Origin of the sequence: Kitasatospora sp. NPDC059599 (assembly GCF_042735125.1) — a bacterium.
GTDB lineage: Bacteria > Actinomycetota > Actinomycetes > Streptomycetales > Streptomycetaceae > Kitasatospora.
This window is the reverse complement of record NZ_JBHWCL010000013.1, coordinates 57,672-112,814: the sequence shown is the minus strand read 5'-3', so window position 1 is coordinate 112,814 and position 55,143 is coordinate 57,672. Positions and strand designations below refer to the sequence as shown.

Here is a 55,143-nt window from a genome sequence, read left to right as displayed (position 1 = left end):
GTCCGGCCCGGTCGAGGTCGTCCCGGGGGTCGCCGTCGGGGCGGTGCGGGTAGCCGGGCAGGGCGAACAGGAACACGAACGCGCTGTCCACGCCTTCGGTCTCGAAGATCTCCAGCAGTTCGTCGAGGTATGCGGCCTGACCGGCCTCGTCGCGCTCGTACACGCCGTTCAGCCGCACCGGGGCCCCGGTCTCCGGGTCGTACTCGACCACCTCCAGCACCCGGCCGCCGCGGTCTCCCGCGCCGCGGTAGGCCGCGGTGCCGAAGCCGGTGACGGCGAGCGGCTTGGGGCCCCGGGCGAGGGTGCGTACCGCGTCCCGGAACCGGTCGGCGACCTCGGCGGAGCGGATCAGCTCGAACGCCACGATGTCGAAGGGGGTCCAGTCGACCTGCTCGAACTGGATGGACGCGTAGGTGAGGCGGCCCTGGAAGCGTTCGCGGACCGTGGCCGCGGCGTCGCGGAGGAACGCGTTGATGCGCACGCCGAGTTCGCGCATCGCTTCGCCCCGCCGCTCGGGCCGGCCCATCAGCTGGTCGACGCGCTCCTCGGGGCTCCCTCCGGGCAGGAACCCGCGGTTCATCACGCTCAGCTCGACCCCCGCGACGAACACGACGGCGGCTCCCCGCTGCCGGAGCCGTTCGGCCCGCCCGGCGCAGTCGTGGAAGAGCGTGAGGATCTGCTCCGGGTCCAGCTCCAGCGGATAGGGCGAGAACCAGACCTCCAGGCCGAGTTCGGCGGCGGCGCCGGCGGCCAGCTCCAGCCGGTCCGGGTCGCCGCCGATGATCTGGACCGCGTTGCAGTGCAGGTCGTCGCGGATGACGGCGAGTTCACGCCGGACCACCGCGGGGTCGAAGTGTTCGCGGGACGTTCGGCCGTGCAGGACGAATCCGGTGTCGTAGGTCATTCCTCGTGCTCGCACGGTGGTGCCCCTTCGGTCGGTCCGGTCGGTGGGGTCGAGGCTGACAGGAAAAATGCGCACGCGCAAGTTTGCGTTGAGGAAAGTTTGCGTGGGGGAAAGTTTGCGTGTGCGCAGCCCTGTGTGGAACGCTGACGCCGTGACGACACCACCACCAGGGCTGCGGGAGCGGAAGAAGCAGGCCACGCGCGAGGCGCTGCGGGAGGCGGCCCTGCGCCTGGCCGTGCAGCACGGCCCGGACGACGTGCGGGTCGAGGACATCGCCGAGGCGGCAGGGGTCTCGCCGCGCACCTACAACAACTACTTCGCCAGCCGTGAGCAGGCGATCGTCTCCGCCGTCACCGCGGACCGGGAGGGGCGGGTCGCGGCGGCGGTCGCGGCCCGCCCCGCAGGAGTGCGCCTGGCCGACGCCGTCACCGAAGCGGTGGTCGAGCAGTACACGAACACCGGTGAGCGCGAACACGAGGCGCTGTTGCTGATCACCGCCCGGACCGCGCTGCGCGACGCGTTCCTCGACGCCGCCGCCGGAATCGAGCCCCCGCTCACGGCGGTGATCGCCGAACGCATCGGTGAACGCATCGGTGACGCCGCAGCGCCCACGGCCCGTGTGCTCGCGGCGAGCGTGGCCGCGGCGGTGCGCATCGCCCTGGACGGCTGGCTCCGGCCGCCCGAGACCGCGGGGGGCGCCGGGAGCCCTGGCGCCGGCGGGCTGGTCGTGCCCTCGGGCTCACTGCCCGACCGGCTCCGCGCGGCGCTGGCCCCGCTCGCGCCCGCCTTCGACGCAGCCGAGCGAGGCGCCCGGAAGTGACGTCGACCCACCCGGGGTGTCCGGCGGGTCGGTGGTAGGTCCGGAACGCGCCGGCGCGCCCGGCCGTCACCATCCTCGTCGGCCGATGCGACGAAGGGCGCCGTGTCGGGTCGCAGTCCGGTGGATTCGCGCCGCCGGTGGCCCGTCGGCCCGGGGCCGGCCACCCGAGGGCTGGGCGGAGGGAGTGGCCCGCTCGCCGGAGGAGCTGCGATGACGCGGATCGACAACGGTCCGGAGCGGGACCGGCGCCAGGAGGACAGCCGGAGCGGAGGGCAGCGGTTACCGAACGACGAACGGCGGCTCCACAGCTCGTCGTTCGGCGCGGCGGCGGGCGCCTACGCCGAGCACCGCCCGGACTACGCGCAGGCCGCGGTCCGCTGGGCCCTCGAACCCGCGCCCGGCCCGCGGGTGCTCGACCTCGGCGCCGGGACCGGCAAACTCACCGGCACGCTGCTCGCGATGGGCGTCGACGTCGTCGCGGTCGAGCCCGACCCGGCGATGCTCGCCGAACTGCGCCGGGGAAACCCTGCGGTGCGCGCCCTGGCGGGCAGTGCGGAAACGATTCCGCTGCCGGACGGGTCCGTCGACGCGGTGGTGTCCGGCAACGCCATGCACTGGTTCGACATGGACCTCGCGGGCCCCGAGATCGCCAGGGTCCTCGCACCCAGCGGAGTACTGGCGGGCCTGTGGAACGTGTTCGACGACGGGGCCGACTGGGTGGCCGGGTTCGCAGCCGTCACCGGGAGCGCGGCCATCGGCCCGCGTGACGTGCCGGCGAGTTGGCGGGTCGAGGCGGCCGGCATGCACCTCCCCCGGAAGGGCGGGGACGCCCGGTTCGACTCGCCGGAGCAGGCCGAGTTCCCGCACGGACAGGGCCGGACCGCCGACTCCCTCGTCGCGACCCTCGGGACGAAGGCGGGCGTCCTCGTGATGCCGGAACGGCAACGGGACGCCCCGCTGAGCCGGACCCGCGCCTACCTGGAGAGCCGGCCGGAGACCGCCGACGGCGCGTTCACCCTCCCCATGCTGACCAGCGTGCTGCGCGTCCGGCGGTCCTGAGGCCGGGCCGCCGCCCAGGGGGAATGCGAGAGGAGTGGGAAGTCGGATCGGCCGACTTCCCACTCCGATGTCGTTCTACGGATGGGTGGTTGGGGTTGCCGTGGGGACGGGACGGTGCCGGTCGCCCCGCCGGGCGACGAGGGGGTGGGCCCAGGCGAGCAGCGCGAGGAGGAGCACGAAGGGCAGAAGGGTGCAGAGGGTCGCGTGGCCCCCGGTATGGCGGGGTTCAGGAGGCATCGGGGGCGAGGTCGAGTTCGGCCCAGACGGTCTTGGAGTCGGGGTGGTGCGGGATGGTGCCCCAGCGGTCGCAGAGCGCGTCGATGAGGGTGAGGCCCCGGCCGGACTGGGCGTTGGGCAGGTGGACGGTGGGGAGCAGGGGGAGCCGGTCGCCCCTGGGGTCACTGATGGCGATGCGCAAGGTGGTGCCCCGGCGCGCGGTGGTGGTGAGCGCGAGGTGCAGCTCGAAGCCGCGCCCCGGAACGCGGCCGTGCGTGATCGCGTTCGCCGCCAGCTCCGCGACGATCAGCAACGCCGAGTAGAACGGCTCGGTGTGCGCCGAGTGCAGCCCCCAGAGGGTGAGTTGACGTCTGGCGAGGCGCCGGCAGATCGCCGCACCCCGGGGAGTGGCGGCGAGGTGGGTGGTGTGGGTGCGGGGGCTGTCGAGCGGGATTTCGGTCGTCATGGGAGAAAAGCGTGACGGCCCGGACGTACCCTGACCATGCATCCGGCGAGTACGGAGAGTGCTTGTACCGGTGCGGACAGCTTTTTGTCTCGTGGCTCAATCACAGGCGGGGTGGTCGCGATGGGTACGGCGCGCAACAGCGACTCGGGCGAGGTCCGGACGGAACTGCCGGAGGACCTGACGGAGGTCTCGGACTTCTTCCGGGCGATCGGCAAGCAGATCAGACTCCTGCGGGAGCAGGCCGGACTGACGCGCAAGGAACTCGGGGAGTACGTCGGCTACGGGGAGCACCTGATCAGCGCGGTGGAGCGCGGAGTGCGCACCCCGCAGCCGGAGTTGCTGGTCGCGGTGGACAAGGTGGTCAAGGCCGGTGGGCTGCTGGCGATTGCGAAGGATGACGTGGTGAGCGCGCGGGCCAAGGCGCGCGTGCGGCACCCGGCCTGGTTCCAGGGCTATGCGGGCTTGGAGCCGTTGGCTGTGGAGATCCACGAGTACAGCATGTTCGCCGTTCCGGGTCTCCTGCAGACCGAGGCGCACGCGCGAGCCGTATACGGGATGAGGCAACCGCTCCTGACCGAGGAAGTCATCGAGGAACGGGTGGCCTCTAGGATCGCTCGTCAGGACATTCTGACGCGATGGCCACGCGCGATCTTCAGTTGGGTCATCGACGAGAGTGTTCTCCTGAGGCCTTTGGGCGGCTTGGAGATTCATAGGGAGCAGCTGCGGCACTTGTTGATGGTTGGCCACATGAGGGGCATGGTCATCCAGGTCATGCCGCTCTGTCGGACGGACCACCCCGGGCTGGGTGGGCCGTTCACGCTGATTACTCCCAAGGGGCGACCGCAGAACGGCTACATCGAGGCGCAGCAAAGCAGTCGGCTGATCACGGATCAGGAAGAAGTCCGTATCATGAATGCACGCTACGGTGCTCTCAGAGCGCAGGCTCATACGCCGCAGGATTCCCTGACCTTGATCGAGAAGATGTTGGGAGAACAATGAACACGAAGCTGGCGTGGATCAAGAGCAGCTACAGCACTAACGAGGGTGGTCAGTGCGTCGAGGTGGCCGAGACCCCCGGTGTCGTCCACGTGCGTGACTCCAAGGACAAGAGTGGCCCCCAGCTGGCGTTCGAGCCGGCCGCGTGGGAGGCGTTCGTTTCGTTCGCCGCCACTGCCGAGGTCTGACCGGACCTCCCCTCAACGGCCCACCGTCTATCTGGCGGCGGGCCGTTGGCGTACCGTCAGGAGGTATGGAACTGGTCTGGTTCAAGAGCAGCCACAGCACCAACGAGGGCGGCGCGTGCGTCGAAGTCGCCTGGCGTAAGAGCAGCCACAGCGGCAACGAGGGCGGCGAGTGCGTCGAGGTCGCCGAGACCGGCGAGGCCGTCCTCGTGCGCGATTCCAAGGACTCGAACGGCCCGCACCTCACCTTCGAACCCGCCGCCTGGCGGGCATTCGTGGCCTTCGCGGCCAATGCCCGGGTCTGACCGAATATCCCCTACCCTTCCTCCATGCTTTCTGTGGTGGTGGCCCCCTGGGCGGGTGTGGCGGAGCCGGTGTTCGTGCGCAATCCGGACGTCCTGCACGACGCCGCGAGCACGATGAAGGTGGCCGTGCTCGCGGCGCTGTGGCGCAGCGGTGTGAACCTGGACGCCGACGTGCCGGTGGTGAACCACTTCGAGTCGGCCGTCGGCGGGGAGTTCGGCAACAACCAGGACTACGACAGCGACCCGTTGCCCTGGGAGTTGCTGGGCTCGCACGTCCCGCTCAGCCTGCTCGCCGAGCGGATGATCACGCACTCCTCCAACTTGGCGACCAACCTCTGTCTGGCCCGTACCACCCCGCGGGCGGTCGCCGACGTGTGGCGCCGCGCGGGTGCGACCCGCAGCTCCACCCCGCGTGGGATCGAGGACTACGCGGCGCGGGCGGTCGGCGTCAACAACCTGGTCAGTGCCCGGGACCTCGTCCGCCTGATCCGTTCCCTCGCCGACGAGCCGGAACTGCTCGGGCTCCTGGAGGACAACGACTTCCGGGTGGACCTCGCGGCCGGTCTCCCGCCGAACACCCGGATCGCGTTCAAGAACGGCTGGATCCCGGGTGCCCGGCACTGTGTCGGCCTGGTCCACCCCTACGACTGCCCGCCGTACCTGATCGCGGTCTGCTACACCGGCCCGCTCGCCTCCGGTGCCGACCGCGCCGACCCGGCCGCCCGTCTGCTGGCCCGGGTTTCGGCGGCGGTGTGGACGCGGCGTCATGAGATCTGCTCATCTGCATGAGCATGATGACCAGTTGAATGCGGTACGAACTCCAGGCATTCCACTCACGCTGTCGGGGGAGAGCCTGGGGGTGAGCCGAGGTGTCGTCGTGTCTGCGGATCATTGCCCGGCTGGTCACCGCGCTGGCGGTCACGGCCGCCTACGTCGCGCTGCAGCTGGCGATCGACGTGGGCATCGACGGGGCGGGCGGACGTGAGGGGTCCGGCCTCGAAGCCGCGGTCGCCCGGTGGCTCGCGGTGGCGGCCCTGGTCCTGGCCTGGCCGGCCCTGTGGCTGCGGCACCGTCGGCGGTCGGGGCCCCGCAACTCGTGGGCCTCGTCAGCCGGTTCGCCCCGCTCCGGCCGCGGTGGAACAGGACGCTGCGGGTGGCCAACAGCATCGGTCTGATGCTGTTCGGGGCCGGGACCTTCGCCGTCACCACGTCGGATCGGCGGGGCCACACCATGCCCATGGAGTCGCAGTTCCTCCTGATGTTCGGCGGCTTGGCGGCCACCGGGGCCGGTCTCCTGATCCTGCGTCGCACCCGCCCGTACGCGGGGCGCCCGGCGGCCCGGGCGCTGCTGCGGGACGGCCGGGAACCCGTGCTCTACCTGCGCAGTTTCGAGGACGACGAGATCGCCGCCCAGATCGAGGACGGCGCGGACTTCAACATCTACACGCGGGAGGAGCAGTTCGTCGGCGGGCTCGGGGTCTTCGGTCCCGTGATCACGGTCGGGCAGCCCGCGGAGCCCCTGCCGCGCCTCGGCGCCGCACGCTTCTACCTGCCGCCGGACGACTGGAAGCCGACGGGTGCTGCGGCTGATGGACCTGTCCCAGCTCATCGTCCTGCGCCTGGGGCAGGGGGACGGGCTGTGGTGGGAGGTCGAGCAGGTGCGGGCCACCCAGCCGGCCGGGAAGCTGGTCCTGCTCGCGCCGGTGGCCCGTCCGACCTGATGGCCCGGTTGAACGACCACCTGCCGACCCCGGTGCCGCTCCGGGAGCAGGGGCCGGACGAGCACTGGGTCTCCGCCGTCGTCGTCTTCGACGAGTCCTGGACGCCCCGGGTGTTCCCGGTGGGGCTCCGCCGCACGGGGTGGCGGTCCTGGATGCGGAGCTCGGGCCTCGGGGTGGTGGAGACGCCCACGCAGCACGTGGCCCGCGCGGCGCAGGCCGCCCTGGCGTCGGTGGGACGCCGCCGCCGGACGATGCTCTGGAGGACCCGGCTCTCCTCGCAGTTGACCGCTCTGACCGGTCTCGGACTCGCGGTCGCGCTGGCCCTGGCGGGCTGGCTCGGCTACCGGGCCGCGCAGTTGATCGCACTCTGGTGAACACGAACTCTGGGGGAAACATGGAGCATCCGCACCGAGCGGTCCCGCCCGCGAATGCCGACGGGGCCGAACCGGGCCGTACCGGGCCGTGACCGGCCTGAGCGTGGCCGTGACGGTCCTGGTCCTGCCGGCGCTGCTGTACAGCGTCCTGCTCACGGTGGCCGACTGGCGCGTCTACCTGGTCGTCGAGCACCTCCTGGCGGGCACGGCGACGATCGAGGAGGCCCAGGCCGCCGCCGACTTCTCAAGCTTCTTCTCGTGGTGGAAGGGCCTGCTGGTCATCCTCGCTGCCGGCGTGGTGTTCCTGTGCTGGCTGTGGCGGGCGAGGATCAACGCCGAGTCGCTGGGCGGGCCGGGCAGCCAGCGCCGGGTCAGGGGGTGGACGGTCGGCTCCTGGATGACCCCGGTGGCGAACCTGTGGATCCCGCACGTGATCGTGACGGACGTCTGGAAGGCCAGCGCGCCCCGGCGGTCGGCCCCCGGCGCGCTCCTCGCCGTTTGCTGGGGGGCGTGGGTGATCGGCTGGTACGTCGGCCAGAGCTACACGTACCTGGCGATGAAGGACTCGCTGACGGAGGACGAGCTGCGCCGCGCCGTGTACCTCTCCACCGTCTCCACCGTGCTCTACGTGCTCGCCGGTGTGCTGATCCTCTACACCGTCCACCGGATCAGCACCTGGCGGACGCAGCGGCGCCCCGCACCGACCGGCTGAGCCGGCCGGAACGGGGCGCCCGGGCGCGCGGTCATGGCGTCAGTACGGTTGGACGAGGACGTGCGCGGCGCCCGGGATGCCGACCTTCAGCAGCTCGTCCTCCTCCGCCGACGTCGGCGTGCCGGTCTCCTGCTTGAGGACCGCCCGGGACAGGGCCTGGACCCACATGGCGCGTGGGCGGCGGCGCGCCTCCCAGGCGGCCAGGGCGGCCGGGACGGTGTCGTGGGCGTCCAGGCTCAGGGCGAGCACCAGCGCGTCCTCCACGGCCATCGCGGCGCCCTGGGCCAGGTGCGGGGTGGAGGCGTGGGCGGCGTCGCCCGCGAGGACGATCCGGCCGACGTGCCACGGCTCCTCGACGGTGACCTGGGAGATCCGTGTGTGGACCACGGCGGCCGGGTCGGTGACCTGCGCCAGCGCCTCGGCGATCGGGCCGCCGAAGCCGGCCAGGCGCTCGCGCAGCTGCTCGTGGGCGCGCTCCGGGTCCGGGCGGAAGTCCTCGGCCTCGGCGAACACCGAGCCCAGGTACATCAGTTCCTCGCTGATCGGGGTCAGCAACGCCTTCGCCGCGGTGTTGCCGGCGGACATCACCACGCCCCGCACCTCGGGCGAACGCGGCAGCGTCACGCGCCAGTTGGCGAAGCCGGTGTACTCGGGCGCGTACGCCTCGCCGTACAGGTGCCGGCGCAGCGGCGAGCCGATGCCGTCGAAGCCGACGACCAGGTCGTAGCGGCCGGCGTGCCCGTCGGTGAGCGTGACGTCGACGCCCTCGCCGTCGTCGGTGACCGAGGCGATGGTGGTGCCGAAGCGCAGGGCGGCGCCGGCGGCGGTGGCCGCGTCGGCGAGGACGCGGGCGAGCGCGGGGCGCGGTATGCCGTTGTTGGACGGGGCGTCGTCCATCCGGGGCTGCGGGATCTCGGCGAGGGTGGCGCCGGCCGGGTCGCAGATGGTCAGCACCTCCCACGCGAAGCCGACGGCCAGGCAGTCGTCCAGGACGCCGATCTCGCGCATCACGTGCAGGGCGTTGGAGGGCTGGATGATGCCGACGCCGAGCGCCTCCGGCTGCTCGCGCAGCTCGGCGACGTCGACGTGGTGGCCGCGCTTCGCGAGGGCGGTGGCGAGGGTGAGGCCGCCGATGCCGCCGCCGTGGACGAGGACGCGCAGGGGTGTGGTCATGGTGTGGTGCTCCCAGAGAAGTGAGGTTCAGCCGGGGGACGGGTGCGGCCGAAGGGGGTCAGCCGGTTGGGGGTCGGCCGGTGGGTTGCGGCCGAAGGGGCGTCAGCCGGCGGGGGAGACGGCGGCGAGTTCCATCAGGTGGTCGACCAGGGCGAGCAGCAGGTCCCGGCCGAAGGTGCGCTCGCGCACGTCGCCGAGCAGCATCGGCACCTGCGGGTCGAGGTCGAGCGCGGCCCGGATCTCGTCGGGGGTGCGGGTGTTGGTGTTGTGGAAGCAGTTGATCGCGACCACGAACGGGATGCCCCGGCTCTCGAAGAAGTCGATGGAGGCGAAGCTGGTCTCCAGCCGGCGGGTGTCGGCGATGACGATCCCGCCGAGGGCGCCGTTGACCAGGTCGTTCCACATGAACCAGAAGCGTTCCTGGCCGGGCGTGCCGAACAGGTAGACCACCAGCTCGGGGCTGACGGTGATCCGGCCGAAGTCGAGGGCGACGGTCGTGGTGTCCTTCTGGTCGACGCCGGAGAGGTCGTCGACGCCGATGCTGGCCCGGGTCAGGTACTCCTCGGTGCGCAGCGGGGTCACCTCGCTGACGGAGCCGACCAGGGTGGTCTTGCCGACGCCGAAGCCGCCCGCGATCAGGATCTTGACGGCGGCCGGGGCGGCGGCGGGGGCGGCGGCGGGGGCGGCGGTGTGGGTGGCGGTGGGGTGGGTGGCGGTGGGGTCGCCGATGGCGGAGTGGGGTGTTGCCATGTTCAGAGTCTCCGGAGTCCTTCGCGTACGGCCGTGAGCAGGCCGAGGTCCACGCCCCCGGCGGCCCGGGCCACCGACAGCGGCGCCCGGGCCTTCAGCAGGCCCTGGGCGACCAGGTCGCCCAGCAGGATCTTGGTGACCGAGACCGGGAGGTCCAGGCCGGCCGACACCTCGGCGACGGCCGCCGGACGACGGCAGCGGTCGAGGATCAGGCGGTGCTCGGGCTGGAGGCCGCGGGCACCGGCGCGGCTGCCCCGCGCCAGGGCCTTGGCGGCCTCCTCCTCGACCGTGGTGAGCACGGTGATGAGGGTGAGGTCGTCCCGCTCGGGCGCGGTGCGGCCGCGGGTGATCGTGTACGGGCGGACCATGCTGCCCGTCTCGTCCTCCGCGTCCTCCTCCAGCTCGCTCCAGTGCGGCACCGCGTCGCGCCGCCGGCCGTCGTCGCGGCCGGCCCCCCAGGCGTCGTTCCCGTACGGGCCCACCTGCGTCAGCCCCGGTTCCGGGCGGCGAAGACGTCGAACGAGGCGGGGGCGGCGGGCGCGGCCTCGGCGCGGGCCGGGGTGGTGAGCTTCTGGCCGACCTGCTGCACCAGGGTGTGCATCGCCACGGACATCACCTCGGCGTCCACCTCCTGGGAGGCGACCACGGCCAGGTGGGTGCCCTGGGCGGCGGCGATGATGAACAGCCAGCACTCGGCGAGCTCGACGATCACCTGGTGCACCGGCCCGCCGTCGAACAGCACCCCGACCCCGCGGGCCAGGCTCTGCTGGCCGGTGGCGACGGCGGCCAGGCGCTCGGCGTCGGCCCGCTCGATGGTGCGGGAGTGGCTGACGACGAGGCCGTCGTCGGAGAGCAGGACGGCGTTCCTGGTCCCGGGCACCGAGTCGACGAGTCCGTCCAGCAGCCAGTCCAGGTCCTGGTGGGTGGCGATCGTGCGGTTCATCACTGGTCATCCGTTCGTGTGGTTCGGGGGTCCGCGGCGGGCAGGGCCCAGGGGGAGGGGCCGGACGGGGGAGCCGGGGGACCGGAGGGGGCGGGGGGAGCCGGCCGGGTGAGGGCTGCGGGTAGCCGGTGCTCGCCGCTGTCCTGGGCCCGGGCGGCCCGGGACTGTCGTTGGAAGGCGCCGATCGCCGCACCCGATCGCCGCACCGGGCGCTCGGCGCGCTGGAACGGGCTCGCGGGGGGCGGCACGGCGCCCTCGGCGGTGCCCGCGCCGACGACGTCGCCGACACCCTCGCGGGCGCCCGCGCCGGCTCCCGTGGCAGGGCCCTCGGCGGGGCGCTCGACCCACTGCGAGCCGGCCGGCGGGGGCACCCGCAGCTCGGCGGCCAGGCTGGCCTGCCGCACGCGCTGCGGCAGCGGCGGCTGCCCGCCCTCGGCCGGGCTGTACGGGACCGAGGTGGGGTACTCGCGGGTGCCGCGCCGCTCGGCCAGCCGGTAGTGATCGGCCGGGCGGTACTGCTCGTCGGCGTACGGCGCCTCGGCCTCGGTGACCCGGGCGTAGGCGATGTCCGGGTAGGCCGGGGTCTCGCGAGCGGGCGCCGGCTCGGCCGGGGAGCTGTGCTCGATCGGCTGCTCGGGCCGCACCGGCTCCTCGGACGGGAAGGGCTGCTGCTGCGCGGGCTGCTGCGCGGACACCGACGGCAACGGCGGGTGGGCGTCCTGGACCGGTGCCGGCAGGTACGGGGCCTCCTGGACCGGTGCCGGCAGGTACGGGGCCTCCTGCGCCGGGACGGGCGGGAGGACCTCGTGCGCCGGAGTCTCCTGGAACGGTGCCACGGGGGAGGGCGCCTCCGGGAACGGGGCCACCGGGAACGGCACCTCGGGGAACGACGATTCCGGGGAGGGTGACTGCGCGAACGGCGATTCCTGGAACGGTGATTCCGGGAACGGGGCGTCCGGGAACGGGGCGTCCGGGACCTCCGGCGGCAGCTGCGCTACCAGCGGCAGCGGCACCGGCGCCGCCTGCGGGCCGAAGTCGCCCTGCCCGAAGGACTCCACCGGCGCGACCGGCGGTCCGGCCGGCGCCTGGACGGGCACGTCGTCCGAGGCCGACCGCACCGCCCGGCGCGAGCGCCGGACCAGCGGGATCGGCTCGGCCGTCGCGCCGACGACGCCGACGCCGCCGTCCGGCAGGCCGGCATCACCGTCGATGACCAGCTCGTCCGGAACGAGCACGACGACCCGGGTGCCGCCGAAGGCCGACGGGCGGAACTCGACCTTCAGCCCGTGCAGCGAGGCGAGGCGGGCCACCACGTGGAAGCCGAGGCGGATGTCGTCGGCCCGGGCCAGCACGTCCGTCCGCGGCGGACGGCTCATCAGCTCGTTCGCCGCGTCGTACTGCTCCGGGTCCATGCCGAGACCGCGGTCCTCGATCTCGATCGCGAGCCCGCGGCCGACGATGGCCGCCCGGACCTCCACCGGCGTGGGCGGCTTGGAGAAGGTGGTGGCGTTCTCCATCAGCTCGGCGAGCACGTGGGCGACCGGGCCGACCGCCCGCTCGGACAGCCACGGGTGGCCCTCCACGTCGAGCATGATCCGGCGGTAGTCCTGCACCTCGCCCTGCGCGGCGCGCAGCACGTCCAGCAGCGGGACCGGCTTGCGCCAGCGCCGCTGCGGCTGGCCGCCGGCCATGATGACGAGGTTCTCCTCGTAGCGGCGCAGCCGGGCGGTGAGGTGGTCGAGGTCGAACAGGCCCTCCAGGACCTCCGGGTCCTCGTGCCTGCGCTCCAGCTCGTCCAGCTTGCGCAGCTGGCGGCCGATCAACAGCTGGGTGCGGCGGGCGATGCGCTGCAGCAGCCGCTCGAAGCCGCGGTGCTGCTCGGCCTGGCCGACGGCGGCCGCCAGGGCGGAGGAGCGGGCCAGGTTGAGCGCCTGGCCGAGCCGGGCCAGCTCGTCGGTGCCGTTGCCGTGCGGGCCCTCGGTGATGGTGCGGGCCTCGGCCTCGACGTCCACTTGCTCGCCGCGGCCGAGGCGCTCGACCACCTCGGGCAGGGTGCGCTGCATCTCCTCGGCCTGGGTGTGCAGTTCCTTGATCCGGCGGCGCAGCGAGCGGCTGAGCCGCCAGGAGGCGATGACCACCGCGATGACCGTGATCAGGCCGACGACGGTGGTCAGTACGACCCGGGTCAGCAGGTGCAGGATGGCGCCCTTGCCGACCTCGACGATGCCGCTGGTGCGGGTCTCGATCGCCTTGATCAGCGCGGGGTTGACCTGGTCGAGCGCCTGGCGCCACTGGTCCTGGGCGGCGGGCAGCTTGACGGTGCCGTTGGCGTCGGCGGCGGTCGGCCTGGTCAGCTGCTGCTCGACGGCGGCCTTGGCCTGCCAGGCCGGACTGTTCATCAGGTCGTGCCAGGCGGGCGCCTCGCCGTCCGGGACGTACGGGACGACCTGCACGGTGAGCAGGTGGTCCTGCGCGCCGATGGCCTGCTGCACCGCCTGGTAGTCGGCGGTGCTGAGCCGGCCGGCGGGCCAGCCGCGGGCCAGGATGGCGTCCTCCCGGGCCAGCATCTCCTTCGCCCAGAAGGCGTTCACGAGGGTCTTGGAGATCCAGGTGACCTCGCCGGTGTCCACGTGGCTGAGCGCGGTGAACAGCCGCAGGTCGACCGCGATCAGGTCGGTGTAGTAGGCGTAGACGGTCTGCTGGTCGACCGCGCCGCGGTCCACGGCGGCGCGCTGCTCGGCCAGCTTGCCCATGGCCTGGCGGGCCTCGGCGACGGCGCTGCGCACCTCGTCGGGCGCGCTGTCGGCGGTCTCGCCGGACAGGGCCTGGAACTGGCGCACCGCGTCGTCGGTCGCCTGCCGCTGGCGGCGCAACTGGTCGGTGCCGGCGCCGGGCCGGGCGAGGGCCTCGGCGCTGAGCCGGCGCTCCTCCTGGAGGTTGTAGTAGACGATGTTCGACGGCTGGCCGGCCTTCTGGGCCAGGAGGCCCTGGGCGGCCTGCCGCTGGAAGTCGAAGACGGTCTCGCCGCTGGTGACCGCCCAGAGGGCGACCAAGGCGAGGCTGGGGACGACGGCCAGGACGAGAAGCGCCGTCCGCAGGGACAGGCGTGGACGCCTGCGGGGGCCCTTCGGCGTCGGGGGCCGCCGATTCGCACGCGCGCGCAGAGCAGACTCCTTGGGGCTGGCGGCCGGCCGGTGAGGGGCGGGCCGTCCGGGCACGGGCTTTTTGACGAAGCGATACTAGTCATACCGTGTGATTGGAGTGAAAGCCCGTTCGCTGTCTGAGCGGTGCTTGCACACGCATCCGACACAATGTCATTCAGTCATTGACTGTACGTATGCGGAGCAGGCCGATCCGGACTTGCTTGACACAGTGTCAACGACGCGCGCAGCCGGTGGATGGCCGCCGTGTGAAAACTGTGTGACGCCGAGGCCGGGCCCCGTTCGTCCGTCCCGATCGTTCGGTCGGGGGCAGGACGCTGCCGCACCGAGGCGCGCGACTGACGGATCGTCCGCAGCAGCTCGTCCCGGTGCTTCGCCGACTTCAGCCAGGCCGACAACCGCTCCATCAGACTCGACGGCCCGGGGGTCGCCGAGCGTTCACGCAGCCCGGCGGCGACGTGACCCTCCAGCGGATCGAGACGGGCCGGGTAGTCCGCCCACGGCACCCGGCCGCCGCGGCAGTCGTCCGCAGCAGCCGGCCGCCGGCCGGAGCGGCAGGCGGACGTACGCATCGACGGCGGCGCCGAAGGCCGGCATTCCTGGCGCTCGTCCCGGGCGTGCCTGCAGCCGCCGCAGGCCGGGTAGTGGCCATGACCTCGCCGGCGAGGTCATGGACCGTGCTGCCGGGGTCGGTGAAGCGGTGGGGCGGTGGGGCGGTGAAGCGGTGGGGCGGGGTGGCGGTCGGGATGGTCGTGGTGCGGGGTGGCCGGGGAGTTCGGGGCGTCCCGGATGTCCGGGGAGGTCGCGGCGTCCGGCCCGCTCGGGTGCGCGTCGGGTTCAGTCCGCCAGGAGGCGGGAGCGGGTGGCCTCCAGCTCCGCGGCCAGCACCCGGCCGGCGGCCTCCGGGTCGCCGTCGCGGACGGCGCGGACCAGGGCGGCGTGCGAGTCGTAGCCCTGGTTCGGGTCCTCGGCGCGGATGTCGAACAGGCCGACCAGGGTGACCAGTTGCTCGCGCAGCACCGGGGCGAACTGGGCGAAGAGGTCATCCAGCACGGGGTTGTGGGCGGCCGCCACGACGGCGGTGTGCAGGGCGATGTCGGCGTCGACGAAGGCGGTGTCGTCCGCCCCGCCCGCCGCGTGGCGGGCCGCCAGGGCCGCGTCCAGGGCGACGAGGTCCGCCTCCCTGCGGCGGGCGGCGGCGAGGCGGGCGGCCTGCACCTCGACCATCGTCCGCACCTCGTAGACGTGCGCGAGTTCGGCACGGCGCAGCCGGGCGGGCCAGTCCTCGGCGGGGCGGTCGGCGGTGACGAACACCCCGGAGCCCTGGCGGCTCTGCACCATCCCGGCCGCGGCGAGCGTGCGCAGCGCCTCCCGGACCGTCGAGCGGCCGACGCCCAGCTCCTTGGCCAGCGCCACCTCGCCCGGCAGCTTCCCGCCCACCGGCCACTGGCCGGCCCGGATCTGCTCCTCGATCCGCGTGGCGGCCTGTTCGGCGAGGGGGGAGGGGCGGAGCGGCGTCATCGGGCTCACCTGTCAGGTTGTCTGAGGACTTGTGTCGTGGTTACCCTACCCGGCATGCAGCCCTGGATCCTCCCCGCGGGGGGCCTTCTCCTTGGTGGCCGCAGCGGGGCATGACCGGACCGGCACCCCGCTGCGGGGCGCCGTCCTGCCGGTCACCGGTACGCGTCATGAGGAACCCGCATGATCTTCCCGACCCTGCACGCCCCCGCCGGGCCCGTCCCGGCCGACGCCCCCGCCTGGAACCCGCAGCGCGGCGGCGCCATGCCCTCCCACCGCTACCGCCCCGCCCACGAACGGGTCCACGTGCCCGCCCTGATGCGGCGCTGGCCCGGCCGGCGCATCGAGCGGGCGCCGCTGTGGGTGCCCGTCGACCTGCGGGACGGCAACCAGGCGCTCGCCGAACCGATGGACCCGGCACGCAAGCAGCGGATGTTCGACCTCCTCCTGGCCATGGGCTTCAAGGAGATCGAGGTCGGCTACCCCTCCGCCAGCCGGGCCGACTTCGACTTCGTCCGGCAACTGGCCACCACCCCCGGCGCCGTCCCCGACGACGTCACGGTCGTCGTCTTCACCGCGGCCCGGGCCGACCTGATCGAGCGCACCTTCGAAGCCGTGGCCGGCCTGCCGCGCGTCGTCGTCCACCTCTACACCGCGACCGCGCCGCTGTGGCGGGACGTCGTCCTCGGCAAGGAACGGGCGGAGCTGCGGTCGCTCATCACCGCAGCCGCCACGCAGATGGCCCGGCTGGGGGAGGGACGCGACGGCCTGCGCTTCCAGTTCTCGCCCGAGGTGTTCAACCTGACCGAGCCCGACTACGTCCTGGAGGTGTGCAACGCGCTGACCCGGCTGTGGGACGCGAGCCCCGACCGGCCCGTCACCCACAACCTGCCGGCGACGGTCGAGACCGCGACACCCAACGTCTACGCCGACCAGATCGAGTACATGGACCGGCACCTGGAACGGCGGGACGCGGTGATCCTCTCCGTCCACCCGCACAACGACCGGGGCACGGGCGTCGCCTGCGCCGAACTCGCCGTGCTCGCCGGCGCGCAGCGGATCGAGGGCTGCCTGTTCGGCAACGGCGAGCGCACCGGGAACGTCGACCTGGTCACCCTGGCGCTCAACCTGCACACCCAGGGCGTCGACCCGATGCTCGACCTGTCCGACATCGACGAGGTCCGGCGCACCGTCGAGCACTGCAACCGGCTGCCCGTCCACGAGCGCCACCCCTACGCCGGGGACCTGGTGCACACCGCCTTCTCCGGCACCCACCAGGACGCCATCAGGAAGGGGTTCGCGCGGCACGCCCGGACCGCCGTCGAACTCGGCGTCCCCGAACGGGAGGCGCCCTGGTCCGTTCCGTACCTGCCGATCGACCCGGCCGACCTGGGCCGGGACTACGAGGCGGTGATCCGGGTCAACAGCCAGTCCGGCAAGGGCGGGATCGCCTACCTGCTGCAGACCGGGGAAGGCCTGGAGCTGCCCCGGCGGCTGCAGATCGACTTCGCGCGGATCGTCCAGCGGGCGACGGACGACAGCGGGCGGGAAGTGACGGGCGAGGAACTGTACGGGCTGTTCCGGGCGGAGTACCTGGACGAGGGATCCTCGCGGACCTGGCGGGTGGGTGACGACTGGGCCGAGGTCGACGGGCGGCGGGGCACCGGCGCCGGGCCGCTGGACGCGGTCGCGGACGCGGTCGGGGCGGAGATCCTCTCCTTCAGCGAGCACGCGGTGGGCTCCGGGCCGGACGCGGTGGCGTACGTCGAGGCACGGGTCGCCGGCCGGGTGGTGTGGGGCGCCGGACGGGACGCGTCCGTCCTCACCGCGGGCGTACGGGCGGTGCTGAGCGCGGCGGGACGGGCCGCCGGTGCCGGTGCCGGTGCCGGCGCAGGTGCAGGTGCCGGTGTTGGTGCTCGCGCTGCCGGGGGACGGGCGGCCATGAGCGGGGCTCATGGGGTGACCTCATGAGGAAGCCTCATGGGCGGGCGCTCGTGGAAGCCCATGAGCGGGGCTCATGGGCCCGGGGTATGAACCGCACTCATGGCAGGCGCCATGAGCGGGGCTCATGGGCGCGGGGCATGAACGGCGCTCATGAGCGAAAGGCATGATGACCCGATGACGTCCTCCTCCCTCCCCGCCCGAAGCCTGGCGGTCGCCCAGGCGCTGGCAGCCGCCGGTGTCGCCGGTGAGATCGTCGTCCTGCCCGACTCCGCCCGTACGGCAGCCGAGGCAGCGGCGGCCCTCGGTTGCGAGGTCGGGGCCATCGCCAACAGCCTGGTGTTCCTCTGCGACGGCGAGCCGCTGCTGGTGATGACCAGCGGCGCCCACCGCGTCGACACCGACTACCTGGCCGAACAGTTGGGCTCGGGCCGGATCACCCGGGCGGGCGCCGACCGGGTCCGCGAGGCCACCGGTCAGGCCATCGGCGGCGTCGCCCCCACCGGCCACCCCGCCCCGCTGCGCACGGTGGTCGACACCGCCCTGCAGCGGTACGAGGTGCTGTGGACGGCCGCCGGGCACCCGCACACCGTCGTCCCGATGTCCTACGCGGAACTGCTGCGGGTGACGGACGGAACCCCGTCCGCCGTGACGGTGGACTGACCGCGGACCCGACCCGCCCCCGGAGTGCGATCCGGTCAGTGAGTCGGTCAGCGGGCCGGTGAGTGGGCCGGTGAGTGGGCCGGACCGCGGTCGGTACGGCGGCCCGGACAGCAGCCCGTCGTACGCGGCGGGCTGCTGTCCCGCACGGGGGATACTGACGCGATGCTGTTGACGTACATCGCCGAGCCGGCGGACGAGCCGCTGGACCTCGAACCGGACGACCGCCGGGTGGAGTGGGAGACCAACACCCGGTGGCTGAGCGCCGAGGCCGAGGACCGGCGGGCGTCGACGGTCGCCGAGGTGGTCGCCGCCTTCGAGCGGACGGCCCTGCTGCTCCGGGCCCGGGTCGGCGCGCTGGGCCACACCGGCCCGGCGACGTTCTACGTCCGGCACGACGACCGGGCCGGGCAACTGCGCTGCTCCACCGGCTCGGTGGGGCCGGAGGAGCTGCCGTTCGGCGGCGCGTACGTTCCGGTCGACGACCTCGCGCCGATCGTCGCCGACTTCCTGGCGGACGAGGAGCCCGGCCTGGTTTGGCTGACGGACGGCGACGGCGACGGCGCCCCGTGCGGCGAGAACAGCGAGAACAGCGAGAACAGCGAGAACAGCGAGAACGGCGAGGGCCCGGAGTTTCCGCCCTTCCCCGTCCGGGTCCGCAGCGTCGCGGCGGCCGGGTGAGCCGGACTCAGGCCGGGTAGACGAGCGAGCCCAGCGGTGGGCACGGGACGAGCAGGGTGGAGAGTCCCGGCCGTTCGACGAACGCCCTTGCCGCGGCTGCCTGTTCGCGCCGGGTGTCCAGGACGTCGGCGTGCCAGGCGTCGTGGCGGGCGCCGGGGTAGTCCCAGGTGTCGTCGATGAGGCTGAGGCTGGTGTTGCCGGAGCTGCGGCTGACGTCCGCGTTCCAGGCGGCCCGGCGGAGCGCGGTCTGCACCGCGGTGAGTTCGAGGCGGGCGCACAGGATGCCGGGGGTGTCGGGCACCCGGGTCGGCAGCGGGGCCTGCGGGAGGAGGGACACGCCGGTGTCGCGGCGGCCGATGTTGTCGACGCTCGCCTGGGTGGCCTCCTGGGACATGATCACCACTTCCCGGTGCAGCCACTGGAGTTCGTCCAGGTCCGCCATGGTGATCCGCATCCGCTGGTACGCCCCGCGGAAGCGGGGATCGGCGTGGTGCGGCAGCAGGGCGGGCGCGTGCAGCTCCAGGCAGTCGTTGTAACCGGCCGTCACCGCGGCGTCGAGGTGGTGCAGCGCCTGGTCGACCTGCCGGTGCTTGAGCGCCAGGCCGGTGAGGCCCGAGTACCCGGAGGCGACCAGCCAGCCGGCGTCGGGGCCGAGGGCCAGGGCACGCCCGATGACGTCCCGGAAGCCCGCGACGTTGCCCGCGTCCTGCCCGGGGGCGCCCGCGGCCGGACTGCTCATGCTCGCCACCAGCAGGTCGTGGACGCGGGCGGCGAGCGAGCTGACGGTGTCGACCATGGATGTCCTCGGAGCTCGGTGGAGAACGGGAAGGCGGGGCATGCCGATGGGGCGGCCGGCACGTCCGGGAGGAGCGCGGCGGCACGGTCGGGACGACGCTAACGCCTGTGGGGCGTCCGGCGGTAGGCGTACGGGAGGTCCCGCACCGGCCCCCGCTCCGGCCTCCTGTCCCGGCCCCCGCGCACCCCAGCCCCGGCCCGGGCCCCCGCTCGTGTCCTGCCCGGGCCCCCGCTCGGCCCCGGTCAGTCCTCCGCGTGCTCCAGCAGGGCCTCCTCGAAGTCCAGCCGCCGCACCAACCGGCGCAGCAGTTCGTCGTCCACCCGGCCCGCGTCGCGCTGGGCGACCAGGGCCACGCGCTCCGCGTCGAGGGTCTCGCGGGCGAGCCGGCGGTACGCGGCGTCGACGGATTCGCCGGTCTCCTCGTGGACGGGTGAGCCCATCCGCTCCCACACGCCGTTGCGGCGGCGCTCCATCATCCGGCGCAGCCGGGTCTCCATCGCCTCCGGGACGCGGTTGCGCGGGTCCTCCAGCAGGTCGTCCAGGCGGGCTTCGGCCGCCTCGGAGGCCTCGTACTGGGCCTGGGCCTCGCGCAGCGTCTCGGTGGCCCGGTCCGGGGCCGGCAGCGGCAGGTGCCGCACCAGGGCGGGCAGGGTCAGTCCCTGGACCAGCAGGGTGCCGATCACCAGGGCGAAGACCAGGAACAGCACCAGGTCGCGTTCGGGGAAAGGGGCGCCGTCGTGCGTCGTCTCGGGGATGGAGAAGGCGACCGCCAGCGAGACCACCCCGCGCATGCCGGCCCAGGCGAGCACGACCGGGCGGGTCCACGCCGGACGGCCCTCCCGCTCCCGCACGCGCCGGCTCAGCATGCCCGGCAGGTACGCGGCGGGCCAGGCCCAGGCGAAGCGCAGCCCGATCAGCGCGAGCAGCAGCACCGTCGTCCAGAGTGCCAGCTGCCCGGCCGAGTAGCCGTGCAACTGGCGCACCACCACCGGAAGTTGCAGTCCGATCAGGGCGAAGGCCGCAGACTCCAGGATGAACGAGACCATGCGCCAGACCGCCTCCTCCTGCAGTCGCAGGGCGAAGTCGACACAGTTGGCGTAGTGGCCGAGGTAGAGGCCCACCAGCACGACCGCGATCACCCCCGAGGCGTGGAACGCCTCCGCCACCGCGTACGCCGCGAACGGCACCAGCAGCGAGAAGGTGTTGGCCAGCAGCGGATCGCCGAGCCGCACCCGCAGCTGCTGCAGCGGCCACATCAGCACCAGTCCCACCGCGGTGCCGCCCAGCGCCGCCAGCAGGAACTCGCCCACCGCGGTGCCGAAGGAGAAGCCCTCGCCGACCGCCGCCGCGACCGCGACCCGGTAGGCCGTGATCGCCGTCGCGTCGTTCACCAGGCTCTCGCCCTGCAGGATCGAGACGAGCTGCGCGGGCAGCCCCACCCGCCGGGCGATCGCGGTCGCCGCCACCGCGTCGGGCGGGGCGATCACCGCGCCGAGGACGAAGGCCACCGCCACCGGCAGCCCCGGGACGAGCGCGTGCGCCACCAGCCCCATCGTCACCGTGCAGAACAGCACGTAGCCGACGGAGTAGAGGGTCACGGCCCGCAGATTGGCCCGCAGGCTGGTGTACGAGGCGTCCTGGGCGGCCGTGTACAGCAACGGCGGCAGCACCAGCGGCAGCACGATCTCCGGGTCGAGCGAGTAGTCGGGCACGCCGGGCAGCTCCGAGGCGAGCAGGCCCGCCACCACCAGGAGCAGCGGTGCGGACAACCGGTACCGGCGGGCCGCGCCCGCGACCGTGGCACTGCCCGCCACCAGGAGGAACAGGGCGTTGGAGCCGATCATGGACATAGCGACACAGAACCATACGGGCCGGGCACGGCCCCGTACCCTGGAAGCCATGTCCCCCTCCCGTCCCTGCACCCACCTCGCGGAGCTGCCCAGCCCCGAGCCGGCGCCGCTCACCACCGGCTGCCCGCACTGCGAGCAGCTCGGACAGCGCTCCGTCGCCCTGCGCCTGTGCCTGCACTGCGGCTTCGTCGGCTGCTGCGAGTCCACGCCCGGCTACTGGTCCGCCGACCATCACCGGCGGACCGGGCACGCGGTGATCCGCAGCTTCGAGCCGGGGGAGAGCTGGCGCTGGTGCTTCGAGGACCGGCGACTGGTCTGACCCGCTCCCCGACCCGGACAAGTCCCCGGGCCCCGACCCGGACCGGCCCCGCGCCCGAGCAGGACGGGCCGGACGAGCAGGACGAGCAGGACGAACAAAACGATCAGCCGGAGCCGGACGGCCCGGCGCGGCGGCAATCCGGTGGCCGCCGGCCGATAGGGCGGGTCAGGATGCGGGCATGGACGCCGCATTCACCCTGGCCTGGCAGCGAGCTGCCGGGCTGGTCGCCCCCGAGGATCTGCCGATGGCCGCCGCCCACCTGCCGGCCGCGGGTGGGGATTCGCCCGCGCTGCGGGACCTGGCCGGGCGCGGCGGCGCCGAGCCCGGTGCCGAACTCGTGGCGCTGCTCCGGGAGTCGATGGACGAGCTCGGCGCGTCCCGGTGCCCGACGACGACCTCGCCGAGCGCTGCCTGCTGCGCCACACGGCGGCCCGGCCGGCGGCAGGGGAGATCGCCCCGGAGGATGCCGTCGGCACGGTCCGGAACGGGATCGGGGAGAACGCCGACGAGGTGGAGTGGCGGTTCGCGGCGGCGGTGACCCGGTCGTGCTGCCGGGACTGCCTCGGAGCGTGGGAGGAGGAGGCGTTCCGGGGGTGGGAGCGGGAGATGGCGGCGACGGCCGCGGAGCTGGTGGCCGCCGACGGCAATCCGCTCACCGCCTCGTGGCGGCGCTGAAGGACCGTCACGCGACGGGTCCGTGGGGAGTGGGAGATCGGCCGGGCCGACCTCCCGCTCCCCACCACCCCCGGTGATCTTGATCACAGGGCCGTAACCTCCGCCCTTCCCGATCCTTGATCGCTTACATGACAGCGATAACCGCCGAACTCTCCCGCCTCCTCTACGGCCCCGACCGCGAACACGTGCACGGGCCCTGGCGCCGACTCGCCGCGGACCCCGCCATGCACCGTCGCCCCGAGACCCCGGAGGCCGAGCAGATCGCCGCCTCCTACCGGCGGTTGAAGCACCTCAACGCGCACACCGACCCGGCCGCGCTCGCCGCCGACCCGCGGCTGCTCGCCGCCCTGCACGAGTGGACCGCCGTGGTCGACGGCGGCCTCACCGTCCTCGCCGGCATCCACTACAACCTCTTCCTCGGCACCCTGCTCGACCACGACCCGACACCCAAGCGCCCCCTCGACGAGTACCTCCGGATGGACCGGACCGGCACCTTCCTGTGCACCGAACTCGGCCACGGCAACGACGCCGCGGCCCTGGAGACCGTCGTCGACTACGACCGCACCGACCGCAGTCTCACCCTGCACACGCCCGGCCCGTCCGCCCGGAAGTTCATGCCGAACACCGGGCCGGCCGGCGGCCCCAAGTCCGCGGTGGTCGCCGCCCGGCTGCGCGTCGACGGGCGCGACCACGGGATCCTCCTCGTCCTCGCCCCGCTCACCGGCGACGACGGCCGCCCGCTGCCCGGCATCACCGTCGACCCGCTGCCGCAGCGCCCCGGCAGCCCCGTCGACCACTGCCTCACGTCCTTCGACCGGGTCCGCCTGCCCTACGAGGCGCTGCTCACCGGCGCCCACGGCCGGCTCGCCGACGACGGCACGCTCACCAGCGCGCTCGGCAGCAAGCGGAAACGATTCCTTGCCGCGATCGGCCGGGTCACCACCGGCAAGCTGTGCATGAGCGCCGCCGCGGCCGGTGCCGCGCGGGCCGTGCTCGCCACCGCCGTCCGGTACGCGCAGCACCGGGAGGTCACCGGGGCCCGGCCGGACCGGCGCATCCCGGTCTGGGCCCACCGCACCCACCACGGGCCGCTGCTGGAGGGCCTGGCCACCGTGTACGCGATGACCGCCCTGCACCGCGCCGCCGTGGACCGCTGGGCCGGGCGCGACCCGGCCGACCCCGAGGAGTCCGCCGCCGCCGAACGGCAGGTGGCCGTCACCAAGGGCTGGGTCACCTGGCGGGCCCGCGACCTGATCATCGAGGCTCGTGAACGCTGCGGCGCCCAGGGGCTGTTGCCCGTCAACGGGATCACCGCCTACGCGGCGGACATCGAGGGCACCATCACCGCCGAGGGCGACAACCTCGCGCTCTGGGCCAAGGCGGCGGCCGAACTCATGCTGGAGCCCGAGCCCCCGGCGGCCGCCCCGGTCACGGGCGGCCTCGACGATCCGGCGGTCCGTCAGGACCTGCTCCGGGCCGCTGCCAGGCTGCGGCTGGCCCGCGCCCGGACCCTCCTGCGCGGGGCACCCGCCGGGGACGGCCTGCGGCGGTGGAACGCGGCGGCGCCCGAGGCCCTGGCCGCCGTCACCGCCCGGGCCGAACACGACGCGGCCGACGCCCTGCTCGCCTGGGCCGACGCCGCGCGGGACGACACCGTCCGCGCGCTCCTGCTGGACCTGCACCGGCTGTTCACCCTGCGCCGGATCGACGCGCACGGCACGCTCCTGTTCGGTGCCGGGGAGCTGACGCCGGAGCGGGCGGCGGACCTGCACCGCCTGCAGGAACGATCCGTCGCGCGGCTGGCCGAGCACCCGCTCGCGCTGGTGGACGCCTTCGACCTGCCCGACGCCTTCTACGACCGTCGGCCGATCACCGGGCCCGCCTACCAGGAGGCCTTCGGCCCGACGGCCTGAGTCCGGCTCGGCGTTCCACCTCGGCGTTCCGGCTCAGTGCTCCAACTCGGCGTTCCAACCCTGCGTTCCGGCTCAGCGTTCCAGGGCGGCGACGGTCTCCCCGGTCAGCTCCCGCGCCCGGGCGACCGTCCCCGACAGCACCCCGGCCGTGCCGCCCGGCGCGGCCAGCAGGGCCCGCATGCGCGGGCCGAAGTCCGTCGGCGCGGCGGGGAGCCGCTCGGCGACGGCCAGGGCGCCCTTCTCGTTCAGGCACCAGCGGCGGTCGTGGGCGTGGAGCGCCTGCACCAGGACCCCGAACGCCCGGGACAGGCAGAGCGACACGTACAGGCCGTCCGCGCGGGCCGCGCCCTTCGCGGCGACGTCGAGCAGGAACCCCGCTTCCCACGCCACGGCCGTCAGGGCCGCGCGCAGCGGCTCGGGGTAGTCGGCGGTCCGCCGCTTCAGTTCCGCCAGCCTGCCCGTCGGGTCGGCCAGCACCTGCCCGCAGGCCACCTCGCCGGCGTAGCAGGGCGACCAGAACCCCAGCGGGTGGCCGGGCTGCACGCCCACCTCGTAGCGGCCCACGCGGCAGTCCGCCCACACCCGTTCGACGCGGTCCAGGTCGCGCAGGATCCAGTCCACGGCGACCCCGTCGACCCGCAGCCACGCACCGCCGTTCACCCACGGCCCCCACCCGCCCGGTCCGGCCACCTCCACCCCGGGCCCGGCGAGCGCCCGCAGCGCCGCCAGGTCGAGGCCGTCGCCCCGGTAGTACACCCCGAGGTCCCAGTCCGACGCCGGACCGTGCTCGCCCCTTGCCCGGCTTCCCCCGAGCATCACTCCCACCACGCCCGGTACCGCGGTCAGTTGCCCGGCCATGTCCTCGATGATCGCCCGCATGGAAGGAGTCTGACAGACCGTCCGGAGCGGGCCCCGGGGCGGCCGGGGAGGTGCACCCCACTCCCCGCCACCCTCAACCTACAACGCACGGGGGGACTTGCCGCAAGGCCCCGGTCGTGCCGCAGAATCACCGACTCGAAGCCAGGACCAGGGACATACGGGAGAGTCACGACGTGCGAGTGGTGTTGTCGACGTACGGGTCGCGCGGGGATGTCGAGCCGCTGGCCGGGCTGGCGGTGCACCTGCGCGCGCTGGGTGCGCGGGTGCGGGTGTGCGCGCCGCCGGACGAGGAGTTCGCGGCCCGGCTGGCCGAGGCGGGTGTGGAGGTGGTGCCGGTCGGGCAGTCGGTGCGCTCACTGGTGACCGGGCCGCGCCCGGCGCCGACGGACTTCCCCCGGCGGGCCGCCGCGCTGGTCGAGCAGTTCCACGAGGCGGTCCTCGCGGCAGCCGAACCCGGCGGCGCGGTGGTGGCGACCGGACTGTTCCCGGCCGTCGCCGGCGCGCAGGCGGCAGCCGAGAAGCTGGGCGCGCACTTCGCGTACGTCGCCCTGCAGCCGACCATGCTGCCCTCCCCGCACCACCCGCCGTTCGAGTACCCGATGCGGCCCTACCCGGCGGAGGTGACCGACAACCGGGAGCTGTGGGCGCTGAACGTCGAGGCCATGAACGCGCTGTTCGGCGAAGCGGTCAACGGCCACCGGGCGGCCGTCGGACTGCCGGTGGCCGAGAACGTCCGCGACCACGTCTTCACCGACCGGCCGTGGCTGGCCACCGACCCGACCCTCGGCCCCTGGCTGCTCCCGGCCGACCGCGAGGTCGTGCACACCGGCGCGTGGATCCTGCCGGACGACCGCCCGTTGCCCGCCGACCTGGAGGCCTTCCTGACGGCCGGTGAGGCACCGGTGTACGTCGGCTTCGGCAGCATGCCGCTGGCCGACGCGGCGGCCACCGCCCGGGCGGCCGTCGACGCCGTCCGCGCACAGGGCCGCCGGGTCCTGCTCGGACGCGGCTGGGCCCGGCTGGCCGAGGCCGACGGCGCGGTCGACTGCTTCGCCGTCGACGAGGTCAACCAGCAGGCGCTGTTCCCCCGGGTCGCCGCCGTCGTCCACCACGGCGGCGCGGGCACCACCACCACGGCTGCCCGGGCCGGCGTGCCCCAGGTCCTGGTGCCGCAGATCGTCGACCAGCCGTACTGGGCCGCCCGGGTCGCCGCGTTGGGCATCGGCGTCGCCCACGACGGCCCGACCCCGACGGCCGACTCCCTGTCCGCCGCCCTCCGGCAGGCCCTGACGCCCGGCATCGCCGAGCGGGCCGCGGCCGTCGCGGGCGGGATCCGTGACGACGGGGCGGCGGTGGCAGCGAAGCTGCTGTTGGAGGCCGCCGCCGGCTGACGACCACCGGTGGACCACCGCGGGAGTGGGACGTCGGTCCTGCCGACTTCCCACTCCCGAAGGCTCGCCGCCGGACTGCTACCGGCCCGCCGGTCCCGCCGCCGTCCGGTCCCCGCGAGGCACCCCGCGAGGCACTCTGCGCAGCACACCGTGAGGCACGCCGCGCCGGTCGTCGCGAAGGGCCGCGCGCAGGGCGAGGTGGGCCAGCCAGGCCAGCCCGAGGGCGAAGGGCGCGGCGGTGTCCTCGGGCGGGCCCGGGACCGCGGTGCAGACCGCGGTGACCAGCAGCGGCACCCACGGCCGGAGCAGCAGGTGCCGGGCGAGCGCGCTCCCCGCCTGCGGAACGAGCCCCGCCGCGAACGGGACGAGCAGCCCGGCCACCGCGAGCGGGACGGTGGGGCCGGCGTGCTTCACCGCCTCGAACACCGCGAAGGCGAGCAGGAAGAGCCCCAGCGAGCCCCACCCCCACCGGCCCGCCGCCGTCCTCGTCGACACCGCGACCGCATCCGCGTCCGCGCCGGAACCCGCATCCCCCTGAACCGTCATCCGTCCAGGAGACCACGCGGAAGGGCTCGCGCGCCGGGCGCCCCGAGGATCCGGTCACCGGGCCCGGCGGTCAAGGGACCTGCCCGGTCACGAAGTCGGCCCGGTCAGGAATCCGACCCGGTGACGAAACCCGGCTCGGTCAGGAAGCCGGCTCGGTCAGGAACTTGGCGTCGCGGTCCTGTAGCCGGTTGCCGGCCTTGTCGTAGAACTCCCAGGACGTCGCCCGTACGGTCCCCGGGCGTGCCACCACCATGCGGCGGGTGGGGGAGTCCCCGACGGTGACGGCCTCGGGCTCGGTGCTCGTGCCGTCCGCCCAGTGCACCACCACCCGGCCGACGTCGGGGCCCAGGGAGATGACGACCACGTCCACCGGGGGCACGATGCCGTCCTTGCTGCTGCGGCCGAACAGGCCGCCGCTGAAGTCGGCCGCGCTGCGCGGGTCGAGCTTGCCCGGGGCCGGGGTGTCACCCGCCGAGTCGTGGCCGAGGCGGACCCCGTCCACGACGAAGTACGTGTCGATGACATCCGAGTCGGCCTGCCAGTACTGGGCGACGTACTCCGGGGTCGGCTTGGCGATGTTCGAGTCGAAGGGCGCGCGCTCCTGCCACACCGCCAGCGCCTGCTCGTACGCCCGGTCCTTCGGCGCCAGCGGCCAGAGCGCCTGCCAGATCTCCCAGGTCTTGCCGTTGGCGACGCCCTGCCCCAGCCGCACCCGGACCGGGGTGAACGGGTCGCGCGTCCCGGGGGCGGCGGTGGTCGCCGGAGCGGCGGCCGGTCCGACGGCGACCGGACCGCTGCCGGCGGCGACGGCGGCGCCCGTGGCCGCCGGGTCCGGGCGCAGCTGGGTCAGCGCCCCGCCCGACAGGGCCACCACCGAGGCCAGTGCCACCGCGCCGACCATCGTGCGGCGGCGGTTCCGCAGCCGGCGGCCGCCCGCCACGATGTCCGCGACCGGTGCCGGACCGACCTTCGCGCCGGCCGCCGCCTCCGCGAGGCCGAGCCCGACCCACAGGTCCTTGTCGCCGTCCACGTGCGCGCTCATACCGTTCCTCCGATGTGTGTCGTGTCCTTGAGTCCCACCAGTTCGGTGACCTGCCGCAGCCGCGCGATGCCCTTCGCCGCGTGGCTGCGCACCGCACCCGCCGAGCAGCCCATGGCCGCCGCGGTCTGGCTGTCGCTCAGGTCCTCCCAGTGCCGCAGCACCACGGCCTCCCGCTGGCGCGGCGGCAGGGTGGCGAGCGCGGCCAGCAGCGCCCCGCGCTGGTCGGACCGGGCGTACCCGTCCTCCACCGCCGCGGCGTCCGGCACCGTGTCCACCAGCAGCTCCGGCGGCCGGCGCCGCCAGCGGCGGGCGTGCTGGTTGACCAGGATCCGCCGCACGTAGGCGTACGGATCGTCCGCGCGGCGGACCTTCGACCAGGCCGCGCAGGCCTTCTCCGCTGCGGACTGCACGAGGTCCTCCGCCGCGTACTGCTCCCCGGCCAGCAGGTACGCCGTTCGCACCAGACGTGGCCAGACCGCGACGACGAACGCCTGGAACTCCTCGTCCCGCCCGCTCTTCGTGTCTCCCATGAGCACCTCCTCACCCGCTCAGAGCCCGTGCGCGGCCGGAAGCGCTTACTTCCGTCCCGGGTCCGTTCATCCGGTGCTACGGCCGGGCGGGCCGCCGGGGCTCGGTGAGGTGCGGCGGGAACGGCGGACCCGCGCCGGGAGGGGGGCGAGGTGCGGCGGGCCGGTGAACCGCGGTGCGCCCGAAATCGCTTGGCGATCGCGGAAGGGGCCGTTAGCATCCGCCGAATGATCATTTCTCATGACGTGGCGGGCAGCGGACCCGCCGTGGTGCTGCTGCACTCCTCGGTGTGCGACCGGCGGATGTGGGACGCGCAGTGGCAGCGGCTGGCCGACGCCGGGTACCGGGTGGTGCGGGGCGACTTCCGGGGGTTCGGCGAATCGCCGCTCGCGCAGGCGCCGTACAGCGACGCCGGTGACGTGCTGGCCCTGCTGGACCACCTGGGCATCGGGTCCGCGACGCTGGTCGGCGCCTCGCACGGCGGGCGGATCGCCCTGACGGTGGCCGGGCTGCGTCCGGCGGCGGTGACCGCGCTGGCCCTGCTCGCACCGGGCATGCCCGGGCACCTGCCCAGTGAGGAACTGCGGGCCTTCGGCGGGCGCGAGGACGAGCTGATCGAGGCCGGTGACATCGACGGGGCGGTCGAGCTGAACGTCGAGACCTGGCTGGGGCCGGAGGCGGACGAGGCAACCCGCGCAAGCGTGCGGCGGATGCAGCGGCACGCCTTCGACGTGCAGGCGGACGCCACGGTCGGCCCGGACCGGGAGGAGGTCGACCTCGCGCTGATCACGGCCCCGACCCTGGTCGTCGGCGGCGCCCACGACGTGCCGGACTTCCGGGGGATCGCGGCGCACCTGCCGACCGTCCTGCCGAACGCCCGGCACCTGGAACTGCCGTGGGCCGGCCACCTGCCGAACCTGGAGCGGCCGGAGGAGACGACGGCGCTGCTGCTGGACTTCCTGCGGGAGACGGCGCAGGTCTAGCGGGCGGGGCGTGGGGCGGCGGCCGGGACCGGCGCCCCGGGCCCGGTCACGGCGGAGCGGGGTCGCGGGGTCGCGGGGTCGCGGGCGCGCGCGGAACGGGGTCGAGGGGTCGCGGGCGCGCGCGGAGGGGTGCGGGCCCGGCGACTATCGGCCACGGCGGCGAAACCCGGGACTCGAACGTGTGTCGGGCGCCATCATGGCCGGGTGCACTTCATCTCGGAGATCAGCTCGGACGGCGTCTCGCAGCGCGGTTTCACGGTCGACGGCGTGCCCGGTGTGCTGTGGCAGCCGGAGGGGCCGCCGCTCGGCGGCCGGCCGCTGGTGCTGCTCGGGCACGGTGGTGGCGGCGACAAGCTGGGCATGGCGGAGCGGGCCCGGCGGTGCGCCGCGCGGTACGGCTTCGCGGCGGTGGCGCTGGACGCCCCGGGGCACGGGGAGCGGCCGCGCAGTGCGCAGGACGAGCGGTTCGTCACGGAGATCGGGGAGTTGCTGGCCGCGCGGCGGCCGATCAGCGCCTGGGTGGCGCGGCACACGGCGGCCCTCGCGGATCGGGCGGTGCCGGAGTGGGTAGCGGTGCTGGACGCGCTCGGCGGGGCGGGGGAGGGCTTCGGGCCGGTCGGGTTCTGGGGGTTGTCGCTGGGGAGCGTGGTCGGCATCCCGCTCGCGGCGGCCGAACCGCGGATCGCCGCCGCGGTGTTCGGACTGACGGGGGCCGCCGCTCAGGTGGAGGCGGCGGGCCGGGTGGGTGTGCCGACGGAGTTCGTCCTGCAGTGGGACGACGAGCTGGTCCCGCGCGGGACGGCGCTGGCGCTGTTCGACGCGTTCGGCTCGCGGGAGAAGACGCTGCACGCCAATCCGGGCGGGCACCTGGAGGTGCCGGAGTTCCAGGTGGCGGCCTCGGAGCGGTTCCTGGTCCGGCACTTGGGAATCACCGAGTAAAACTTCGCAAAGAATTTCCCTCTTCAGCGACCTCACCGGCCGTCATTTCAACAAATTGTTGCAGCTCAGCGCCCTGATCGTCACGCTTCGTCGACTTGACGTAGCTCCCCGTGCGCATTCTGGTTCGCAATCCGTCGGAGTACGGTTCCGGAGGAATCGCCGGGGGTTGCTTCCGAATCCACCGGCCGTACCGGGAATTGGTGCGAAGCATGGGTCAGGGCAAGGGTGGGGAGGGCGCGGTCGGGGCGGCTCGTCCGGCATCCGGCGGGACGGCATCCGTCGGGACGGCATCCGTTGGGACGGAATCCGTCGGGATGGCGTCCGTCAGGGTGGTCGCGGAAGTCCTGCGCGGTGTCGCACAGGTCGACTTCATGCCGTCCGTCGTCTGCGGACTCCTCTTCGTTGCCGCACTGTTCGCGGCCGGCCCGCCGTACGGGCTCTACGGTCTGCTCGGCAGCGCCGTCTCCACCGCCGTCGCGTACGCGCTGGGGCTCGACCGGAGTGCGGTCGGGGCGGGGCTGCACGGGTACAACGGGTGCCTGGTGGCGCTGGGTTGCGCGGTCCTTTTCGGGGCCGGGCAGCCGGCCACGGTCGTGCTGGCGGTGCTCGGATCGGCCGCCGCCGTGGTGGCCACGGCGGGGCTCGGGGCGGTCCTGTCGACGTGGCGGATCCCGGCGCTGACCGCGCCGTTCTGCCTGGTCGCGACGGCCGTCACGGCCGCCGCCCCCGGATTCCGGCGGCTGTGGCACGGCTCCGGGACGTCCGGTGCCCTGCCCGTGGCGGCGGGCGGGGAGAGCGGACCGGGCTGGAGCGAACTCTGGCGCGGGTTCTTCGCGAACATCGGCCAGGTCTTCTTCATGCCCCAGTGGTACGTCGGCCTGCTCTTCCTGGCCGGCCTGTTCGCCGCGAGCAGCCTGGCGGGCCTGATGGCCTGCGCGGGCAGCGCTACCGGACTGCTCACCGCCTGGGGGCTGGGCGCGCCCGCCGACGCCGTCGGGCAGGGGCTGCTCGGCTACAGCGGCGTCCTGGTGGCGCTCGCGCTGTGCGGCGTGTTCGTCGCCCCCAGCGGCTGGAGCGCGGCCTACGCCCTGCTGGGCGCGGCCGTGGCGACGGTCCTGACCCCGGCGCTCGCCGCGATCTGCGCGCCCTTCGGCGGCCACGCCTTCACCTGGCCGTTCGTGCTGACCACGATGCTGTTCCTGGCGGCCGTGCCGGCCGTTCCCCGTCTGCGCCGGGTCTGATTCTCCGTCCAACTCCCCTGCATTTCATCGGATCCTCGGAAAGGAAGAGTGATTCCCGTGAATCTCTCGCCGCGTGAGATGGACAAGCTGTACATCTACGTCGTGGCCGACCTGGCCCGCAAACGCCGCGACCGAGGCGTCAAACTGAACTACAGCGAGGCCTGCGCACTGATCAGCGAGGCCATCATGGAAGGCGCCCGGGACGGCCGCACCGTCGCCGAGTGCATGGAGATCGGCAAACACGTCGTCGGCAACGCGGACGTCATGCCCGGCGTGCGCGAGATGCTGCCGCTGCTCCAGGTCGAGGCCGCGTTCCTGGACGGCACCAAACTCGTCTCCTGCCACGACCCGGTGGGTGCCTGAACCATGGCACGACCGCAGCCCGCCACCGTGGTGCTGGCCGGCGGCCACGAGAGCCGCGGCGGACGGGACCTGGCCGCGCTGGTGGCGGCCGACCCCGCCGTGCACGCCGCCGCCCCCGCCGGACGCCCCCTCACCGAGGCGGTGCGGTCGGCGCTGGCCGACGGCGAAGGTCCGGTGTGCGTCGTGCCGATGACGCTCGGCCGCGACCCCCGGCTGGTGGCCGACGCCGCCCGGGCCCTGCGCTGGCTCGCCGCCGGGGAGGGCCGCGGCCGGCTCGCCCTGACCGCGCCCTTCGCCGCCGCCGAGCACCTGGTCGGCTGGCTGCGCGCCGCGGCCGGCCCCGCCCCCGACGGCGCGCTGCTGGTCACCGCCCCGGCGGCCGGCCCCTTCGAGGACGCCGAGCTGTTCCGGATCGCCCGGCTGGTCCGCCAGTACGGGCGGCACCGCTGGGTGGAAGTCGCCTTCGAGGGCGGCGACCCCGACCCGGTCGAGGGAGCCGAACGCTGCCGCCTGCTCGGAGCCCGCGAGGTGACGGCCGTTCCGGCCTCCTTCGGCCCGGCCCCGCACCCGGCACCGTCCGGGGTCCGCGACGGCGGTCCGCTGCTGCGGCCGGCCGCGCTCGCCGGCGTGGTCGCCGCCCGGACGGCGGCGGCGCTGCACCTGCTCGGGCACGGGGAGGACGGCATCGCGGCCGGCCTCGACGCGGAGCACGGGCACGGCTACGCCCACGCCCACACCCACGCCCACGGCCACATCCACGGGCCGGGCGAGGCACACCACCACGGCCACCCGCACCCCCACCAAGCCCACCAGCACCACCCCCACGCACCCGCACCCACCCCCCGCTGAACCGGCAGAGAGGAAGGCCAGCCATGTCTGGTGGCGCCGCGTACCTGTACGGCGACGACCCGGTGGAGATCAACGCCGGCCGCGCCAAGGTCACCGTCACGGTCAGCAACACCGGCGACCGGGCGATCCAGATCGGTTCCCACTACCACTTCTTCGAGGCCAACCGCGCCCTCGACTTCGACCGCAACGCCGCCTTCGGCAAGCACCTGGACATCCCGGCCGGCACCGCCGTCCGCTTCGAGCCGGGCGACACCAAGGACGTCACGCTCGCCGAGTTCGGCGGCCACCGCCGCCTGGTCGGCTTCAGCAACCTGGTCGACGGCGGCACCACCGCGCCCGCCACCCGGGCCCGGGCCATCGACCGGGCGATCGCCCTCGGCTTCAAGGGCACCAACCTCGACCTCAAGGAAGACCGGCCCCGGGACTTCCCCACCGAGATCCACCAGGAAGGCGTCCGCTGATGGCCATCCTCTCCCGCAAGCAGTACACCGACCTGTTCGGCCCCACCGTCGGCGACCGCTTCCACCTCGCCGACACCAACCTGGTGGTCGAGGTCGAACGGGACTTCAACCAGGGCCACTACGGCGACGAGGCCGTCTACGGCGGCGGCAAGGGCATCCGCGACGGCATGGCGCAGGACCCGGCCGCGACCTCCGCCCAGGGCGCGCTCGACCTGGTCATCACCAACGTGGTCGTGCTGGACCCGGTGCTCGGCGTCGTCAAGGGCGACATCGGCGTCAAGGACGGATTCATCACCGCCGTCGGCAAGGCCGGCAACCCGCACACCCAGAGCGGCGTGCACCCGCGGCTGGTGATCGGCCCCGGCACCGAGGTGATCTCCGGCGAGCACCTGATCGCCACCGCCGGCGGCATCGACACCCACATCCACTTCATCGCCCCGCAGCAGGTGCAGGAGGCGCTCAGCAACGGCATCACCACCCTCATCGGCGGCGGCACCGGCCCGTCCGACGGCACCAACGGCACCACCTGCACCCCCGGCCCGTGGAACATCGGCCGGATGTACCAGGCCGTCGAGGACCTCCCGGTCAACGTCGGGCTGCTCGGCAAGGGCAACGGCTCGCTGCCCGGCGCGCTGCGCGAGCAGGTCGAGGCGGGCGTGTGCGGCCTCAAGGTGCACGAGGACTGGGGCAGCACCCCGGCCGCGATCGACAGCGCGCTGGGCGTCGCCGACGAGTACGACGTCCAGGTGGCCATCCACACGGACACCCTCAACGAGTCCGGTTACTTCGAGGACACCCTGTCCGCGATCGACGGCCGCACCATCCACACCTTCCACACCGAGGGCGCGGGCGGCGGCCACGCCCCCGACATCATGCGGATCGCCGGCGAGCCCAACGTCCTGCCGTCCTCCACCAACCCGACACTGCCCTACACCGTCAACTCGGTCGACGAACTGCTCGACATGGTGATGGTCTGCCACCACCTCAGCCACGACATCCCCGAGGACGTTTCCTTCGCCGACTCCCGGGTCCGCGCCGAGACCATCGCCGCCGAGACCGTCCTGCACGACGAGGGCGTCATCTCGATCTTCTCCTCCGACTCGCAGGCGATGGGCCGGATCGGCGAGACCTTCACCCGCGCCTTCCAGACCGCCCACCACTGCAAGGACCAGCGCGGCAAACTGGCCGGCGACAGCGAACGCCACGACAACGTCCGGGTGCTGCGCTACCTCGCGAAGCTCACCATCAACCCGGCCGTCGCCTCCGGCACCGCGGACCACATCGGCTCGCTGGAGCCCGGCAAGCTCGCCGACATCGTGCTCTGGCCGATCAACTCCTTCGCCGCCAAGCCCAAGATGGTGATCAAGGGCGGGGTGATCAACTGGGCGCTGATGGGCGACCCGAACGCCTCGCTGCCCACGCCCCAACCGGTCTACTACCGGCCGATGTTCGGCGCGTACGGACGGGCCAGGCAGGCCACCCGGGTCTCCTTCATGTCACAGGCCGCGGTCGACCTCGGCGTCCCGGAGCGGCTCGGGCTGGACAGCCGGGTCCTCCCGGTGCGGCGGTGCCGGTCGGTCGGCAAGCAGCACATGGTGCGCAACGACGCGCTGCCGAAGATCGCGGTCGACCCGGAGACGTACAAGGTCACCCTGGACGGCGAGCCCGCGACCATCGAGCCGGCCCGCGAACTGCCGCTCAACCACCTGTTCTACCTCGCGTGAGCGCGGCCTCCCCGGCGGACGGCACGCCTCGCGCGAGCGCGGCCTCCCGGGCGGACGGACCCGTCCGTGTCGGCGGGTCCGCCCCTGCCGCCCCGGGCGCGGGCAGCGCCGCCGAGGACCGGCTGGACGCCCTGCTGGTCTGCCTCCAACTCACCGACTCCGCCTTCCCCAGCGGCTTCTACACCCTGTCGCACGGCCTGGAGGGCTACGCCCAGGCCAGGGCCGTCACCCCCGACACCCTCCCCGACCTGCTCGCCGACCTGCTGCGGTACGGCGTCGGACCGTCGGACGCCACCGCGCTCGCGCTGGCCCACCGCGCCGCCTCGGCGGGCGACTGGGACCTGCTCGCCGAGACCGACCAGCGGCTGCACGCCACCAAGCTCAACCGTGAGCTACGCCTGGCCGCCACCCGGACCGGACGCCAACTCCTGGACATCGCCCGGGAGTCGGTCGGCGGAGAACCGCTGGAGCGGTACGCGGCACTGGTCGCGGACAAGCGCGCCCCCGGCTGCCAGGCGGTGGCCGCCGGGGTGGCCTACGCCGCGGCCCGCGTCCCCGTCGAACAGGCCGTCACCGGCGACCTGTTCGCGTTCTGCACCAGCTTCGTCGGCGCGGCGCTGCGCCTGCGGCTGACCGACCACCGCCGGGCGCAGGTGGTGCTACGGGCTGCCGCGCCGGTCATCCGGGAGGTCGTGGCGGCCGCGCTGGAAAGGGAATCGGCCGACCTCGGCGGCTGCGTGCCCGTCGCCGACGCGATGTCCGGACGGCACGAACGGGCCGAGGCCCGGCTGTTCGCGACCTGAACCCGCGGCTCCGTGCCTCACAGAGCACCTTCGAGCCGGCAATTTCGCACCAGAGGAGGAGAGTTGACCGAGAACGTGCTCCGCGTGGGCATCGGCGGACCGGTGGGCTCCGGCAAGACGGCGCTGATCGAGGCGCTCGTCCCGGTACTGATCGCGCGCGGCCACCGCCCCGCGGTCATCACCAACGACATCTACACCCAGGAGGACGCCCAGCACGTGCGCCGCGCCCTGGCCGGAGTACTGGACCCGGAGCGGGTCGTCGGCGTGGAGACCGGTGCCTGCCCGCACACCGCCGTCCGGGACGACCCGACGATGAACCTCGCGGCCGGGGCCGAACTCCTGGAACGCTTCCCGGACGTCGACACCCTGCTGTTCGAGTCCGGCGGCGACAACCTCACACTGACCTTCAGCCCCGTGCTGGTCGACCTGTTCCTCTTCGTCCTCGACACCGCCGAGGGCGAGAAGATGCCCCGCAAGCGCGGCCCGGGCATCACCGAGTCGGAGCTGCTGGTCATCAACAAGATCGACATCGCCCAGTACGTCCGCACCGACCTCGGCATCATGGAGTCCGACGCCCGCCGGGTGCGCGAGGGCGGCCCGGTCGCCCTCACCAACTGCCTGACGGGGGAGGGGCTGGAGGAGATCGCGGCGTTCCTGGAGACCTTCCGGAAGGTGCCCGCGTGACCGTGACCGTGACCGCGGCCGAGGAGGACCCCGTACCACCGGCGGTGCCCCGGCTCGACCCCCGGCACTACGAGCCGGCCCGCGTCCCGCACGAGGTCCGCCGCCACGCCGGGACGCCCGACACCCTCGCGGTCGGGCGCCCCGGCAAGGTCGGACTGCTGGAACTCGCCTTCGAGCGGATCGGCGGACGCACCGAACTCACCGGCCACTACCAGAAGTCGCCGCTGCAGATCATGCGCCCGCTGTACTACGACCCGGCCCGCCCCGACCTCGCCGTCACCTTCCTGCTGTCCACCGGCGGCGGCATCCTGCAGGCCGACCGGCTGCGGACGGACGTGCGCTGCGGCGCCGGCACGGCCGTCCACCTCACCACCCAGGCGGCCACCAAGGTCTACCGGATGGAGCACGACTACGCGACGCAACTCGTCCACCTGACGGCAGGCCCCGGCGCCTACGTCGAGTACCTGCCCGAGCCGGTGATCCCCTTCGTCGACTCCCGCCTCTACCAGCGCACCGTGCTGACCGTCGACCCGGACGCCACCGTGCTGGCGAGCGAGACCGTCCTGGCCGGCCGCCTCGCCCGGGGCGAGCGCAACGCCTACCGGGTGTTCGCCTCGGACCTCGACGTGCGCCGCCCGGACGGCAGCCCGGTGGCCCTGGACGCGGTGCGGCTGGAGCCGTCGCGAGGGCGCGCCGGCGGCAGTGGAGTCGCCGGCGCAGGCAGCGGCGTGACCGGTCCGGCCGTCCTCGCCGGGCACGACGTGATGTCCAGCCTCTACGTCCTGAGCCCGCTCGCCCCGCCCGGACGGGTCGCGGACGCCCTGCACGAGGCCCTGGCCGACTGCGGCCTGCTGTACGGCGTCAGCGTGCTCCCCCGGGACAGCGGCGCCTGGCTGCGCCTGCTCGGCTCCGACACCCGCGCCTGTGCGGCCGCGCTGCGGTCCGCCTGGGACGCGGTGCGCCGGCTGCTCATCGGTGCGCCGGCGCCGGAACTCCGCAAGACCTGAGGCCCGGCCGACTCCGCAGGACCTGAGGCCCGGCCGGGGCCGGGTTCGGCGGTCGGGGTTCGGGGTTCGGCTCAGGCGTCGGCAGGGTGGTCGGCCTGGGTGTCGACCCGGAGGTCGGCGGCGGCCGTGGTGGTCGCGGATGCCTGTCCGTGGGCTCAGGTGGAGGCGGCGAGGCGGGTGACGGCTTCGAGGCATTCCCGGGCGGTGGCGCGGACGTACGCCTCCGGGTCCGAGGCGGCCGCGTGCTCCAGAGCGGCGGAGGTCCCGGGGTGGTCCGGCCACTGCCAGGCCAGCATGGTCAGCGCCTGGCCGCGGACGTTCCGGCCGGGGTCGCCCGACGCCCGGGCGAGGACGAGGGCCTCGGCGTCGTCCGGGGCGAGCACCGCGTAGTGGCTGAGCGCCGCGGCGCGGACGGTGGCGTCGGAGTCGGCGGTGGCGCGGTCGAGCAGGACCGGGAGCGTCTCGCGGTGCGAACCCCGGTACCGGGCCAGGAGGTCCAGGGCCGTCAGCCGCAGCCCGGAGTTCTCCGAACCCGTCGCGGTCCGGGTGAGCAGCAGCACGGTCCCGGGGCCGTCGGAGTCCAGCCGGGCGAGCCCCTCCAGGGCGCGGCGGCGGGTGCTGGGGCTGCGGTCGTTCAGGGCTCGATCGCGCAGCACCGGCAGGACGGCCGGGGCGTCGGTCCGCCAGCGCGCCAGTTCGCGGACCGCGGCCTCCCGCACGTTGTTCTGCACGTCGCCGACGGCCCGGTCGAGGAACAGCGGAAGGACGCCGGGGTGCCGCGTCCAGGACTCCGCGAGGGACTGGAGGGCGTCGCACCGGACGGAACCCGTCCGGCCGTTGGCGGCGAGGTCCATCAGGACCGCGGGGTCACCCGGTTCCCTCGGGCGGAACGCCTCGACCGGGACGTCCGCCGGCCGGTGGTTCTCCAGGGCGCTGCCGGAGAACAGCGGCCGGGCCGCGGCCGCCTCGATCTCCGGCAGCAGGGGCCTGACGTCCGGGTGGTCGGGCCACCCCTCGGCCAGTTCGACCAGCACCTTGTGCCGGAGCGAGGTGGTGGACCGTTCGGCGGCCAGGGCCAGCAGTGAGGGCACGATGTCGGGGTGGTCGGCCCACCGGCGGGCCAGCGCGGTGACGGCGGAACCCTTGTTGTTCGGGGAGGTGAAGGCGGCGAGGGCGAGGGAACGTCCGATGACGGTGTGGCAGGTGACCGCCGCCGTGATCTTCACACTGGTCGACGAGGTGAACTGGCCCCGGAGGTGGAACCACCGGAGGTAGCGGTCGCGCCCGGTCCAGGAGGGAACCGCGCTGAGGGCGGACAGCGCGGCGAGGAGCGCGTCCACCCGGAACGCGAAGGAGGTGTACTCCGCGAGGAAACCGGTGAGGTCGTCGACCGCCCGGTCGCTCTGCGCACGCAGCAGTCCGATCTTCCGCACCTCGGCCAACGACCGGATCGCCAGGACCAGCGAGGACTCGTCGCGCCGGTCCAGCAGGTGGTCGATCACCGCGGCCGCGTCCGGCTCGCTCAGCTGGTTGACGACGAGCAGCAGCACCTCGTGCCACGCCGGATCGTCCGCCCGGCGCGCGAAGACCTCCTCGATCAGGCCCTGCGGCGTCCACTCCCGTCGCACCGTGTACCGGTGGACGACGTCCTCCGCCGCCAGGTGCTCCAGGAACGCCCGGTGCACGAAGCCGTACACCTCGCCGCCGTAGCGGGCCAGGATGAAGTTGCGCTCGCGCAACTCGTCCCTGAGGGCTCGGGCGGCGGCCAGGCACTGGTGCGGCGGCAGGCCGAACTGGGTGAAGTACTCCTGGAACACCGCCTCCAGCTCCGCCGCGTGGATGTGGTTCCCGGCGATGCCGCCGGTGCCCTCCTGCATGCGGCGGGCCAGGAGGCGCAGCAGCTCCATGCGCTCGCGGTCGTCGAGGAGCTCGATCGCCTCGGCGGCACCGGACTTCAGCGGGGTGCTCAGGTGCTTGGTGTCGCGGTCCCAGTGGGCGACCAGGACCCGCACCGCGTGCTCGTAGACGCCCCGCCGGTCCCGGGGCAGCGTCCGGCGCCGCCCGATGATGGCGAGGATCGTCAACAGCAGTGGATTCCCGGCGAGTTCGCGGATCGGGCGGGAGGCGTTCACCGCGCCGGTGATGCGGTCGACCAGGCGGGCCGCGAGCTCCGGGTCCGCCGGGCAGGAGATCGCGTACCAGCGGCGGGCGAAGTCGGCGATCCGGCCGGGATCCAGGTCCTGCAGCATGAAGTGGGTGAAGCCGGCGCCGCCGAGGGCCGCGCGCTGGTAGCCGATGACCCGCGAGGTGACGACGACGCGCACCCGGTCGTACCGGGCCGCGAAGGCGGCGATCCGCTCGGCCGCGGCGGCGCGGACCCCCGGGTCGAAGAGCTCGTCCAGTCCGTCGAAGACGATGACGACCCGCCCCTCGTCGAGGAGACGGCGCAACTCCGGCCCGGGGAGCGACATCCCGGCGACGCGGTGACGGTGGTCGAGGAAGTCCTCGAACGTGCGCTCGCGCCACAGCCCCTCGGCGTACTGGCGCAGTTCGACCACCAGGGGCACCAGCCCGTCCAGCGGGGCGAGCGGCCCGGCGCCGTCCTGGGAGAGCGTGAGGGCCAGGTAGCGGGCGAGCGTCGACTTGCCCGAACCGGGGTCGCCGAGCAGGACGACCCGTTGGCCGCGCGGCCCGGTCAGGGCGGCGAACGCGTCCTCGGTCGGGCGGTCCAGGTAGTCGTCACGCAGCTGTTCGAGCGCCGACCGGCCCAGCCCGGGCGGGAGTTCCTCGCCGGTGAACTCCCGGTCCGCCAGCAGCCGTCGGTACAGCTCGCGGGGCAGCTCCACCGGCGGCGGGTCCTCCCGGACCTGCGGGGTGACGAACACCTCGCGGAGCTCGACCACCGGGTGCTCGCCCTGATCGGAGAGCGGGGTGAGCACCTCCAGGTCCAGGCGCCCGTACGTCTCCCGCACCCGGCGCGCGTACGCGGCGCAGGCGGCCACCACCGAACCGGCGGTGACCGGAGGCCCGTCCGCGCAGGTCAGGTTGATCGTTCCGGCCTGGAGGACGTGGCCCGCGATCGTGTCCACGGTGACCCGGTTGACCGCCGAAACCTCTGGATCCCCACCCATGCCGCCTAGGCTAGCCGCTCCACGAACTTCCGCTGCCACGGCGTCTCGACGGCGTGCCGGCTGTAGTGCTCGCGCACGTACGCGACCGCCTCGGCGGCCGGGACGCCGTCCAACACCGCGATGCAGGCGAGGGCGGTGCCGGTGCGGCCGCGCCCGCCGGCGCAGGCGAGTTCGACGCGTTCGGCGGCGGAACGCTCCCAGGCCTCGCGGAAGGCGTCGGCCGCGTCCGCGCGGTCGCTCGGCAGCCGGAAGTCGGGCCAGCGGACCCAGCGCCGCTCCCACGGGAGGCCCTGCGGCGGGCGGCCCAGCAGGTAGAGGCCGAAGTCGGGCCGCGGCCCCGGCGGCAGCGGGCGGCTCAGGCCGCGGCCGCGCAGCAGGCGGCCGGAGGGCAGCCGCAGGAGGCCGGGGGTGTCGGCGGGCCAGGTGGCCGGTGGGGGGACCGGGCCGGTCGGGGTGCTCGGGACGGCGGGGCCGGTCGGGGTCTTCGGGACGGCAGGGCCGGTCGGGCCGGTCGGGTCGGTCATGGAACCATTCTGTGGGCGGAGCGGGCCGGAGCGGCCCCGCCCGGTACGGGCAGCCCGGGCTCAGGACGCCACGTGCAGGCCCGTCCTCCTGCCGGGGAGCCCGGCGCGGTGGGCCAGGGCGGCCGCCTCGCCGCGCGAGGCCACGCCCAGCTTCGCCAGGATGTTGGCGACGTGGAACTTCACCGTCGACTCACTGATGTGCAGTGCGGCGGCGATCTCGCGGTTGCGGCGGCCCTGGGCGAGCTGGTCGAGCACCTCCGACTCCCTCGGCTGGAGACCGTCCACGGGATCGGTGGTGGGGCCGGGGGCCGGTTCGGGGAGGGAGAGCGGCAGGTCGACCGTCACCGTGGTGCCCCAGCCGGGAACGGCCTCGACGGTGCAGCGGCCGCCGAGGGCCGCGATGCGGTCGTCGGTGCGGTGGACGGCGAGGGCGTCGACGGCCAGCACGCCCAGGCCGTCGCCGCGGACCACCGCCCGCAGGGCGTCCTCCGGGGTGAACTGCCAGCTGACGTGCAGCCGGGTCGGCTTCTCCTGCTCCAGCATCAGCAGGACGGCCGCCCGGACGGCCTCCCGGGCGGTGCGTGCGGCATCGGCCGGCACCGAGCGGGCAGTCCCGGCCGGCGGCGCCGCGTCCAGCCGCACCCGGGTGTGCCGCAGCAGCGGGCGCAGCTCCCGGGCGAGCCGGGCGAAGGCGGCGTCGGCGGGTTCCTCGCTGAGCGTGCGGTCCAGATCGGCGCCCCGGCGCAGGTCGAGCAGGGCGGTGACGGCCAGTTCGGTGGCGCTGCGGCGCGCGGTCGCGTCGTCCAGGTCGGCCGAGCGCAACGGCGCCAGGACCGCGCTGAGCGCCGCACTGTGCGTGCCGGTGAACTCGGCGATCGCCCGGGCGCGGGCGGTGGCGGAGGCACGGGAGACCGCCGCGTGCTTGGGCCCGGCGTCGGTGGCGCGGTGGTCGGAATGGGCGATGACCAGCTCCCACAGGTGCTGCAGGACGGCGAGTGCCCCCGGCGGCACGGGGGTGGTGTCGGCCCGGACGAGCACCAGGACGGCGCCGCCGGCGTGGCCCGGTGCGGCGGCGGTGTCCGATTCGTCGTCACCCTGCGCACCGCCCGAGGCCGCCGAGACGACGACCACCGGCCGGGTGCGGCCCGCGAGTTCGGCCTCGCCCTGCCAGGGGCGGCCGACCGAGGTGGTCGCGGTGGTGCGCTCGGCCAGCCGGGACAGCTCCAGGCTGCTGACCCCCTCGGTCAGCTCCGGCAGGCCGTGGGCGTGGGCGGGGGAGTGCGTGCAGACGCCGCTGAGCTGGGCGACCGCCACGTGCGGGACGAGCGTGCCGAGCATCCGGGAGAGACGGAGCAGGAGGTCGGGCCGCGGCGTGCGCAGCACCTCGACGGCCCGCGCCAGCGCGTCCTCCGGGCGGCCCCAGGACTCCCGCCAGGCCTCGTCCGTACCGCCCGTACCGTCCGCGCCGGTCGTCCTGCCCGCGCTGCCCGTGCCGCTCGTCCCGCGCACGCCGTCCCCACGATCCATGGGGCCGAGCCTAGTCCGGTCGCGACCGGATCGACCTGGCCGTTCGGACGGGTCGAACCGGCCGAACGGCAGGGTCCCCGGTCATCGGGCCCGGACCAGGATGGGAACCGTCGCAAGAAGCAACTCCTCCGAACCCCAAGGACCTTCCATGACCAAGGCGATCGCCTTCCACGAGTACGGCGGCGCGGACGTGCTGCGCCCGATCGACATCGAGCTGCCCGCCCCCGGGCCCGGCCAGGTCCGGGTCGCGGTCCGCACGGTGGGCGTCAACCCGCTCGACCACAAGGTGCGCAGCGGGGCGATGGCCGGGCTCTTCCCGGTCGCCTTCCCGGCCGTGAACGGCTACGAGCTGGCCGGCGTGGTGGAGGCCCTCGGTGAGGGCGTGACCGGCTTCGCCCCCGGCGACGAGGTGTTCGGCGCCGTGATGGGCGGCGGCTACGCCGAACACGCGCTGGTGCCCGCCGCGATGCTGGCCCGCAAGCCGGCCTCGCTCGGCTGGGAGGAGGCGGCGGCGATCCCGGTGGCCGCCGAGACCGCCGAGCGGGCACTCGACGTCCTCGGCGTGCGGGCGGGCGAGACCCTGCTGGTGCACGGCGCGGCGGGCGGGGTCGGCACCGTGCTGCTGCAGTTCGCCCGGGCCCGCGGGATCACCGTGATCGGCACCGCGAGCGAGGCCAACCACGACCACCTGCGCGAACTCGGTGCGATCCCCGTGACGTACGGCGAGGGCCTGGCCGAGCGGGTGCGGGCAGCCGCCCCGGGCGGGGTGGACCGCGCGCTGGACGCGGCCGGGCAGGGCGGGGTGCTGCCGCTGTCCGTCGAGCTGACGGGCAGCGCGGACCGGGTCCTGACCATCGCCGACTTCGTGGGCGCGGAGCAGTACGGCGTCCGCTTCACCGGCGGCGCCGACGGCGTCGAGTTCCACCACCGGCGCGCCTACGCGGCCGCGATCGCCCTGCACGAGGCCGGCACCCTGCGGCTGCCGCTGCACCGGGTGTTCCCGCTGGCGGAGGCCGCCGAGGCGCAGCGGGTGAGTGAGCAGGGGCACCTGCGCGGCAAGATCGTCCTCACGGTCTGACGGCGGCGGCGCCGCCCGTACCCGGCACGCCGCACCAGGAACCCGGCACTCCGCACTCCGCCGTGCCGCCTGCCGCACCGCCCACCGGCCGCACCGCTCACCGGGCGGACCGGGCGGGCGGCCGCGGTGGGCGGCGTCCGTCCCCTGCCGCGGCGTGTCCCGGGTGATGCGTGCCCGGTCGGTCTCCCCGGTCGGTCTCCCTGATCGGTCTCCCCGGGTGCGTCACCCGGCCGACGCGCCAAAGGGCGGGACGGTGACGGAAGTCCGAATTCCGCCCGTTCGGGTGGCTAGAGTCGCGCCCATGGTGGCGGAGAACGCGGCGGGAAGCCCCGCGACCGGTCGGCTGGCCGGTCGCTCCTGCGTGGTGACGGGTGCGGCGAGCGGCATCGGACGAGCCGTCGCCGAGCGGTTCGTCCTGGAGGGCGCGTCGGTGGTCGCCACCGACATCGACGCCGCGGGGCTGGACCGGTTGGCCGGGCAACTCCCCGGCGCCGTCAGTACGGTGGTCGGCGACGTGGCCGATGACGGGGACGCCCGCCGGATGATCGAGGCCGCCGTCGATCGGCACGGCCGCCTGGACGTCCTGGTCGCCAACGCCGGGGTGCTCCCCCTGATGGAGATCACCGAGGCCACCGCCGAGGACTGGGACCACGTGATGGCCGTGGACGGCCGCGGCATGTTCCTGACCTGCAAGTACGCGATCCAGGCGATGACCGCCCAGGAACGGCCCGGCGGCTCGGTCGTCTGCCTCTCCTCCATCTCCGGCGAGGCCGGCCAGCGCGGCCAAGCCGTCTACGGGCCCGCCAAGTTCGTCGCCTCCGGCCTCACCAAGCACCTCGCCGTCGAATGGGCCGGCCGCGGCATCCGGGTCAACGCCGTCGCCCCCGGCACCATCACCACCGAACGCGTCGCCCGCCTGCGCGACGAACCCGGCGGCCCCGAGTACCTCGCGGCGATCGAGAAGCTCCATCCGATGGGCCGCCTCGGCAACCCGGCCGAAGTCGCCGCCGCCGTCCTCTTCCTCGCCTCCGACGACGCCTCCTTCATCACCGGCGCCGTCCTCCCGGTCGACGGCGGCTACCTGGCGCAGTGACCCGCGGCGCGGCCGGCGCAGTGGTGGGCGGTGCGGTGGTGGGCAGTGCGGCCGCGCTGCCGACGCGGGGGCGGACGCACGGCGGGGCGGGTACCGAAAACCGGGTGCCCCGGTGCGGGGCGCCTCCCTACGCTCACCCCCATGGACGTCAACGAGCACCTGCTGAACGTGGTCGATGTCGAAGCCACGTGCTGGGACGGGCAGCCGCCGCCCGGTCAGGTCAGCGAGATCATCGAGATCGGGCTCACCGTCGTCGACCTGCGCGCGGGCGAACGCCTCGCCAAGCACCGGCTGCTGGTGCGCCCGGCCCGATCGAAGGTCAGCCCCTTCTGCACCGAGCTGACGGGGCTCACCCAGGCTGAGGTGGACGGCGGACTCTCCTTCGCCGAAGCCTGCCGGACGCTGGCGGCCCGGCACCGCACCGGCTCGACGCCCTGGGCCAGTTGGGGCGACTACGACCGCAACCAGTTCACCCGTCAGTGCCGGCAGACCGGCACGCCGTACCCCTTCGGCCACCGCCACACCAACGCCAAGGTCGTCTTCACCGCCTCCCACACCCTGCGCCGGCGCCCCGGAATGGCCCAGGCCCTGACGCTGGCGGGCCTGCCGTTGGAGGGCCGCCACCACCGGGGCGACGACGACGCGTGGAACATCGCGGCCCTGGTCCTGGACCTGGCGGCGCGCGGCGACTGGCCGCAGGCCCCGGGAGGCGAGGACGGTCCGGACGGTCCGGACAGCGCGCACGGCCCGGCGGGCGTGGACCGTGCGGACGGCCCGGCGGGATGAGCGGGACCGAACCGCCGCTGCTCGCGGCCGTCCACCCCGCGCTGGTGTCGTTCCTTGAGGCGGAACTCGCCGCCCGGGGACAGCCCGTCCTGGCCCGGGCCGCGGCGGAGCTGCGCTTCCACGGCTGGTGCCGGTGCGCCCCGGCCTGCACCTACCTCCGAACGGCTCCGGCCGCCCGTGCCGACAACGCCTGGATCCACCTCGACGACGAGGCCCCCCGGGTGTGGCTGCAACTCGACCGGGACCGCACGTCGTTCGCCGGGATGGAGATCTGCGAGTTCGACCCCGGGCCCGCCACGGCCCTCGACCCCGACCGGCCCGCCGCGGTCGGCTGACCCCGACGGGAAGGCCCGCGAGCGGTGCAGCGCCGTCGTACGGCGCACCGACCGTCGAGGGGCCCGGGCCCGGACCGGGCGGGACACCCGATCTCCGGCCCGCTCGACGGTCCGTTCTCAGGCCGTCGGCGAGGGCAGCCCGGACGGCATCGTCACCTCGGACGCCGGCTGATCCGGGAACGACCCGGTGCTGTGACCGGGACGGTTCACCGTGACCGGAAGGCGGCTCGCGGGACGAGCGCACGCGACGGCTGGTATCACTGGGGTATGCAGGAAGAGATTGCACGCTCCGCGATCGACACGTTCATCTCCGCGTTCAACGCCTCGGACGACAGCTATGTGACTGCCCTGCTCTCCCAGGCCCTGACCTCGGACGTGGTCTTCTGGGGGCCGTTGGGTCGCAGTGAGGGCATCGCGGCGGTCGAGCGGTTCGTGCTGGACATCCGGCGCCACCCGGCGGGGAGCGGGACGATGACGCGCTGCTCGGCGGTGGACATGCCTGACGAGTGGGCCCGGTACCGGTGGGTCTTCACCACGCCGGGTGGAGGTCCCAGCCTGGCGGGAACGGACGTCGTCCATCTGCGGCGGAGCCTCATCGACCAGGTCATCGTCTTTGCGGGGGAGATCGAACCGTCCGCCTCCTGAGTCGTCCTGCTGCCGCGGTCCTTCTCCTGGACCTGCCCCTCCGGTGCTCGGGGGCTGCGGTTCGCGGTTGGTCAGGCCGCGGTGTCGAGGGGGCGTCCGCCCCAGCGGATGCCCTTCTCGCTGCGGACGCGGGCGCGTTCCTCGTGTCGGGCGGTGAGGACGTCAAGCCGGCGGGCGTTGGTCTCGCGCCCGGGGCCGGGCGGCTCCTGCCAGGTCCCGGTGCGCTGGAAGGTGGTGCCACGGCCCCGGGGCAGGCACCGTAAGGCCTCACGGCCGATGCGGACGACGCGGCCGTGCACCCTCGCAGGCAGGCGGCGAGTCGGCGGATCGACCAGCGGGTGGAGGGCCGGCCGGGCCTGGTGGGGCGGGTGGTGGCCGTCCGGACGACGAAGTCCTCCACCGGGCCTCCGGCGATCGGATCGGACGTCGCCGCACACCCGACCGCTACGACCGCCGATCCGGTGCACCGCTGCGGTCACAGGACCGGACGGAGAGCGACTCGACCAGGGCCGACACCCCGTCGGGCCCGTGCCCCGCGTCGACCGCCCGCCGGGTGAGGGCGAGCGCGGCGTCCAGGACGGAGGAGTCCAGGCCGCGCGCCCGGGCGGTGTGCGCGACGTGTGTCAGGCCGGCTTCGGCGGAGGCCACGCTGCTGCGGTCGCCCGGGTGGTGGCGCTCGTCCGCGCGCCGGGCGAAGTCGTCGATCAGCGGGGCCAGGATGCGCGGCAACCCTTGGGCGTACGGGGCGAGTTCGGCGCCGCTGATGCCCTCGGCGCGGGCGAGCGCCAGGGCGTGGACCCACCCGTGCACGCTGGTCCAGAACAGGTCCAGCAGGGCCGCGTCGTAGGCCGCCGCCCGCCCCGGGTCCGCGCCCACGTGACGCACGGTGCCCAGGGCCCGGAGCGTCTCCTCGTGCACGGCGAAGGTCTCGGGGTCGCCACTGAGCAGGACGGTGCCCTCGGGGCCGCCGATGGTCGGGGTGGGGGTGAGGACCGCGGCGTCGAGGAGGCGGAAGCCCCGGGCCTCGGCGTAGCGGGCATCGGCCCGGGCCTCGTCCGGCGCGATCGAGGTGGCGTTGACCACGGTCCGGCCGCGCAGGGCAGGCCCGGCGGCGTCCAGCACGGCCCGGGCGGCCGCCCGGTCACGGACGCAGAGCAGGACGAGCGGGGCGTCCGCCACCGCCTCGGCGGCGCTCGCGGTCGACCGCGCGCCCAGGGTGAGCAGTTCGGCGTCGCGCCCCGGGGAGCGGTTCCACACGGTGGTCGGGTGACCGGCGGCCAGTAGCGCACCGGCCAGCGCCCGGCCCATCGGGCCCAGGCCCAGGACGGCAACGGCGTGACGGGAAAAGGTGGTTGAGGAAGATCGTCGGTTCGGCACGGCGGTTACGCTAGACCTTCACGCCGACGGCAGAGTCAAGGCGGACGACCGACCACGTGAGGTGCCCGCGATGCGGATCGGAGAACTCGCCCGGCGGACCGGGGTCACCCCGCGCGCCCTGCGCTACTACGAGGAACAGGGCCTGCTCACCCCCGAGCGCCGACCCAGCGGCTACCGCGCGTACGACGAGGGGGACGTCGACGCCGTCCACGGCATCCGCACCCTCCTCGCGGCCGGCCTCAACAGCGCGGTGATCGCCGAGATCCTGCCGGGACTGCCGCCCCCGGGGCGCCGCCGCCCCGGTCCGACCTGCCCGGAACTGCGCGAGGGCCTGGCCCGGGAACGCGCCAGGATCACCCGGCAGATGGGCGAACTCGCCGCGGCCCGCGCCCTGCTGGACACCATCATGGGCGCGGACGCGCCGAGCGAGGTGATCCTCGCGGCCCGGCCGGCCGCCGCGCGGTCCGCGGTGGGGTCCGCCTCGTCCTCGTCGGCCGGCCCCGGGGAGGCGACCGGCCGGAAACTCGATGGCGTGCGGTCCCGGGCCGTGCTGGAGTGAGCGGATGGATCATGACGAGGTGCTCGCCCTGTTCGACGAGTGTGTCCGGCGCAACGCGCAGTCCGACGGCCCCGGAGTCCGCGTCGAGCGCGACGGGGCGGTGGTGCGGCAGGTGGGCGGACCGGACGACTGGAACGGCGTGGTGTGGTCGGGCCTGGACGAGGCCGGGGCGGACGCGGCGATCGCCGGACAGGTGCGCCACTTCACCGCGCTGGGCCTGGAGTTCGAGTGGAAGGCCTACTCCCACGACCGCCCCGCCGACCTCGGGGACCGGCTGCGCGCGGCCGGGTTCACGCCCGAGCCGGACGAGGCGCTGATGATCGCCCGGATCGCCGACCTGCCCACCGAGGTCGTCGTCCCCGACGGCGTGCGGCTGCACCCCGTGACCGACCCGGCCGGGGTCGACCTCGTGGTGGAGGCCCACACGCAGGCCTTCGGCGCGGACCTGCCGGGTCTGCGGCAGCGCCTGCTCGACCACCTCCGGCACGGCACCGACACCGTCAGCATGGTCGTCGCCCTGGCCGGCGACCGCCCGGTGTCCGCGGCCCGGATGGAACTGAACCCCGGCACCGGATTCGCCGGCCTGTGGGGCGGCGGCACCGCCCCCGACTGGCGCGGGCGGGGCATCTACCGCGCCCTCGTCGCGTACCGCGCGCGCCTCGCCGCCGACCTCGGCTACCACTACCTGCAGGTCGACGCCAGCGACGACAGTCGCCCCATCCTCCAGCGCCTCGGCTTCGCCCGGCTGAGCACGACGACGCCGTACGTGTACCGGCCGTAGCGGCCGGTGCCCCGCCTCCCGCGCGCTGGGCGCCGGGCCCTTCGAGGTTCCTGTTCCCCCTGCCGATCGGCAGGGGGAACAGGGGGTGTTGCCGGGCAGGTTGTGCCGTTCGGTACATGTGGGGGAGGGGCGACGGGGGGCATCGTCGAGGCATCACGAACGGGGGCCGTCGGGGCACCCCGGAAGGGAGCCGCAGCGTGTTCCTCCTTCGCCACGCCGCCGAACTCGGGATCGCTCTCGGGATCGCTGTCGGTGTCGGGCTCGCGGCCGGACTCGCGGCCGTACTCGGAGTCGGACTCGCGGCCGGACTCGGTGTCGGGCTCGGTGTCGGGCTCGGAGTCGCGTCCGGGTGGGTGCCCGCCCGGCAGCGATCAGACCCGGAACCGCACCTGACGGACGGCCGCCGGATCGGCCTCGCCCGCGAGGCGGCCCTGCCCGAAGCAGGTACTGTGCTGCACCCCGGTGTCGTGCGCGGCGGTCTGCGCCAGGGCGTACTGGAGTGGCACGCCGATCACCGCCACCGGCAGCAGCACGCAGAGCAGGGCGTGCCCCGCCCCGATCCGGAGCGCCTTGCGCCGGACGGCGACGACGAGTTGCCCACCGCCCCAGCACACCGCGGCGATGCCCAGCGCCAGTCCGGCCCAGGCGAGCGGCAGCACCGGCGCCGGGGCACCGGGGCTGTCGTGGCAGCGGCTCACGAGCCCCTGGATGGTGCCGTCCGCGAGGAGGGCCGGGACGCCGAACGCCCATCCGAGGCCGCCGAGCAGCAGCGGGCCGCCGGCCCGGAGCCGGAGCGGGGGGCGCTGTCCTTCACTCATACGACCGGTGCCAGTCCGGGGCGCCGCCGACGGGGTGCGGCTTCCGGCGCCCGCACTCCTGCCCGGCGCCGCCGTCGATCCGGGTGCCCGGATGCCGCAGCGCGTGCGCCGGCCATGGCAGCGCGTCCGTTCGGACGCGGAAGTGGTTCACCGCTCGTTCCCCCCTGACAGAACCCACCGAGGCCCCGTCCGGCAGGAAGAAGGCCGTGACCGCGCGGCACGTCCGTGACGACAGAACCGCCACATCGTACGACGAGGCCACGGCTCGGTCCCAGCGAGCCCACGCACTCGCCGCGCGAGGCTACAACTCGGGCAACCGGTCAGCGGGCGTGGGGGACCGCCGCTCCTCCAGCCAGTAGAGGTAGATCGCTGGTCGGTTGCCAGGCCACCGGCGATGTAGCGCTCGAACTCGCGGACGGCAGCGGCCGTGTCCTGGCGCGCCCAGGCATCGCCCTCGTCCCATGTGCTCCGGTGGTCGGTCAGGTACTGCAGGACCCGGCCGCGGTCACGCCACCACTCCCGGACGGTTTCCGGTGTCCACCGTGAGTCGCCGTCACAGCCGTACCCGAGGAGCGGGTCGTTGTCCGCCGCCTCGACCAGCAGGGCCGTGTCCGCAGGCGTTCGGGGCCGGCGGTAGACGTACTCGGTGAGGTACTCGCCTCCGTAGAGGACATGGGAGGGTGCCGAAAGCCGCCCTGTCCAGCAGTTGTCGGTCTCCCCGCCGTAGAGGGGCCCGGGGACGTTGAGCCACAGCCGGTCCTCCCAACGGCCCCGAAAGGCATCGCGGTCGTCGCCGAGGACGGCCACCGGGTCGAAGGAGAGCGTCATCTGCCGAGGTCAGGACATCCGTTCGCGCCGGAACGGGCCGCCGGCGGGAGGAGGGGAGTGCTCGATCGAATGGGAGAAGCGGAGTGCCTGAACGCACCGGACCCACCCACTCGCCCGCTGACTCCTCGACTCATGGGACGTCCGTCGGGTCGTGGCGGCCGATCTCGGTCGGCAGGCCGGTGGTCTCCCCGGGCTCACCGGAGAAGACGACCTCGCCCCGGTGCAGCACGTGCACCACCGCCGCCCCGCTGAGCGTGCGCGGCAGCGACTGCGCCGTGAGCACGACCGTACGGCCGGTGGCGGCGTCGGCCAGCAGGCGGGCGTGCAGCCGGGCGGCGACGGCCGGGGCCAGTCCGCGTTCGGGCTCGTCGAGCAGGAGGAGGGACGGCCGCGCCGCCACGGCCCGGCCGACGGCCACCAGTTGCTGCTGGCCGCCCGAGAGATTGCCCGCCCAACGGTGCAGCAGCGCGGTCAACTCCGGGAAGAGCTCCAGCGCGTCCTGCTGCCCCGGCCCGCCCAGGCCCAGGTTCTCGGCGACGGTCAGCGACGCGAAGACCCCGCGTTCGGCCGGGACGAGCGCCAGCCCCCGCCGTACCCGCTGGTGCACCGACAGTCCGCCGACGTCCCGGCCCCGCCACACCGCCCGTCCGCCCGACAGCGGAACGACCCCGGCGAGGGCGTGCAGCACGCTCGTCCGCCCGGCGCCGTTGCGGCCGAGCAGGACGGTCACGGCGGCGGAGGGGAACGCGAGGTCCACTCCGTGCAGGGCCTCCAACGGGCCGTACCGGACCCGGGCGGCGCGGAGGGCGGCTTCGACGGGCATCAGGTCACCGCCCCCCAGGCCCGGGTGACACGCGGGTCGGCGAGGACCGTCGCGGCCGGGCCGCCCGCGATCATCCGGCCCTCGGCCATCACGTAGACGGCGTCGGCGAGTTCGGCGACCAGCTCGGCGTCGTGCTCGACCAGCAACAGTGCCATGCCCTGTTCGGCGAGGCCCCGCAGCACGGACACCAGCCGGGCGGTCTGCGCGGCGTCGAGCCCGGCCGCGGGCTCGTCCAGCAGTAGCACCCGGGGCCTGCTCGCCAGGGCCCGGGCCAGTTCCACCAGGCGCAGCACGCCGGTGGGTTGCTCCCCGGCCGGCTCGGCGGCGACGTCCTGCAGTCCGAACAGCCGCAGCGCCCCGGCGGTCTGCTCCGTCACGGAGGCCCGCTCCGGCAGGGAGGCCCGCTCCGACAGGGCCCGCTCCGGCACGGCCCGGGCCTCGACGGCTGCGGTCCGCCCTGGGAGCCCGAGCCACCCGGCCGGTCGGGGCGGCCCAGCTCGCCCGACTCGCCCAGCTCGCCCGGCCCGTGCGGTTCGCCCGGTCCGCTGCTCGGCACCCACCCGGACGTTGTCGGCCACCGAGAGGGTGGGGAAGACGGCGATCTGCTGGAACGTACGGGCCAATCCGAGTCGTACCCGCCGGTGCGCGGGCAGCCCGGTGACGTCCCGGCCGCCGAGCAGCACGCGTCCGGCGTCGGGGCGTGCCGTGCCGGCGAGGCAGTCGAACAGGGTGCTCTTGCCAGCCCCGTTCGGTCCGACCAGCGCCGTGATCCGCCCCGGCAGCGCCACCAGGTCCACCCCGGCCACCGCCTCGATCCCCCCGTAGCGTCGGACGATGCCCCGGGCGGTGAGGCGTGCGGCGGGCCGGTCATGAGTGGTGCTCATGGGGACCCCATCGGTGTGCCGAGACCGCCGCTCGGGCAGCGGGCCGTGTGGCGGTATGAGCGGTATGAGCGGTGCTCATGGCTGCTCGGTGTTCCGCACCGCCGGGGGTGGCATGAGCGTTGCTCATGGACCCTCGTCGGGTGCGGGCACAGGTGTGGGTGCGGGCACGGGTGCCGGTGCTGCTCCCGGCCCCGGTGCCATGGCATGAGCGCTGCTCATGGGGCGTCGCCGCGCGGTTCCTCGGGGTGTCATGAGGGTTGCTCATGACGTCCGTTCCCCTCTCGCCTGCCGCGCGGCGATCGCCGCCCGGACGCGGCGCCCCGCCGGGCTGAGCCGGGACGGGGGGAGCGTCGGGGGCCGCGCCGGAGGTGGGCGGTGCCGGGGGAGGGGGAGAGCGGCGAGGCCGCCGGGGAGGCGGCCGATGACGGTGGCGAGGGCGCCGACGGCGACGGCGGAGACACCGGCGACGGTGCCGGCGTCGAGGCCGATGAGGAGGGCGGCGGCCAGGACCGCGGCGAGGGCGCTGTCGGCGCCGGCGACGACGACGGCCGCGAACCAGAGGAGGCCGCGCACCGGGTCGAAGTCGGAGGGGTCGAAAGCGCGTCCGGCGAGGCCGATCAGGCCGCCGCCGAGTGCGGCGAGGGCCGCGCCCACCACGAAGGCGAAGAGCTTGAGGCCGGGGACGTCCACGCCGGCCGCGACGGCGCCCGGTTCGTGGTCCCGTACGGCGGTCAGGGCCCGGCCGAGGCGGCCCCGGTGCAGGCCGCGGACGGCGAGCAGTCCGAGGCCGAGGAGCAGGAGTTCGGCGAGGTAGAAGGCGCGGTCGCCGGTCAGGAAGGAGGGGCGGTCGAGCACCAGCCCGGTGGTGGCGTACGGCTGCTGGAAGACGAAGCGGCTCATGGCCATCCCCACCGCGAAGGTGACCAGGGCGAGGGCGAGCCCGCGCCGTCGGATCGCGGGCCAGCCGGTGAGCACGCCGAGCGGCGCGGTGGTGAGGACGGCGATCAGCAGCGCGGGCGCGGCGGGCAGCGGTGGGAGGCCGGGGACGCGTCCGGACATCAGCAGTCCGGTGCCGAGCGCGCCGAGCCCCGCGTACCCGGCCTGGCCGAGCGAGATCTGTCCGCCGTATCCGGTGACGACGACGATCGACAGCAGGACGAGGGCGAGCGCGGGGACGAGCAGCGCGCTGCGCAGGTCGTTGCCCCGGAAGCCGAGCGGCAGCAGGAGCAGCACCAGGCAGACGGCCCCGGCCTGGCGTCCGCGCCCGCTCCCCGGGCGGCGGGCGGGCAGTGGTGTGGTCCCGGTCCGTTCCCCGCCGAGGTGCGGTCCGGCGAGCAGGGCGGTGACGAGCAGCGCGATCACGAACAGGTTGGACTGCACCGCCTGGACCAGCGGCAGCAGCTGCCCGGAGGGGTGGAGCCGGGTGAGCTCGGACTGGGCGATGCCGAGGGCGAGCCCGGTGGCGACGGCGACCGGGATGCTGCGCAGCCGGGCGGCGACCGCGACCGCCATGGTCTCCATCACCAGGAGCGGCAGCCCGTACGGGTCGAGGAGCAGGTACGGCGCGAGGGCGATGCCGACCAGGCCTGCGGTGAAGGTGCCGAAGGCCCAGCCGACGGCGGAGACCCGGTCGGCGTCGACACCGGTGAGGGCGGCGAGGCGGCGGTCGTCGACCACGGCGCGCAGCCGGAGGCCGAAGCGGGTCCACCGGGTGGTGGCGAAGACGGTGAGGCCGAGGACGAGGATGGCGGCGAGCTGGGCGACGGTGTCGGGTCGGAGGCCGTGTCCGCCGGGCAGGCGGATCGCGGCGCCGCCGAGCGGGGAGGGGGCGCCGGCCAGCGGTGCCGGTCCCCAGAGCAGCACGGCCACGCCGATGAGCAGCACGAACACGCCGAGTCCGGCGACCATGGTCTCGGCCGGTCCGGCGCCGCGCCGCTGCAGCGGGCGGTACACCAGGACGTCGAGCAGGACGCCCAGCGCGGGGGCGACGACCAGCAGGCAGCAGGCGACGGCCGGCCAGACCGGCCAATGCCGCACCACGACGAGGTCGCGCAGCAGGTAGGCGACGGCCATGGCCTGGGCGCCCTGCGCGACGTTGAGCACTCCGGTGGCGCGGTGGCAGACGACGAGGCCGATGCCGCTGAGGGCGGCGGCGCTGCCGACGGTGAGGCCGGCGAGGGCGAGGTCGACGGTCAGGCCGAGCGAGTCGGGGGCCGCGGTGAGCAGTGCGGTGGTCATGGGCGTTCACCCGGCCGGCGGGGCGGATCCGCCCGGACGGGTGTCGGGGCCGCGGTCCGGCGGGCGGGGCGAGCAGAGCGGGCAGGGCGTCAGGCCCCGGGCCCGGACGGCGTCCGGGCCGACCGGTGCGGCCCGGGC

Annotated in this window: 56 protein-coding genes and 1 pseudogene (2 of these 57 running past the window's edge); 33 read left to right on the top strand and 24 right to left on the bottom strand. The window is 74.4% G+C overall.

Annotated elements, in window-relative coordinates; translation table 11 throughout:
• Nucleotides 1-904, bottom strand: partial view of a hypothetical protein gene (locus ACFV04_RS07610; protein WP_380527490.1) — the 5' portion only. It extends 107 nt beyond the left edge of the window; only the first 904 of its 1,011 coding nucleotides appear in the window; the start codon lies at nt 902-904; the stop codon falls past the left edge of the window.
• A 151-nt stretch (nt 905-1,055) separates the two neighbouring features.
• Between ACFV04_RS07610 and ACFV04_RS07605 the strand changes: the two genes are divergently transcribed.
• A complete protein-coding gene (locus tag ACFV04_RS07605; RefSeq protein WP_380336690.1) occupies nt 1,056-1,724 on the top strand; it encodes a TetR/AcrR family transcriptional regulator in 669 nt (222 codons plus the stop codon).
• A 210-nt stretch (nt 1,725-1,934) separates the two neighbouring features.
• On the top strand, nt 1,935-2,783 hold the full coding sequence (locus ACFV04_RS07600; RefSeq protein WP_380527479.1) for a class I SAM-dependent methyltransferase: 849 nt from the start codon (nt 1,935-1,937) through the stop codon (nt 2,781-2,783).
• 226 nt (nt 2,784-3,009) lie between these two features.
• Here the strand turns inward: ACFV04_RS07600 and ACFV04_RS07595 are convergent, their stop codons facing one another.
• A complete protein-coding gene (locus ACFV04_RS07595) occupies nt 3,010-3,465 on the bottom strand; it encodes an ATP-binding protein (protein WP_380336447.1) in 456 nt (151 codons plus the stop codon).
• A gap of 120 nt (nt 3,466-3,585) precedes the next feature.
• Here ACFV04_RS07595 and ACFV04_RS07590 point away from each other — a divergent pair, with 120 nt between their 5' ends.
• From ACFV04_RS07590 to ACFV04_RS07560, 7 genes are all read left to right on the top strand, one after another.
• Nucleotides 3,586-4,464, top strand: a complete 879-nt coding sequence (locus tag ACFV04_RS07590; protein ID WP_380527477.1) for a Scr1 family TA system antitoxin-like transcriptional regulator — start codon at nt 3,586-3,588, stop codon at nt 4,462-4,464.
• Nucleotides 4,461-4,649, top strand: coding sequence for a DUF397 domain-containing protein (locus ACFV04_RS07585; protein WP_380527475.1), 189 nt, complete (start codon nt 4,461-4,463; stop codon nt 4,647-4,649). The genes ACFV04_RS07590 and ACFV04_RS07585 overlap by 4 nt, the downstream gene beginning before the upstream one ends.
• Nucleotides 4,650-4,714: 65 nt before the next feature.
• Entirely contained in the window at nt 4,715-4,951 is a 237-nt protein-coding gene (locus ACFV04_RS07580; RefSeq protein ID WP_380527473.1) for a DUF397 domain-containing protein, read from the top strand.
• Between the two features lie 24 nt (nt 4,952-4,975).
• On the top strand, nt 4,976-5,740 hold the full coding sequence (locus ACFV04_RS07575) for a serine hydrolase (RefSeq protein ID WP_380527471.1): 765 nt from the start codon (nt 4,976-4,978) through the stop codon (nt 5,738-5,740).
• Nucleotides 5,741-5,820: 80 nt separating this feature from the next.
• Complete coding sequence (locus ACFV04_RS07570) at nt 5,821-6,126, top strand: hypothetical protein (protein WP_380527469.1); 306 nt, start codon at nt 5,821-5,823, stop codon at nt 6,124-6,126.
• A complete protein-coding gene (locus ACFV04_RS07565) occupies nt 6,105-7,046 on the top strand; it encodes a hypothetical protein (RefSeq protein ID WP_380527467.1) in 942 nt (313 codons plus the stop codon). The genes ACFV04_RS07570 and ACFV04_RS07565 overlap by 22 nt, the downstream gene beginning before the upstream one ends.
• Nucleotides 7,047-7,134: 88 nt before the next feature.
• Nucleotides 7,135-7,758, top strand: a complete 624-nt coding sequence (locus ACFV04_RS07560; RefSeq protein ID WP_380527465.1) for a DUF4328 domain-containing protein — start codon at nt 7,135-7,137, stop codon at nt 7,756-7,758.
• Nucleotides 7,759-7,797: 39 nt separating this feature from the next.
• On the opposite strand, the gene ACFV04_RS07555 is transcribed toward ACFV04_RS07560, so the two are convergent.
• The 6 genes from ACFV04_RS07555 to ACFV04_RS07530 form a co-directional block, all read right to left on the bottom strand.
• On the bottom strand, nt 7,798-8,931 hold the full coding sequence (locus ACFV04_RS07555) for an FAD-dependent monooxygenase (protein ID WP_380527463.1): 1,134 nt from the start codon (nt 8,929-8,931) through the stop codon (nt 7,798-7,800).
• 102 nt (nt 8,932-9,033) lie between these two features.
• Nucleotides 9,034-9,681, bottom strand: coding sequence for an ATP/GTP-binding protein (locus tag ACFV04_RS07550; RefSeq protein ID WP_380527461.1), 648 nt, complete (start codon nt 9,679-9,681; stop codon nt 9,034-9,036).
• A 2-nt stretch (nt 9,682-9,683) separates the two neighbouring features.
• Nucleotides 9,684-10,163: a DUF742 domain-containing protein gene (locus tag ACFV04_RS07545; protein ID WP_380336471.1), complete on the bottom strand. Its 480-nt coding sequence runs from the start codon at nt 10,161-10,163 to the stop codon at nt 9,684-9,686.
• 5 nt (nt 10,164-10,168) lie between these two features.
• Nucleotides 10,169-10,624 carry a roadblock/LC7 domain-containing protein gene (locus tag ACFV04_RS07540; RefSeq protein WP_380336474.1) on the bottom strand — a complete coding sequence of 152 codons (456 nt, stop codon included), beginning with the start codon at nt 10,622-10,624 and terminating at the stop codon, nt 10,169-10,171.
• On the bottom strand, nt 10,624-13,677 hold the full coding sequence (locus ACFV04_RS07535) for a nitrate- and nitrite sensing domain-containing protein (RefSeq protein WP_380527457.1): 3,054 nt from the start codon (nt 13,675-13,677) through the stop codon (nt 10,624-10,626). Before ACFV04_RS07535 ends, ACFV04_RS07540 begins: the two co-directional genes overlap by 1 nt.
• 945 nt (nt 13,678-14,622) lie before the next feature.
• The gene (locus ACFV04_RS07530) at nt 14,623-15,306 is read right to left on the bottom strand and encodes a FadR/GntR family transcriptional regulator (RefSeq protein WP_380336478.1); all 684 of its coding nucleotides are present in this window, start codon (nt 15,304-15,306) and stop codon (nt 14,623-14,625) included.
• A gap of 180 nt (nt 15,307-15,486) precedes the next feature.
• On the opposite strand from ACFV04_RS07530, the gene ACFV04_RS07525 reads away from it, so the two are divergent.
• From ACFV04_RS07525 to ACFV04_RS07515, 3 genes are all read left to right on the top strand, one after another.
• A complete protein-coding gene (locus ACFV04_RS07525) occupies nt 15,487-17,274 on the top strand; it encodes a 2-isopropylmalate synthase (protein WP_380527455.1) in 1,788 nt (595 codons plus the stop codon).
• 147 nt (nt 17,275-17,421) lie between these two features.
• Nucleotides 17,422-17,907: a YbaK/EbsC family protein gene (locus ACFV04_RS07520; protein ID WP_380527454.1), complete on the top strand. Its 486-nt coding sequence runs from the start codon at nt 17,422-17,424 to the stop codon at nt 17,905-17,907.
• Between the two features lie 162 nt (nt 17,908-18,069).
• On the top strand, nt 18,070-18,585 hold the full coding sequence (locus ACFV04_RS07515) for a hypothetical protein (protein WP_380527452.1): 516 nt from the start codon (nt 18,070-18,072) through the stop codon (nt 18,583-18,585).
• 7 nt (nt 18,586-18,592) lie between these two features.
• Here the strand turns inward: ACFV04_RS07515 and ACFV04_RS07510 are convergent, their stop codons facing one another.
• Entirely contained in the window at nt 18,593-19,381 is a 789-nt protein-coding gene (locus tag ACFV04_RS07510) for a hypothetical protein (RefSeq protein ID WP_380336488.1), read from the bottom strand.
• A gap of 242 nt (nt 19,382-19,623) precedes the next feature.
• Complete coding sequence (locus ACFV04_RS07505) at nt 19,624-21,231, bottom strand: Na+/H+ antiporter (RefSeq protein ID WP_380527449.1); 1,608 nt, start codon at nt 21,229-21,231, stop codon at nt 19,624-19,626.
• A 49-nt stretch (nt 21,232-21,280) separates the two neighbouring features.
• Between ACFV04_RS07505 and ACFV04_RS07500 the strand changes: the two genes are divergently transcribed.
• From ACFV04_RS07500 to ACFV04_RS07490, 3 genes are all read left to right on the top strand, one after another.
• Nucleotides 21,281-21,550, top strand: a complete 270-nt coding sequence (locus ACFV04_RS07500; RefSeq protein WP_380336493.1) for a UBP-type zinc finger domain-containing protein — start codon at nt 21,281-21,283, stop codon at nt 21,548-21,550.
• A 381-nt stretch (nt 21,551-21,931) separates the two neighbouring features.
• Nucleotides 21,932-22,225, top strand: a complete 294-nt coding sequence (locus tag ACFV04_RS07495; protein ID WP_380527447.1) for a hypothetical protein — start codon at nt 21,932-21,934, stop codon at nt 22,223-22,225.
• Between the two features lie 128 nt (nt 22,226-22,353).
• The gene (locus tag ACFV04_RS07490; RefSeq protein ID WP_380527445.1) at nt 22,354-24,138 is read left to right on the top strand and encodes an acyl-CoA dehydrogenase; all 1,785 of its coding nucleotides are present in this window, start codon (nt 22,354-22,356) and stop codon (nt 24,136-24,138) included.
• A gap of 72 nt (nt 24,139-24,210) precedes the next feature.
• Here the strand turns inward: ACFV04_RS07490 and ACFV04_RS07485 are convergent, their stop codons facing one another.
• Entirely contained in the window at nt 24,211-25,017 is an 807-nt protein-coding gene (locus ACFV04_RS07485) for a nucleotidyltransferase domain-containing protein (protein WP_380527443.1), read from the bottom strand.
• Between the two features lie 173 nt (nt 25,018-25,190).
• On the opposite strand from ACFV04_RS07485, the gene ACFV04_RS07480 reads away from it, so the two are divergent.
• The gene (locus ACFV04_RS07480) at nt 25,191-26,408 is read left to right on the top strand and encodes a glycosyltransferase (RefSeq protein WP_380527442.1); all 1,218 of its coding nucleotides are present in this window, start codon (nt 25,191-25,193) and stop codon (nt 26,406-26,408) included.
• A gap of 78 nt (nt 26,409-26,486) precedes the next feature.
• Here the strand turns inward: ACFV04_RS07480 and ACFV04_RS07475 are convergent, their stop codons facing one another.
• From ACFV04_RS07475 to ACFV04_RS07465, 3 genes are all read right to left on the bottom strand, one after another.
• Nucleotides 26,487-26,954, bottom strand: coding sequence for a hypothetical protein (locus ACFV04_RS07475; protein ID WP_380527439.1), 468 nt, complete (start codon nt 26,952-26,954; stop codon nt 26,487-26,489).
• A 139-nt stretch (nt 26,955-27,093) separates the two neighbouring features.
• On the bottom strand, nt 27,094-27,996 hold the full coding sequence (locus tag ACFV04_RS07470) for a hypothetical protein (RefSeq protein ID WP_380527437.1): 903 nt from the start codon (nt 27,994-27,996) through the stop codon (nt 27,094-27,096).
• Nucleotides 27,993-28,526, bottom strand: a complete 534-nt coding sequence (locus tag ACFV04_RS07465) for a SigE family RNA polymerase sigma factor (protein WP_380336510.1) — start codon at nt 28,524-28,526, stop codon at nt 27,993-27,995. Before ACFV04_RS07465 ends, ACFV04_RS07470 begins: the two co-directional genes overlap by 4 nt.
• Nucleotides 28,527-28,751: 225 nt before the next feature.
• Between ACFV04_RS07465 and ACFV04_RS07460 the strand changes: the two genes are divergently transcribed.
• The 10 genes from ACFV04_RS07460 to ACFV04_RS07415 all read left to right on the top strand — a co-directional run bounded on the left by ACFV04_RS07460 (nt 28,752) and on the right by ACFV04_RS07415 (nt 37,578).
• On the top strand, nt 28,752-29,507 hold the full coding sequence (locus tag ACFV04_RS07460; RefSeq protein ID WP_380336512.1) for an alpha/beta fold hydrolase: 756 nt from the start codon (nt 28,752-28,754) through the stop codon (nt 29,505-29,507).
• Between the two features lie 204 nt (nt 29,508-29,711).
• A complete protein-coding gene (locus ACFV04_RS07455) occupies nt 29,712-30,446 on the top strand; it encodes an alpha/beta hydrolase (protein WP_380527434.1) in 735 nt (244 codons plus the stop codon).
• A gap of 314 nt (nt 30,447-30,760) precedes the next feature.
• Nucleotides 30,761-31,687, top strand: a complete 927-nt coding sequence (locus ACFV04_RS07450; protein ID WP_380527431.1) for an urea transporter — start codon at nt 30,761-30,763, stop codon at nt 31,685-31,687.
• A gap of 57 nt (nt 31,688-31,744) precedes the next feature.
• Nucleotides 31,745-32,050: an urease subunit gamma gene (locus ACFV04_RS07445; RefSeq protein WP_360251049.1), complete on the top strand. Its 306-nt coding sequence runs from the start codon at nt 31,745-31,747 to the stop codon at nt 32,048-32,050.
• Between the two features lie 3 nt (nt 32,051-32,053).
• The gene (locus ACFV04_RS07440; protein WP_380527428.1) at nt 32,054-32,899 is read left to right on the top strand and encodes a cobalamin biosynthesis protein CbiX; all 846 of its coding nucleotides are present in this window, start codon (nt 32,054-32,056) and stop codon (nt 32,897-32,899) included.
• A gap of 23 nt (nt 32,900-32,922) precedes the next feature.
• On the top strand, nt 32,923-33,360 hold the full coding sequence (locus ACFV04_RS07435) for an urease subunit beta (protein WP_380336523.1): 438 nt from the start codon (nt 32,923-32,925) through the stop codon (nt 33,358-33,360).
• Nucleotides 33,360-35,084 carry an urease subunit alpha gene (ureC, locus tag ACFV04_RS07430; protein ID WP_380527425.1) on the top strand — a complete coding sequence of 575 codons (1,725 nt, stop codon included), beginning with the start codon at nt 33,360-33,362 and terminating at the stop codon, nt 35,082-35,084. The genes ACFV04_RS07435 and ureC overlap by 1 nt, the downstream gene beginning before the upstream one ends.
• A gap of 122 nt (nt 35,085-35,206) precedes the next feature.
• A complete protein-coding gene (locus ACFV04_RS07425) occupies nt 35,207-35,887 on the top strand; it encodes an urease accessory protein UreF (RefSeq protein WP_380527487.1) in 681 nt (226 codons plus the stop codon).
• Between the two features lie 12 nt (nt 35,888-35,899).
• On the top strand, nt 35,900-36,571 hold the full coding sequence (gene ureG / locus ACFV04_RS07420; RefSeq protein ID WP_380527424.1) for an urease accessory protein UreG: 672 nt from the start codon (nt 35,900-35,902) through the stop codon (nt 36,569-36,571).
• Entirely contained in the window at nt 36,568-37,578 is a 1,011-nt protein-coding gene (locus ACFV04_RS07415; protein ID WP_380527423.1) for an urease accessory protein UreD, read from the top strand. Before ureG ends, ACFV04_RS07415 begins: the two co-directional genes overlap by 4 nt.
• Before the next feature lie 155 nt (nt 37,579-37,733).
• Here the strand turns inward: ACFV04_RS07415 and ACFV04_RS07410 are convergent, their stop codons facing one another.
• The 3 genes from ACFV04_RS07410 to ACFV04_RS07400 are packed head-to-tail and all read right to left on the bottom strand — an operon-like array spanning nt 37,734 to nt 42,760.
• Complete coding sequence (locus ACFV04_RS07410) at nt 37,734-40,709, bottom strand: NACHT domain-containing protein (protein ID WP_380527421.1); 2,976 nt, start codon at nt 40,707-40,709, stop codon at nt 37,734-37,736.
• Between the two features lie 5 nt (nt 40,710-40,714).
• Nucleotides 40,715-41,233 (bottom strand): protein phosphatase, encoded by a 519-nt coding sequence (locus tag ACFV04_RS07405; RefSeq protein ID WP_380336532.1) that lies wholly within the window; start codon nt 41,231-41,233, stop codon nt 40,715-40,717.
• A 60-nt stretch (nt 41,234-41,293) separates the two neighbouring features.
• Nucleotides 41,294-42,760: a LuxR C-terminal-related transcriptional regulator gene (locus ACFV04_RS07400; RefSeq protein ID WP_380527419.1), complete on the bottom strand. Its 1,467-nt coding sequence runs from the start codon at nt 42,758-42,760 to the stop codon at nt 41,294-41,296.
• Nucleotides 42,761-42,908: 148 nt separating this feature from the next.
• Here ACFV04_RS07400 and ACFV04_RS07395 point away from each other — a divergent pair, with 148 nt between their 5' ends.
• The 5 genes from ACFV04_RS07395 to ACFV04_RS07375 all read left to right on the top strand — a co-directional run bounded on the left by ACFV04_RS07395 (nt 42,909) and on the right by ACFV04_RS07375 (nt 46,697).
• Nucleotides 42,909-43,838 (top strand): NADP-dependent oxidoreductase, encoded by a 930-nt coding sequence (locus ACFV04_RS07395; RefSeq protein WP_380336535.1) that lies wholly within the window; start codon nt 42,909-42,911, stop codon nt 43,836-43,838.
• A 301-nt stretch (nt 43,839-44,139) separates the two neighbouring features.
• Entirely contained in the window at nt 44,140-44,931 is a 792-nt protein-coding gene (locus ACFV04_RS07390) for an SDR family NAD(P)-dependent oxidoreductase (protein ID WP_380336538.1), read from the top strand.
• A gap of 141 nt (nt 44,932-45,072) precedes the next feature.
• Entirely contained in the window at nt 45,073-45,717 is a 645-nt protein-coding gene (locus ACFV04_RS07385) for an exonuclease domain-containing protein (protein ID WP_380527416.1), read from the top strand.
• Nucleotides 45,714-46,052, top strand: a complete 339-nt coding sequence (locus ACFV04_RS07380; protein WP_380336543.1) for a hypothetical protein — start codon at nt 45,714-45,716, stop codon at nt 46,050-46,052. The genes ACFV04_RS07385 and ACFV04_RS07380 overlap by 4 nt, the downstream gene beginning before the upstream one ends.
• A gap of 267 nt (nt 46,053-46,319) precedes the next feature.
• Nucleotides 46,320-46,697 carry a nuclear transport factor 2 family protein gene (locus tag ACFV04_RS07375; RefSeq protein ID WP_380336546.1) on the top strand — a complete coding sequence of 126 codons (378 nt, stop codon included), beginning with the start codon at nt 46,320-46,322 and terminating at the stop codon, nt 46,695-46,697.
• Nucleotides 46,698-46,875: 178 nt separating this feature from the next.
• Here the strand turns inward: ACFV04_RS07375 and ACFV04_RS07370 are convergent.
• A pseudogene (locus tag ACFV04_RS07370) lies at nt 46,876-47,097 on the bottom strand (IS630 family transposase); the annotation flags it as partial.
• Between the two features lie 44 nt (nt 47,098-47,141).
• Nucleotides 47,142-48,074 (bottom strand): NAD(P)-dependent oxidoreductase, encoded by a 933-nt coding sequence (locus tag ACFV04_RS07365; RefSeq protein ID WP_380527414.1) that lies wholly within the window; start codon nt 48,072-48,074, stop codon nt 47,142-47,144.
• 70 nt (nt 48,075-48,144) lie between these two features.
• Between ACFV04_RS07365 and ACFV04_RS07360 the strand changes: the two genes are divergently transcribed.
• Complete coding sequence (locus ACFV04_RS07360; protein ID WP_380527412.1) at nt 48,145-48,633, top strand: MerR family transcriptional regulator; 489 nt, start codon at nt 48,145-48,147, stop codon at nt 48,631-48,633.
• 4 nt (nt 48,634-48,637) lie between these two features.
• On the top strand, nt 48,638-49,414 hold the full coding sequence (locus tag ACFV04_RS07355) for a GNAT family N-acetyltransferase (RefSeq protein WP_380527411.1): 777 nt from the start codon (nt 48,638-48,640) through the stop codon (nt 49,412-49,414).
• Between the two features lie 371 nt (nt 49,415-49,785).
• On the opposite strand, the gene ACFV04_RS07350 is transcribed toward ACFV04_RS07355, so the two are convergent.
• The 5 genes from ACFV04_RS07350 to ACFV04_RS07330 form a co-directional block, all read right to left on the bottom strand.
• The gene (locus tag ACFV04_RS07350) at nt 49,786-50,232 is read right to left on the bottom strand and encodes a hypothetical protein (protein WP_380336556.1); all 447 of its coding nucleotides are present in this window, start codon (nt 50,230-50,232) and stop codon (nt 49,786-49,788) included.
• 958 nt (nt 50,233-51,190) lie between these two features.
• Complete coding sequence (locus ACFV04_RS07345; RefSeq protein ID WP_380527409.1) at nt 51,191-51,883, bottom strand: ABC transporter ATP-binding protein; 693 nt, start codon at nt 51,881-51,883, stop codon at nt 51,191-51,193.
• Complete coding sequence (locus ACFV04_RS07340; protein ID WP_380527407.1) at nt 51,883-52,767, bottom strand: ABC transporter ATP-binding protein; 885 nt, start codon at nt 52,765-52,767, stop codon at nt 51,883-51,885. The genes ACFV04_RS07345 and ACFV04_RS07340 overlap by 1 nt, the downstream gene beginning before the upstream one ends.
• A gap of 261 nt (nt 52,768-53,028) precedes the next feature.
• Complete coding sequence (locus ACFV04_RS07335) at nt 53,029-55,005, bottom strand: ABC transporter permease (protein ID WP_380527405.1); 1,977 nt, start codon at nt 55,003-55,005, stop codon at nt 53,029-53,031.
• Nucleotides 55,006-55,011: 6 nt separating this feature from the next.
• Nucleotides 55,012-55,143: the final stretch of a hypothetical protein gene (locus ACFV04_RS07330; protein ID WP_380527403.1), read on the bottom strand. Its footprint extends 468 nt past the window's final position; the window shows 132 of its 600 coding nt (coding positions 469-600); the start codon falls outside the window, past its right edge — the gene reads right to left on this strand; it ends in the stop codon at nt 55,012-55,014.

Bases quoted from the DNA above. Each gene is read 5' to 3' on its own strand.
- ACFV04_RS07600 (WP_380527479.1), top strand. From the start codon at position 1,935: ATGACGCGGATCGACAACGGTCCGGAGCGGGACCGGCGCCAGGAGGAC.
- ACFV04_RS07595 (WP_380336447.1), bottom strand. From the start codon at position 3,465: ATGACGACCGAAATCCCGCTCGACAGCCCCCGCACCCACACCACCCAC.
- ACFV04_RS07590 (WP_380527477.1), top strand. From the start codon at position 3,586: ATGGGTACGGCGCGCAACAGCGACTCGGGCGAGGTCCGGACGGAACTG.
- ACFV04_RS07585 (WP_380527475.1), top strand. From the start codon at position 4,461: ATGAACACGAAGCTGGCGTGGATCAAGAGCAGCTACAGCACTAACGAG.
- ACFV04_RS07580 (WP_380527473.1), top strand. From the start codon at position 4,715: ATGGAACTGGTCTGGTTCAAGAGCAGCCACAGCACCAACGAGGGCGGC.
- ACFV04_RS07575 (WP_380527471.1), top strand. From the start codon at position 4,976: ATGCTTTCTGTGGTGGTGGCCCCCTGGGCGGGTGTGGCGGAGCCGGTG.
- ACFV04_RS07555 (WP_380527463.1), bottom strand. From the start codon at position 8,931: ATGACCACACCCCTGCGCGTCCTCGTCCACGGCGGCGGCATCGGCGGC.
- ACFV04_RS07550 (WP_380527461.1), bottom strand. From the start codon at position 9,681: ATGGCAACACCCCACTCCGCCATCGGCGACCCCACCGCCACCCACCCC.
- ACFV04_RS07540 (WP_380336474.1), bottom strand. From the start codon at position 10,624: ATGAACCGCACGATCGCCACCCACCAGGACCTGGACTGGCTGCTGGAC.
- ACFV04_RS07530 (WP_380336478.1), bottom strand. From the start codon at position 15,306: ATGACGCCGCTCCGCCCCTCCCCCCTCGCCGAACAGGCCGCCACGCGG.
- ACFV04_RS07525 (WP_380527455.1), top strand. From the start codon at position 15,487: ATGATCTTCCCGACCCTGCACGCCCCCGCCGGGCCCGTCCCGGCCGAC.
- ACFV04_RS07520 (WP_380527454.1), top strand. From the start codon at position 17,422: ATGACGTCCTCCTCCCTCCCCGCCCGAAGCCTGGCGGTCGCCCAGGCG.
- ACFV04_RS07515 (WP_380527452.1), top strand. From the start codon at position 18,070: ATGCTGTTGACGTACATCGCCGAGCCGGCGGACGAGCCGCTGGACCTC.
- ACFV04_RS07510 (WP_380336488.1), bottom strand. From the start codon at position 19,381: ATGGTCGACACCGTCAGCTCGCTCGCCGCCCGCGTCCACGACCTGCTG.
- ACFV04_RS07505 (WP_380527449.1), bottom strand. From the start codon at position 21,231: ATGTCCATGATCGGCTCCAACGCCCTGTTCCTCCTGGTGGCGGGCAGT.
- ACFV04_RS07500 (WP_380336493.1), top strand. From the start codon at position 21,281: ATGTCCCCCTCCCGTCCCTGCACCCACCTCGCGGAGCTGCCCAGCCCC.
- ACFV04_RS07490 (WP_380527445.1), top strand. From the start codon at position 22,354: ATGACAGCGATAACCGCCGAACTCTCCCGCCTCCTCTACGGCCCCGAC.
- ACFV04_RS07485 (WP_380527443.1), bottom strand. From the start codon at position 25,017: ATGCGGGCGATCATCGAGGACATGGCCGGGCAACTGACCGCGGTACCG.
- ACFV04_RS07475 (WP_380527439.1), bottom strand. From the start codon at position 26,954: ATGACGGTTCAGGGGGATGCGGGTTCCGGCGCGGACGCGGATGCGGTC.
- ACFV04_RS07470 (WP_380527437.1), bottom strand. From the start codon at position 27,996: ATGAGCGCGCACGTGGACGGCGACAAGGACCTGTGGGTCGGGCTCGGC.
- ACFV04_RS07465 (WP_380336510.1), bottom strand. From the start codon at position 28,526: ATGGGAGACACGAAGAGCGGGCGGGACGAGGAGTTCCAGGCGTTCGTC.
- ACFV04_RS07460 (WP_380336512.1), top strand. From the start codon at position 28,752: ATGATCATTTCTCATGACGTGGCGGGCAGCGGACCCGCCGTGGTGCTG.
- ACFV04_RS07450 (WP_380527431.1), top strand. From the start codon at position 30,761: ATGGCGTCCGTCAGGGTGGTCGCGGAAGTCCTGCGCGGTGTCGCACAG.
- ACFV04_RS07440 (WP_380527428.1), top strand. From the start codon at position 32,054: ATGGCACGACCGCAGCCCGCCACCGTGGTGCTGGCCGGCGGCCACGAG.
- ACFV04_RS07435 (WP_380336523.1), top strand. From the start codon at position 32,923: ATGTCTGGTGGCGCCGCGTACCTGTACGGCGACGACCCGGTGGAGATC.
- ureC (WP_380527425.1), top strand. From the start codon at position 33,360: ATGGCCATCCTCTCCCGCAAGCAGTACACCGACCTGTTCGGCCCCACC.
- ACFV04_RS07410 (WP_380527421.1), bottom strand. From the start codon at position 40,709: ATGGGTGGGGATCCAGAGGTTTCGGCGGTCAACCGGGTCACCGTGGAC.
- ACFV04_RS07405 (WP_380336532.1), bottom strand. From the start codon at position 41,233: ATGACCGACCCGACCGGCCCGACCGGCCCTGCCGTCCCGAAGACCCCG.
- ACFV04_RS07400 (WP_380527419.1), bottom strand. From the start codon at position 42,760: ATGGATCGTGGGGACGGCGTGCGCGGGACGAGCGGCACGGGCAGCGCG.
- ACFV04_RS07395 (WP_380336535.1), top strand. From the start codon at position 42,909: ATGACCAAGGCGATCGCCTTCCACGAGTACGGCGGCGCGGACGTGCTG.
- ACFV04_RS07390 (WP_380336538.1), top strand. From the start codon at position 44,140: ATGGTGGCGGAGAACGCGGCGGGAAGCCCCGCGACCGGTCGGCTGGCC.
- ACFV04_RS07385 (WP_380527416.1), top strand. From the start codon at position 45,073: ATGGACGTCAACGAGCACCTGCTGAACGTGGTCGATGTCGAAGCCACG.
- ACFV04_RS07380 (WP_380336543.1), top strand. From the start codon at position 45,714: ATGAGCGGGACCGAACCGCCGCTGCTCGCGGCCGTCCACCCCGCGCTG.
- ACFV04_RS07375 (WP_380336546.1), top strand. From the start codon at position 46,320: ATGCAGGAAGAGATTGCACGCTCCGCGATCGACACGTTCATCTCCGCG.
- ACFV04_RS07360 (WP_380527412.1), top strand. From the start codon at position 48,145: ATGCGGATCGGAGAACTCGCCCGGCGGACCGGGGTCACCCCGCGCGCC.
- ACFV04_RS07355 (WP_380527411.1), top strand. From the start codon at position 48,638: ATGGATCATGACGAGGTGCTCGCCCTGTTCGACGAGTGTGTCCGGCGC.
- ACFV04_RS07350 (WP_380336556.1), bottom strand. From the start codon at position 50,232: ATGAGTGAAGGACAGCGCCCCCCGCTCCGGCTCCGGGCCGGCGGCCCG.
- ACFV04_RS07345 (WP_380527409.1), bottom strand. From the start codon at position 51,883: ATGCCCGTCGAAGCCGCCCTCCGCGCCGCCCGGGTCCGGTACGGCCCG.
- ACFV04_RS07340 (WP_380527407.1), bottom strand. From the start codon at position 52,767: ATGAGCACCACTCATGACCGGCCCGCCGCACGCCTCACCGCCCGGGGC.
- ACFV04_RS07335 (WP_380527405.1), bottom strand. From the start codon at position 55,005: ATGACCACCGCACTGCTCACCGCGGCCCCCGACTCGCTCGGCCTGACC.